Genomic DNA, 57,671 nt, shown 5'->3' with positions numbered 1-57,671 from the left:
TTTCATGCGCTGCTGCCCTTGCTGGCACGCATGGGCTGGCCGCTCCCGCTCGGCGGCACCAGCAACTTCTTCCGCCGCGAAGCGCTTGAGGCCGTGGGGCTCTGGGACCCCTACAATGTCACCGAGGACGCCGACCTCGGGTTTCGCCTGGCCACGCACGGCTACCGCACCGGGGTCATCGCGCCGCCCACGCGCGAGGAAGCTCCGGTACGCCTTCCGGCCTGGCTGGTGCAGCGATCGCGCTGGATCAAGGGTTACGCCCAGACTATTGCGGTGCATACGCGTAACCCGCAAAAACTGTTCACTCGGACCGGCGGAACCGGGACGCTATCTCTCGGCGTATCGCTTGGCGCTGCGGTCATCTCAGCTGCGCTGCATGCGCCGACCGTCCTCTTTTTTTTGGTGGCGGCCACCGCAGCGCCATCGTGGCCACTCTGCTGGGCGGCTTGTATTCTGATCACCGGATATTCGGCCGCCGCAATCTGTGCCGCCGTCGGCGCACGGCGGGCCGGACTGACGCCCCGGCTCGGCGATCTTCTCACCATGCCCGCCTACTGGCCGCTGCAGACGCTTGCCGCCTGCCGGGCCTTGTGGGAATTGCGCTCGAACCCTTATTTCTGGGCCAAGACCGAACACGGGCATTCACCCGCCCCCGAAACCGAGACCCGGGCCGCGGCCTGGAACGACACCGAGGCCGCATGTCCTTTACCATCACCCTCATCCTCATGGGCGGTTTCGCGGCGGGCTTCGGCATTGCCGCCTGGATGTCGGGACGGCCGCTCGACATCGCGCGCGGACCGCGCATGATCCCCTGGACGCTGATCGCGATCCTGTGCGCCGCGACGGAGATTTTTCTCCTCGCCCACCTGGTCAATCTTCTGGGTTTCGAGACCGGAAACGGCCAGGGTTTCTGATCGCCGGACAAGCACCTGCGCGAACATGCGATTTCGTTCCCTAATTCATTCCGCAGGCACGCCCTCGGGGCGAGTTTTCATGGACAAGGGCGCAATACTCGGGCCCAATACAGTCAAAGAAGGCGGTTAGCTTTGTCTGACCGCCCAGCGCTTTTTGCGATCGGGGGGCGTTCATGACTCGCATTTTACTGGCTTTGGCGGCATGTATGATTTCCGGAATTTCGAACGCATTTGCGGACGATCTGATTGATTTCGGATCGAACACAGCCATCGCCTCCGACGCGGGCACAGACATGAACGGGCCTGTCCGCCACACAATCAGGGGGCTCGACCCGTTGGTTATGGCGATGACACCGGGAGAAAGCATCGCGCTCAATTTCGGGCCTGGCGGAGATGCCATCCTCGATCGCATTGAGACGAACGCCACCGGAACCCGCATCTGGGTCGGACATGTCGAGGGCGAACCTCTGAACCGCGTGCTTCTCACCCGAACCGGAGAACATGTCTTCGGACGCATTCAGACGGGCGAGGAACTCTGGCTGATCATTCCGGACCGCAATGGCGGTCACACATTATTTCGTCACGGCGCCAACGCCCGCTTCGCGGGATTTGAAGGCGATGAACTGGTTCCGCCCGTCAACGAACTGCTTGAGAACCGTGTCCCATCCAGCCCGAACGTGGTGCCCGTCACTGATGAAGCCGTCGCGATCGGTTCACTCGGGACGGTCGATATCCTCGTCTATTATAGCGGGAGTTTCCATGCGACGTGGGGACCGGCAGCGGGTGGACGCATCCAGTATCTGATGGCCCTGCTCGATCAGGCTCTGGTCGATTCCGACACCGGGCTTCGCGCCCGGCTTGTCGGTACGGAATTCATCTCGACCAATGACGATCGTGGCAATGCCGCCACCGTCGTCGACATGCGCTCCGGTGCCGGACTTGGTGAAGCAGGTCCGAATGGACAAGATTACAGCACAATGTTGGCGCGGCGGAATGCGCTGGGCGCAGACCTTGTAGCCATGGTCCGCAACATGCGCACACCCGATATGGGAAATTGTGGCACCGCCTATGTGATTGGTGCAACGAGCGACACAATCGGAATCGGTAGCGACATTGTCGGAGTCGCCGCAATCAGCGACTGGATCGACGACGCCGATACCGACCTTGGCAACGGCTACACCTATTGCACCGATCTGACCTTCGCACACGAGATCGGCCATAATCTGGGTATCGCTCATGACCTCGTAAACTCGGACGCCAATCGCGGTGTTCGAGAGTTTGCGCTGGGATATGTCAATCAGTGCGGCTACCGGACGATCATGGCCTACGACTCGTCATTGCGTGCGACCGTTTGCCTGATCGATGCGGCTCCGGGTTCAAACCACGAACTCGAAATGCCCTACTTTTCGAACCCGGACCTCGACCGATGCGGCCCGACCATTGTTTCGAGCTCGACCAGTCAGCCATGTGGAACGGCCAACGCCGACGCGGCGCGCGCCATGCGCGAGGAGGGCCGCAACGTAACCGATTTTCGTAGCGAGGCAGGTTTTCTGCGGTCAGCTGTGCTGCCGCTGACCCGTGCCGTCCCCACCGGAACGACGGCTACGGCCTTCGCGACCGTTATCAATCCGGCCGCCAACGGCGATACCGCGACCGATTGCGGTCTGAGACTGCCTGGAGCCAACACGAACCAGTTCAGCTATCAGACGACAGATGCCCTGAACGCGCCGACCGGCACGGTCGACACGCCCGTCGACATTCCCTCGGGCGGTGCGCAGAGCTTTGTTTTCAGCGTCAGAACAAACAATCAATTCGTCGACAATTCCCGGACCGAGATCGATTCCGACAATGTCGAGACCGATCTTTTTGTTGAAGCCTTCTGTGCCAACCGCCGGTCCGCCGAATATATCGACGGCGTCAATTCGTTCACGTTCAAATCGGAATCACTACCCGGTCCCGACGTGATCGCTGTGGCCGGAACCCCGACGGTTCCGGGCACGGTAATCGTGCCGACAACGGGCAATATGGTCGGTTTCTTCGTCGTGGCGGTGACGAATGTGAGCACGGACGGCGCCATCGTGGCGAGTCCGTCGATCGGACCCAATGCCGAGGCCGGCATTTCGTCTGTCGAAATCTGCCGCACCGATCCGGACACTGGGGCCTGTACGACACCGCGCGGCGAGTCGGTAACGGTCAATCTTGCAACCAATGGAACGGCGACCTTCGCGATATTTATCCGGGGAACGGGGAGCGTCGTTTCGAACCTGCCGGCAACAAATCGTGTCTTCGTCCGCTTCACTTCAACAGGGACCGCATTTTTGAGCGGCGGGGAACGCGGTGCGACCTCTGTCGCGGTCCGCACCGACTAGGCGCCCACTCCTTTATCGGCGCTCGTCCGATCATACAGGACGGGAATGTCGGAGATTCGGCGCACCGCTGGAGCGGGTGAAGGGAATCGAACCCTCGTCTTAAGCTTGGGAAGCTTCTGCTCTACCATTGAGCTACACCCGCGGCCCGCAGTGCGGACGCGGCGCGACTATACGCGAACCGGCGGCCCCGCCAAGACGGAGCCGCCGTTCGGCGAACTATTCCACCGGGTAGTGTTCGGCGAGAAAGGCCGCCGTTTCGGCCAGCACGCGGGCGCGCGACGATCCGGTCGACAGATAATGGTCCTGCGACTCGATTTCCCGATAGGTCAGCAGCGGTGAGTCGCGCATCACCCGCTCGATCCCGCGGCTCTGCTCCACCGGAACGGTCAGATCGTTCGCCCCGTGCATCAGAAGCAGCGGCGCCCGGATTTCGCCGGCCCGAAGCACCGGTGCGATGGCGCGCCGGTTGTCCCGGTCCATGTAAAGCGAGCCGATATAGCGCTCCCAATAGTCGAGCCCGATCAACCGGCCGCTTGCATAATTATCGCCGAGCATGGCGTGGGGATCGCTGACCGCGTTGATCGCGATGACGCACCGCACATTCTCCGGATCGAGAATGCCGGCCATCAGCGAGGCATAGCCGCCATAGGACGCCCCGACGATACAATAGCCCGGACGCGCCAGACCTTCACGCACAAGGATTTGCGCCCCTTCGATCGAGTCGGTGACCATCCGGCGTCCGAACTCGCCATAGCCTGCGGCCACGAAGTCCTGCCCGTAGCCGGCCGAGCCCCGGAAATTCGGCTGCAATACCGCATATCCGAGCGAGGCGTAGGCCTGTGCCATCCAGTCGAAGGTCGCATAGTCGCGCAGCTGCGGGCCGCCATGGGGCAGGACGATCAGCGTGAACGGACCGTCGTCCTGGTTCATCCCGGGCGGCAAGGTCAGCAATGCGGGAATCGAGAGCCCGTCGCCGGCATCGTAGGACAGCGAGATGACCTCGCCGGTCGGCCGGTTCGCCAGACCTGGATAGGCCTCGCCGAGGACGGAGACTTCGCCAGACACCGTGTTGAAGACGTAGAAGACTTCCGGCACACCGCGGCTGAAGGCCGATGCGACCACGATGGACCGGTCGCTCGACCAGGATTCCAGATTGACTCGCTCGGTCCCGAGCGCCCCCAGAAGGGCGGCCTGGATGCCGGCCAGCTCCTCGTCGATGAATATCTGATCGGGCAGGTCGTCATTGCTCAGACCGACACCGACCAGTTCGTTATGGTGGCGATCGATGATCGGGGCATAGACCATGCCGGACGGCAATCCGGGAATCGCGACCGCCGTCACACCGCCGGCCTCGAGATCAAGACGCTGGAGCCCGCGATTGGGGCCCTCGGAGAACACCATCGCCAGCGCGCTCCCGCCATCGATGAAGCCGAGAATGTCCGGGCGGTCGGACAGGTGGCGACCCGAATAGAAGGGGTCGCGCCGGGTGCCGGGCCGGCGCACCTCGTAGAGCGACTGGTTGATGTTGATGTATTGCTCGGCAACGATCTCGCCTTCGGGATCCAGCACGTCATAGGTGATGTGATCGCGGGCGCGGTGAATCGACCGGCCCTCCCCGTCCGCAAGCGACACGTCGAACCGTTCCAGGCCGTTGCCCGTCCGGATTTCCATGATGATCGTGTCGGGCGTATCGATGTTCATCGAGGCAAAGAGCGACGAATAGATCTGCCCGAAATTGTTCAGAAGCTGCACGCCGTTGCGGGTCTCGACATCGAACGCGACCGAACGGCTGTAATAGACTTCGCTGCCCCGGAAGCTCTCATAACTGCGGACCGTGAACACCAGATAGCGGTCTCGCGCCCAGAAATAGTCGACGATTTCCCCGTCCCGCCAGGGTTCGAGAGCGAACGGGGCCGATCCGCCGGTGAGGTCGTAGACGCACAGGGTCGGCAATTCACCGCCGCTGCACATCGACGCCAGGCGCTGACCGCTGGGCGACACTTCCACCGACTGCAGCGCCGGCAGGGTGGCAAAGGGTTCGAGCGACGCATCAAGCGGCGGACCGTCCTGTGCCGCTGCGATGCCGTGGATCGTCAGGGCAGCCAACGCTGCGATCGTGCGTGAGGACATGGTGTCTCTCCCTGCCGGATGGGCTTCAGAGAGAGGCCGCGTCCGAAGAAAACAGGGGCGCCGCGACGTCGCGGCGCCCCCCGGTTTTCAGGTCTCAGTCGGCGGGATTGTACCGATCGAGGAAGCTCAGCATCGCTTCGTAGAGCTGCTGGTTGTGATCCGGCGTCATCAGCACGGAGACGTGCGGACCGCCTTCGATTTCCACGAACTCGTTCGGACGACCGGCCGCGTTCAGGGACTCCGCCATGATATGCGCCTGCTCGACCGGAACGATCGTGTCTTCCGAACCGTGCACCAGCAGGATGGGCGGCGTGCGGTCGGAGATGTTCTGGCGCGGCGAGATCGAACGGATCCGCGCCTCTTCCCGGCGCCAGTCGCCTATGTATTCGGTCCAGTAGTCGACCGCGCCGCCGACCGCGCCGTATTCGCGGCCCTCGACCCAGCTCATCATCTCGAAGATGTCCGACACCGGCGCACCGGCGATGGCGCACTGGTAGAGTTCGGGCGTCAGCGTGGCACCCGCCAGCGCGGCATAGCCGCCATAGGACCAGCCGAAAATGCAGACGCGGTCCTCGTCGACGATGTTCTGGCCGGCGAGATATCCGATCGTGTCGGACACGTCGTCCTGCATCGCCCGGCCCCACTCATTGTGGCCCGCCTCGATGAAGGATTGACCGAAGCCTTCCGACCCGCGGAATTGCGGCTGGATCACGACATAGCCGCGCGACGCAAGGATTTGCGCCCACGGATCGAAGCCGTAGAAATCCCGCGCCTGCGGACCGCCATGCGGCAGCACGACCAGCGGCAGGTTTTCCAGTTCGCGGCCCGGCGGCAGGGTGACATAGGCCAGGATCGTGCGGCCATCACGCGCCCGGTAGTCGACGGGCAGCACTTCCGCCACCCATTCGTCCGGAATGTTGGGGCGCTGGCGGCCGATCAGCGACAGCGAACCGGCGGTGCGGTCGAACAGGTAATAGGCGCCTGCGGAACCCCCCAGTTCGCGTTGCACAACGATGCGATTGCCCGAACGGTCCCAGGTCGTCATCCGCACGACGCTGCCGGGGAAGGTGGCTTCCAGCTGCGCCTGCAGTTCACGCCAGGGCGAGTCGAAATACTCGTAGTGCGGGACGCCATCGTCCCAGTAGGCGCCGATGACGCTGTTGTCGCGCCAGTCGGTGAGATAGCCGCCGAAGTCCGCACCATTGGTGTCGAACATCGGGCCTTCCGTTTCTCCCGTTTCCGGATCGAAGATGAAGGCCTGGCGCACGTCCGCGCCGATCGGCAGCGAGGACGTCCACACGCGCAGGCCTTCGCCGGTCAGGCCGGCCGGCGATCCGACATTGGTGCGGATTCGCCGCGCCCGGTTCCCCCGGCCGTAGCGTTCGACCGTGTAGTCGCTGCGATAGGCGGTCCGCCAACCACTGCCGTTACGCGTGAAAATCTCGAAACGGCGGTTCTCGTTGTCGTTGTCGTAACGCAGAACCGGCTCACCGGTCTGATCAATGACGAATCCGGCCGTATCCGCCTCACCGACGGAAACCTGGTAACGGCGGTTCTGACGCATGTTGTAGCGGAACAGGCCGACGGTCGCCGACATGCCGTCTTCCGCGCCAGTGCGGCCTTGCGCCGAAAACCGGTCATCACGGATCGTCGGCAGAGAGATCAGGACGTGGTCCGGATCGTTCGGCAGCAGGGCGACAATCTGGGTCGAAGGGGGCATTTCCTCGAAATCGCGACCATCGGCCGCGAGCATGCCGATTCGCGACACATTCGCCTGGAACGCGCCGGCATTGACGTTGCGACGTTCGACAAAACGAACGGCAAGGTAGTCGTCATTCATCCACTGAACGCTCAGTGGAGAGATCCCTTCCTCGTCGGAGACCGACAGGACGCGCGATCCCGATCCGTCAATTCCGGTCACGATGATGCGGCGCTCATCCCCTTGTGAAGCCAGCATGGCCAGGCGCTGTCCATTCGGCGAAATGCGCACTGACGTCATTGCGTCGTTTGCGGCATAGGCTTCAATGGCAGGCGGCTGCTGGGCGTGGGCACTCCCCCCTAACACCATCGCGGCGAGGGCCGCGGCGGCTAGCAACTGACGCATGTCTTACTCCCCGGTTACAGACACATGGACGTTATATTGTGGTCCGGGGACGCCGGGGGGCAAGGCAAAGATTGCAGGCGGAGGCCAAAAAACCTCAGATAGGACCGAAATGCTTCGCAAGCTTCAGGTGTTGCGCCTGATAGTGCGAACCCGCTGTTCCATAGGGCCGTTCCGGCCGGTCCGTCATCGGTTCGAAGACGAGTTTTGCGACCGGCTGCCCGTGTTCGAGGATGAAGGGCACGTCGTGGCCACGCACCTCCAATACCGCCCGCCCGCCCTTGCCGCCGATCGATTCGACGCCGAAACCGGGGTCGAAAAAGCCGGCATAATGCGCCCGGAACTCGCCGATTTCAGGGGCGATCGGAGCCATTTCCGCAGCCTCGTCCAGCGGGATCTCGACCGCCTCGCGGGAGGCGAGGATGTAGAATTCGCCCGGATCGAGCACCAGACGGCCATCACCCGCCGGAATCGGTTCCCAGAAGATGGACGGATCGTGACCGCCGACCTTCTTCAGGTCGATCAGGCCGGCATGGCGGCGCGCCCGGTAGCCGATCGGGCCGGACCCATTGCCCTTCAGATCGACGCTGACGGTAATATCGCGTCCCGGCTGCCGCCCTCCGGTGCGCAGGCGCGCCTGGACCAGGCGGTCGCCGGGCCGGGCGAGAATCGAGAAGGTGCGCGGACAGATCTCGACATAGAGCGGGCCTTCATACCCTTCCGGAGCCTGATCGAAGGCCGCGGCGTTATCCGCGATCACGCGCGTGAAGACGTCGAGCCGCCCGGTCGAGCTCTTCGGATTCATCGCCGCGCTGATCCCGGCGGGCAGCTTCAGGCTTTCCTGCAGCGGCGCCAGATACACGCAGCCGGTTTCAAGCACCGCGCCTTCGCTGAGGTCGAGCCTGTGCATCACGACATCGCTGTCCAGCCGGTCGCGGACGGTGTGGTCAGTCCCGGGCAGGAAGCTGGCCCGCAGACGGTAGGCCGTCGTTCCCAGCCGCAGATCGACGCTGGCCGGCTGGATCTGGCCGTCCTCGAACGGGCTCAGCCCCAGGATGGCATCGCTGGCGATCAAGGTGCGCAGGCGCCGGTCGTTGAGAATTCCGGTCTCGGTCATGGGCGGCCATCCGTCGCGGCTTGAAGGGATCGGTGCGGAAGATCGGGTCTAACCGAAGGACGGGGCTTGAGCCAGCGCCCGCGCCATCGGAGAATGCGGGGCAACGGTCTGAACGCGGACCGGAGGGCGGCCATGTATGAATGCGAAACCGAAGGCGTGTGGATTCGCGTCGAACCCGACTATCTCGACGAGGAATCCGATCCCGACGAGGGCCGCTTCGTCTGGGCTTACACGATCGAGATCGAGAACCGCGGCGAGGGCACGCTGCAGCTGGTATCGCGCGAGTGGGAAATCACCGATTCGCGCGGCCGGATCGAGATCGTGCGCGGTGACGGCGTGGTGGGAGAACAACCGGTCCTGCGCCCGGGCGAGAGCTTCCGCTATACGTCGGGCGCGCCGCTCGGCACGTCGTCGGGCTTCATGAGCGGCAATTACCAGATGCGCCGCGAAGACGGGTCGCGCTTTGCTGCCCGCATCCCCTCCTTCTCGCTCGACACTCCGTTCGACCGACCGGCGCTGCACTGAGCGCGCGGCCAGGCGTCCCGTGACCGCTTCCATCCGTCCCATCATCTTCGTCATCGGCACGCTGATCATCGTCCTCTCCGCGGCGATGATCGTGCCCTTCCTGCTCGACCTGCATGACGGCCGGGGTGACAGCGCGCGCGCCTTCCTGTCGACAGGCTTCATCGGCATCGTCGCCGGCAGCGTGATGGCCATGGCCTCGCGCGGCGACAATTCGAACCTGTCGGTTCGCGCCGGCTTCATCCTGACCGCCGGGTCGTGGGCGGTTCTGGCCCTGTGGGCCGCCATTCCCATGCGCTATTCCGGAATCGGTCTCGACTGGACCGACGCGATCTTCGAATCCATGTCCGGCCTGACCACGACGGGGGCAACCGTCATCACCGGGCTCGACACCCAGCCACGCGGGCTCCTGATGTGGCGGGCGATTCTGCAATGGATCGGTGGCATCGGGATCATCGTCACCGCGATGGCGGTGTGGCCGCTGCTCGGCGTCGGCGGCATGCAGCTTTTCCGCCTCGAATCCTCCGACAACTCGGAGAAGATCCTGCCGCGCGCCGCCCAGATCGCCGCCGCGATCGCCGCGCTCTATCTCGGCCTCACCATCCTGTGCGCGCTGTGCTACTCGGCTGTCGGTCTTTCGACTTTCGACTCCATCGCCCACGCCATGACAACGATCGCGACCGGGGGGTATTCCACCCGCGATGCGTCGATCGGGGCTTTCCTCGACGAAGGCGGCGATCTTGTCGCGCTCGTCTTCATGATCGTCGCCGCCCTGCCCTTCGTGGCTTGGCTGGTGGCGCTACGCGGACGGCCGTCCGCGCTCTGGCGCGACCCGCAGGTTCGCGGCTTCCTCACCCTCGTCGTCGCCGCCACCGTCATTCTGACCGTTCTGCTGATGGCAACCGGCGCGCACGGCAATGAGTCGGCCTGGCGTTTCGCCGCGGTAAACGCCGTCTCGGTGATCACCGGTACCGGCTATGCCACGGCGGACTTCAATGCCTGGGGTCCGATCGCGCAAGCCAGCCTGTTTGCCCTGATGTTTGCCGGGGGGTGCGCCGGCTCGACGACCTGTTCGGTGAAGATCTTCCGCTACCAGATCGCCATTCTCGCGATCCGCCGCCACCTGGTCTCGCTGGTCCACCCCAATGCCATCACGCCGATGCGCTATGGCAACCAGGTCGTGAGCCAGCAGACCGTCTATTCCGTGCTGGGTTTTCTCTTCGCCTTCATCCTGATCTTCATCGTCAGCGCGATCATCCTGAACGCGATGGGGCTGGATACCGTCACCGCCCTGTCGGGCGCGGCAACCTCGCTGGCCAATGTCGGCCCCGGCCTGGGCCCCATGATCGGTCCGGCCGGCACGTTCCAGCCCCTGCCCGACCCGGCGAAATGGGTGATGACGGCGAACATGCTGATCGGCCGGCTTGAGGTCATCACCGTCCTGGTCTTCCTGACGCCGAGATTCTGGAAAAGCTAGCCTTGCGAGGACGACCGCGCCGCCGCGATTTCGGCCTGCGCGAACTCGAAGCGCTTGTTGCAGTATTCACAGGTCATCGCGACGGGATCGTCGTCCCCGATCTCCGCCGGGTCGAAACTCGCGAGCACGTTGACCAGCTTCGCCGTCGTGCATGGACAGTAGCGCGGCACGGAAACGGGTTCGAACATCCGCACCCCGTCCTCGTGGAACAGCCGGAACAGCAGATCGCCAGCCGAGATCGCCGGGTCGATCAGCTCGTCCGGCGCGATCGTGCCGAACAGGGCGCGGACATGGTCCCAATCCTCGGCGACATCGCCGCGCGCCGCATCGGGAGCGATCGCCTGCACGATGGCACCGCTGCCGCGCCACTGCGAGGGCCCGGTACCGGTCACCACTTCGCCGGCCGCAATGCGGATCATCGTCGGCACCTGTTCCGACTGGGCGAAATAGGTCTCGGCGCAATCCGACAGGCTGTCGCCTTCGAGAGACACGAGTCCCTGATAGCGTTCCATGCCCTCGCCGGGATCAATCGTCATTGCGAACGAACCATTCCCCAGCAGATCGTTCAGACCGGCATCGTCGGCAACCGTTTCGCCGGGGACCATCTGGGCCATCGCGCGCACGCCCCGGCCCTTGACCCATTCCGCCACCACGAAGCGGACAGGACCCTCGCCATTGGCTTGCACGATCAGCCGTCCGTCGAACTTCAGCGCATCCCCCACCAGAACCGCCAGGATGGCCGCTTCGGCGACCAGCCGGGCAACAGGTCTGGGATAGTCGTGCGCACCGGCGATCAGATCGAGCGTCGAGCCGAGCCGGGCAATTCGCCCGCGCACCGGCCGGTTCTCGATCTGGAAGGCGGCGACGATATTGTCGTCCGCGCCGAGGCTGTGGGCCGGCTCGCTCATCCCTTGAGCGACTGCGACGCGGCCTTCAGCGCCCCGTCGAGCTTGTCCAGTGCAATGCGGGCCTCGGCCTCCGTGATCGTCAGCGGCGGCGCCATCCGGGCAACATTGTCGCCGGCCGCGCCGATCAGCAGTCCGCGATCGCGGACGCTGGCGACGAAATCGCGCGCCACGACGGCCTCCTTCAGCTTCAGACCGATCAGCAGGCCGCGGCCGCGCACTTCCTCGACCACGTCGGGATAGGTGTCCGCCAGTCCATGAAGCTGCTGTTTCAGGAAGCCCGCGACATCGACCACATGGTCGAGGAAACCCGGCCGGGTCAGTTCGTCGAACACCGCATTGCCGACGGCCATGGCCAGCGGATTGCCGCCGAAGGTCGATCCGTGCGTGCCCATCTTCATGTGCTCGCCGGCGGCGTCGGTGGTCAGGCAGGCTCCCATCGGAAATCCCCCGCCGACACCCTTGGCCACGGCCATGATGTCCGGCTGGGCGCGCTCGGCCCATTCATGGGCGAACAACTTTCCGGTCCGGCCGGCACCGCACTGGACCTCGTCATAGATCAGCAGCAGGCCTTTTTCGTCGCACAATTCGCGTAGGCCCCGCAGGCAATGATCGGGCACCGCTCGGACACCGCCCTCGCCCTGGACCGGCTCGACCAGGATCGCGGCGGTTTCCTCGGTCACGGCCGCATGAAGCGCGTCGTGATCGCCGAATGCGATCTGGTCGAAGCCCTCCATCTGCGGGCCGAAGCCTTCGAGATATTTCGGATTGCCGCCGGCATTGATCGCGCCGTAGGAGCGGCCGTGGAAGGCACCCGTGAAGGTGATGATGCGATACCGGTGCGGCTCGCCCTTGGCGAAGAAATAGTGCCGCGCCGTCTTGATCGCGCACTCGATCGCCTCGGTGCCGGAATTGGTGAAGAAGACCCGGTCGGCGAAAGTGTGCTCGGTGTATTTTTTCGCCAGTTCGAGCTGTCCCGGCACGCGGAACATGTTCGAGGTGTGCCACAGCTTGTCGGCTTGCGCCTTCAGCGCGCCCACGAGTGCGGGATGGTTGTGACCCAGAGCATTCACCGCAATGCCGGCGATGAAGTCGAGATAGCGCTCGCCCGAGTCCGTGATCATCCAGACGCCGTCGCCGCGCACGAAGTCGAGATCGGGCGGGGAATAGGTGTCCATCAACGGAGCGGGCATGTCGGTCTCTCCTCTAGGCAAACGCCGCGCATCGTGATCCGAGGCGCGGCGCATGGCGTGTCTGTCGAAACGGGGTGTAAGCCTGTCCTGTCAGGTCTTCAAGCGCCAGCCTGACCGCAGCACCAGATAGCAGGCGATCAGCAGCACCAGATTGATGGCAGCGACCACCGCAGCGCCGATGATCACATTGCCGTCGGCATGGCCGGTGAAGCCGTAGCGGAAACCGTCAATCATGTAGAAGAACGGATTCCAGTGGCTGAGCGTCTGGAAGGGCTCGGGCAGGATCGACACCGAATAGAATGTCCCGGACAGGAAGGTGAGCGGCATGATGATGAAATTCGTCACCGCAGCCATGTGGTCGAATTTTTCCGCCCAGACCCCGCCGATCACCCCGACCATGCCCAGCATCAGCGCCGCACCGATCCCGAAATAGAGCGCCGCCCAGGGCACGTCCGGAACCAGGTCGATAAAGGGCAGCATCGCCGCCGCCGTGAACGCGCCCACCAGCAGGCCGCGCGTCGCCGCCCCGGCGATGAAGGCCGTCGCGAGTTCACCTGCGGAGATCGGCGGCATCAGATAGTCGACCGTATTGCCCTGGACCTTCGAGACGAGGATCGAGGACGACGAATTCGCGAATGCGTTGTTGAGGATGCTCATCAGGATCAGGCCCGGCGCCAGGAATTCCACGAAGGGCACACCGTCGACGGCCGGACGGTTCTGACCGAAGGCCAGCGAAAACACGATGATGAACAGCCAGGTCGTGACCGCCGGCGCCAGCAGCGTCTGCACGAAGACCTTGAGGAATCGCTGCACTTCCTTCCGGTAGAGAGTCCACAGGCCGAGCGTGTTGATCGCGCCGATCCGGCGCGGCAGGTGAAGGACGGTAGGATGCGGGTCGGTCATGGTCCGGAGCTAAACCGCGCCGCCGTTTCGGGCAAGGGGCACAACCGGCCGCTGCGACACGAATCAGCTTTCCACAGGCGAATCAGCGACCGCATCTTGTGAGTCGGATCATTCTGGATACTGTATCTAGCAACAGCCACGATATGTTGGGGTACAACGAAAATGACCCTCAACAGGTTGTATGGATAACGGGGTTTCCGGAGGGAGATTGAGCGCCATGGCCTGGACCGACGAACGCGTCGAAATGTTGAAGAAGCTGTGGGCCGACGGCCTCTCGGCGAGCCAGATCGCCAAGCAGCTGGGCGGCGTCACACGCAATGCCGTGATCGGCAAGGTACACCGTCTGGGTCTGTCGGGCCGCGCCACGCCGTCCCGACCGGTCCGCCGCCCGACCCCGACGCCGCGTCCGCGCCCCACGGCGCAGCCGGCCAAGCCGCGCGTCACCGCCGAAACCGCACCCGCCACGCGCGAGCCGGTGAAGGCGCCGGAACCCGAACCGCTTCCCAATGGCGAATTCGCGACCGTGCTGACGCTGAAGGACTCGATGTGCAAATGGCCGATCGGCGATCCGGCGACCGGCGATTTCCGCTTCTGCGGCCGCAAGTCCGATCCCGGCAACGCCTATTGCGACGCTCATGCCAAGATGGCCTACCAGCCGCAGCAGAAGCGCCGCCGCAAGACCTCAGACGCTGCGGCCGTGCTCGACTCGCTGGCTGCGACGCGGCGCCTGAATTTCTAGGCCTTCCGGTTCGACACCGACTGACAGGCGGCTGCCCCGGCAGCCGCCTTTCTTTTAGGCGCGTTCGGCGTCGAGTGCGTAGCCGGCCGACCGGACGGTGCGGATCGGGTCGCCCTCGCCGGCATTGTTCAGCGCCTTGCGCAGGCGGCCGATATGCACATCGACGGTGCGCGCTTCGACATAGACGTCCGAGCCCCAGACCGCATCAAGCAGCTGCTCTCGGGAGAAGACGCGGCCGGGATGCTGCATCAGATAGTCGAGCAGGCGGAATTCCGTCGGACCGAGATGCACTTCCGTGCCATCCCGCTTCACCCGATGCGCCACGCGGTCGATCACGATGTCGCCGCAGCGCACCTGGTCGTCGGCCAGACCCGGGCGGATCCGCCGCATCACCGCGCGGATGCGGGCAAAGAGTTCGGTCATCGAGAACGGTTTCACGACATAGTCGTCGGCGCCGGTGTCGAGTCCGCGGATCCGGTCGGCTTCCTCGCCTCGCGCGGTCAGCATGATGATCGGCACGTTGCGCGACTCCTGCCGGCCGCGCAGACGGCGGCAGACCTCGATGCCCGACACTTTCGGCAGCATCCAGTCGACAAGCACGAGGTCGGGATTGCTCTCCTCGGCCAGCATCATCGCTTCCTCGCCGTCACCGGCGACCGAGACGAGATAGCCCTCCTTCTCGAGATTGTACTGAAGCAATGTGGCCAGCGCGTCTTCGTCTTCGATCACGAGGATATGGGGCTGCATGACGCTCTCCTCAGGATTCCCGGTCCGGATCGGACATGCTGCGGTCGCGCCGCCAGTCTTCCCCGGTCAGGACGTAGTGAACCATTTCCGCAATATTGGTGTTGTGGTCGCCGATCCGTTCGAGATTCTTCGCGACGAACAGCATCTGCGTCGACGGCGAGATCGTGCGTGCATCTTCCATCATGTAGGTCAGAAGCTCGCGGAACAGGCTGTTGTAGATCTCGTCGATCTCGTCATCCGTCTTCATCGCCGAATGCGCATCGTCGAGCGATCCGGCCGAGAACGCATTCAGCACTTCATGCAGCTGGCTGACGACGAGGCGTCCCATCCGGTCGACGCTGCGCGTCATCTCGTGCGGCTCGCTCTCGTTCAGCACGCGGCAGCGGCGGGCAATGTTCTTCGCGAGATCGCCGATCCGTTCCAGCTCGTGACTGATCCGGTAGGCCGCGATCGTCATGCGCAGATCGGTAGCCATCGGCTGGCGCAGCGCGAACAGCCGGATCACGCGCTTTTCGATGTCGCGCTCCATCTGGTCGACCTGACGATCCCGCTCGATCACGCTGTCGGCCAGGTCGCCATCGCGGCGCATCACCGCCTGAAGGCAATCGGAAACCAGGGTCTCGACCAGTCCGCCCATCCGCGCCACGTCGTCGGAGAGCCGGTCGAGCTCCTCGCCGAATGATTTGACGGTATGGGTCTGGAAATTCGTGTTCATTGCCTGTCTTTCGTCGGACGACATCAGCCGAAGCGGCCCGTGATATAGTCCTGGGTGCGCTGGTCGCGCGGATTGGTGAAGATCGCCTCGGTCGGGCCGTATTCGACCAGATCGCCGAGGTGGAAGAAGGCGGTCATCTGCGACACGCGCGCCGCCTGCGCCATCGAGTGCGTCACGATGATGATGCAGTAATTCTCGCGCAATTCGTCGATCAGTTCCTCGATCTTCGCGGTGGCGATCGGGTCGAGCGCGGAACACGGCTCGTCCATCAGGATCACTTCGGGCGAAACCGCGATGGCACGGGCGATGACAAGACGTTGCTGCTGTCCGCCCGAAAGGCTGGTGCCGGGCTGGTCGAGACGGTCGGCGACCTCGTTCCACAGGCCGGCCTTCTTCAGGCTGGTTTCGACGATCGCGTCGAGTTCCGACTTGCCGGATGCAAGACCGTGAATACGCGGGCCGTAGGCAATGTTGTCGTAGATCGATTTCGGAAACGGGTTCGGCTTCTGGAACACCATGCCGACGCGCGCGCGCAGCACCACCGGGTCGACCGACTTGGAATTGATTTCCTCGCCGTCGATCTTCACCGAGCCGGATACCCGGGCGATGTCGATCGTGTCATTCATCCGGTTGATGGTCCGCAGAACGGTGGACTTGCCGCAGCCCGACGGGCCGATGAATGCCGTGACCGAGCGGTCGGGAATGCGCAGCGACACGCCACTGACCGCGGTCTTGCTGCCATAGGTGACTCCGACCGCGTCGAGCGCGACCTTGGCATTCTCGATCTGCGTGTCGTGATAGACCGTACTCATGCGTTCACGCCGTCCATTCTACCAACGGGTTTCGAAACGCCGGCGGAGGAAGACCGCCAGCGCGTTGAAGGAGATCATCAGGCCGAGCAGCACGATGATGGCCGCGGCCGTGCGGGCCTCGAAGGCACGCTCGGCACCGTCCGACCACAGGAAAATCTGGACCGGCATCACCGTCGCCGGTTCGGTCAGGCCATCCAGGCTCAGCGACGGCACGTCGGCGATGAAGGCGACCATGCCGATCATCAGCAGCGGCGCGGTCTCGCCCATCGCCTGGGCCATGCCGATGATCGACCCGGTCAATATGCCTGGCGCGGCGAGCGGCAGCACGTGGTGGAAGACAGTTTGTGTCTTCGATGCGCCAACGCCGAGGGCTGCCTCGCGGATCGAGGGCGGCACGGCCTTGAGCGCGGCGCGCGCGGAAATGATGATCGTGGGCAGCGTCATCAGCGCCAGCACCATGCCACCAACCAGCGGCGCCGATCGCGGCAGGCCGAACGTGTTGATGAAGACTGCGAGGCCGAGCAGGCCGAACACGATGGACGGGACCGCCGCGAGATTGTTGATGTTGACCTCGATCAGGTCCGTCAGCCGGTTCTTCGGCGCGAATTCCTCGAGATAGATCGCCGTGAAGACGCCGATCGGCATCGCCAGCGCCATCGTGACGGCGATGGTCAGGACCGTACCGATCATCGCTCCAAGGACACCGGCCAGTTCCGGTTCGCGGCTGTCGGCATTGGTGAACAGCCAGGTGTTGAACCCTTCTCTGACGAGCCCGCGGGCGACCAGTGTTTCGGTCCAGGCGATCTGCGCGTCGGAAAAACGCCGATCGGCCTGCGGCACAGACAGGGACAGGATCTCGGCCTCGTCCGATGCATCCGCTTCGGGGGACACCAGGAATGTGCCCGACACGGTGCGCCCGTCGGCCGAGATCGTGTCGATCGCCATGAAACCGCCGGCAATCCGGACAAGGCGGCTCGGCAATTGCGGCGTCAGTTCCAGATCCCCGCTGTCATCCCCGGTCTGAGCCCGAAGCGCAGCGGCCTGAACCCGGGCGGTTTCGGCATCGCCGGCCACCTGTTCGGACCGGGCCGCATCGCCGGCAGCTTCCGAACGCGTTTCATAGCGGGCGGCACGTGCCTCGAGCGCATCGGCGCGCAGGTCGAGGTCGGCACGGACCGCGTCAAGAACGGTCGCGAATGCACCGGTCTCGGATACGATCATGGCCCGGCCATCCTGCCGCGCGATCGTGAACCCGCCCGAGAGGGACGCGCTGTCGCTGCCGGTGATCTGACCCTTCAGGTAGAGATCGGCATGATCCGAGATCGGGAAGGTGAAGTCGATTGTCTGCCCGACGGACTGGGGGTGATCGGCGACCTGGTTCAGCAGGCGTGCGGCCACCAGCGGCGTGTAGAGGCCGAACAGGTCGCGAAGCTGCGCCCGGTCGGTCACGTCCGGGAATTGCGCCCGGAGCGCATCCTGAAGCAGGCCGTTATAGCTGCCGCGGCGCAGCGATTCCGGACTGCGGTCGCCGTCGGGATCGACACGCTCGGCGTCGAGCGTCACCTGAAGCGTCAACTCGTTCACCGAGAAGGCCGAAATCGCCTGGCTGCCGATCGACCCGATCAGCAGCGCCAGCATCGCCAGCGCAAACACGATCGCGGCAATTCCGAACGCCCGGAACCGCGCCTCGTCGCGATAGCGCTTGAGCAGCCGCTTCTGCACGGCGGACTGGCGGTCGGCACTAATCATACTTTTCCCGGTATTTCTGAACGACCCGGAGTGCGATCACGTTCAGCACGAGCGTGAACACGAAGAGGACGAGGCCCAGCGCGAACGCCGACAGCGTCTTCGGACTGTCGAATTCCTGGTCGCCGGTCAGCAGCATCACGATCTGCACCGTGATCGTGGTGACCGATTCGAACGGATTGCCGGTCAGGTTCGCGCCCTGTCCGGCGGCCATGACCACGATCATCGTTTCCCCGACTGCGCGGCTGACCGCCAGCAGCAACGCACCGACAATGCCCGGCAGCGCGGCCGGGAGAATGACTTCCCGCACGGTCTCCGACTTCGTGGCGCCCATGGCATAGGAGCCATCGCGCAGCGATTGCGGCACGGCGTTGATCACGTCGTCCGACAGCGAGGAGACGAAGGGGATGATCATCACGCCCATTACCAGTCCGGCCGAAAGCGCGCTCTGGGTCACCGCATTCTGCAGCGCGACGATTCCGGTCAGATCACCAACCCATTCAGCCGCGCCGCGGATCGCGGGGCCAATGGTGAGCAGCGCGAAGAAGCCATAAACGACGGTCGGGATGCCCGCGAGGATTTCCAGGAGCGGCTTCACGATGCGGCGCGTCGCCGGGCCGGCATATTCGGACAGGTAGATCGCCGAAAACAGACCGACCGGCGCGGCCACGATCATCGCGATCAGCGTGATCATCGCAGTGCCGGCAAACAGCGGCACGGCACCGAACGCGCCGGACTGGCCCACCTGGTCGGCTCGGATCGCGATCTGCGGGCTCCAGTGCAGGCCGAACAGGAAACGGTCAATGCGCCAGTCGATCGCCTCGAAGAAGCGCAGCGACTCGAACAGCAGCGACGCCACGATGCCCACCGTTGTCAGGATCGCGATCACCGAACTGGCCAGAAGGATCATGTCGATCAGGCGCTCGACATGATTGCGGGCCCGGAAACCGGTGCTGATGCGCCGCCGCGCAAGCGTCAGGCCCGCAAGGCCGGCCAGCACGCTGAGCGCCGCCGTCAGAAGTGCGGACGGCCAGGCCGCCATGCCGAGCTGACGCTCGACGAGTGTGGCAATCAGAACGACGGAAAGCGCCGGAATCGCGGTCCAGGCAGCCAGAAAATAGCCATGGTAATTGGGCAGGGAGTGAAGCTGGACCGGCCGGTCTCCGGACACCGCAACAGCGCGCGCACGGCCCGCATAGAATGCGGCCGCAATCAGGACGAGCAGGGCAAGACCTGTGATCGCGCTGACGGACATGAAGATCGGTATCCAGTGCTGTCTGTCATTCACTGGACGGATCAAAACCCGTCCAATCCGGCCAGCCTCTACACCGTGCCTCGCTGCGGCAGTATGTCAGTTCCACAACAGTTTCGTGACATCCACCGTGGACTCAAGACCGAGCGGGACCGGCCTCCTGGATCGCCGGTTTCTCAACTGGCATGGGCAGGAAGACCGAGAAGACGGACCCTTCGCCCTGCGCGCTTTCCACGACGAAGCCGCCGCGGTGCCGGCTGACAATGTGCTTCACGATGGCAAGGCCCAGCCCGGTGCCTTCCTTGGGGCCGCTTTTCTGGCCGTCGACCCGGTAGAATCGTTCCGACAGGCGCGGCAGGTGCCGGCGTTCGATCCCGACTCCCGCATCGCGCACCCGTATGACCGCGAATCGGCGCTTGGCCTGACCGGACGCCGATCCGCTCGGCACCGCAATCGTCACGCGCGCAGCCTGGTTGCCGAGCGAGTGACTGGAGTGTTCGGCCTGCTCGCGGGTCAGCCCGCCGCGCACCTCGATAACCACGCGCGATCCGCTGACGGAATACTTGATCGCGTTCTCGACCAGGTTCTGGGCGACTTCGATCAACTGGTCGCGCTGGCCGGTCACGATGGCGCGCTCATCGGCATCGGCCTCGATCATCACGCCCTTCTCGCGCGCGATCGGCCCGAGTACATCGACCGTGTCGCGTGCGATCGCTGCGACATCGACCTCGTCGCTCGGCGGCAGGTGTTCGTCCATTTCCACCCGGCTCAGTGACAGAAGATCGTCAATCAGGCGCCGCATCCGTTCGGTCTGGTCCTGCATGATCGACAGGAAGCGGTCGCGCGCGCCGATGTCCTCGCGGGCATGGCCGCGCAACGTCTCGATGAAGCCTGCCAGCGAAGCCAGCGGCGTCCGCAATTCATGACTGGCATTGGCCAGGAAGTCGGCGCGCATCCGGTCGGCGCGCTTGATCGAAGTCTCGTCCGACATCACCAGCAGCGCCCGCCACGGAAACGGGCCCTCCAGTCCGGTCTTGAGCGGGATCACATGCGCCCGGATATGGCTCTCCATCGGCGCAAATGTGGAATACTCCACGGGTTTCTGGGCCTCTCCGCGCAAAGCGCCGGAGATCGACTCCAGCACTTTGGGCTGACGCAGCACGGCCGACAGCTGCGCCCCCTCCGCGCCGAGGCCAAGGAAATCCCGCGCCGCCGGATTGGCCTGTTCGATCCGGCCTCCCGGGCCGATGACCAGAACCGGAGTCGGCAGCCGTGCGACGATCGTATCGGCAAGGTGTAGCGGGTTCTCCACCGGCCGTGCCGCGGGGGCGATGATCGCAGGGGGTTCCCGCCTGACCGGCGCGGTGACCAGAAGGTAGTAGATGAAGCCCAGCGCCGCGACCGCGGCCACTGCGGCGATCGCTTCCCAGATACCGATCCCGCCAGTCATGGCGAGCACGACGAACACCATCGTCATGATCGCGGTCAGCGCGATGACATCGCGGCGGCGAAGCCGTGTGCGCTCACGAATCTGGGAATCAAGGTTGCTCAAAGTTCACTCGTTGGCCGGGCTGAATTGAAGTATTGCACCCGTGTTGTGACACGCGCTCGCGCATGAGGGGAGTCCGGTCACCGTCTCTGCGCATTTTGTTTGCTTTCGTAAACGGTTGCTCCGACGCGGACCCGGCAACACATCACGAAAATCGAGAGGCTTTTCATGTTCCTCGCTATGCATTTAGCGTTTTTCGATAAAAGTTTGTTGACATTCGAGAGTGCGCCCATAGGATGCATCCAAAATTCCGATGCGGAGCATCTGCACAATAATATGAAACGTCGTCTCCTCCTCCTCGCTGCGGTGAGCCTCACCGCAACGTCTTGCGCCAGCACCGATCTGACGCAGGGCACAGCCGCGCTTCCCGCGGCCGGTTCCGCCTGGAGCGGTCCGGTCGAGACTGGTCAATTGCCGGTCGACTGGGTCGCTACCTTCAACGATCCGCGATTGGGTGAACTGATCGCCGAAGCCCAGCGGGCCAACCCGTCGGTTGCGGCCGCAGCGGCCCGTTTCGACGCGGCCCGGGCCTCCGCACGCGCTGCGAATTCCGGCCGCCTGCCTTCGATCGGGGCGAGCGGCGACGCCACCCGGACTGAAACCCGTGCCGGTGGTGGCAACAGCTTCGGTGCCGACCTGACTGTGTCGTGGGAAGCCGATGTCTGGGGCCGCCTCGGCGATCGCGCCCGCGCGGGCTTGGCCGAAGCCGAAGCCAGTGCCGCCGATCTGGACGCCGCACGCCTCTCGCTCGCGGCGCAAGTCGCCAAGGCCTGGTTCGCCCTGCTGGAAGCCCGTCTGCAAACCGACCTTTCCGTCCGGGACGTCGAAATGAAGGAGCGCTCTCTCTCCTTCGTGGAACGGCGCTTCGAGGCGGGCGTGGCGCGTTCTTCGGACGTGCGAACCTTCCGCAGCGCCCTCGCATCGAGCCGCTCGACCCTGGCCAGCCGCCAGCGCATCGAGGCTTCCGCAGCGCGTTCGCTTGAAATCCTGCTGGGCCGCTACCCGGCGAACGCGATCGAGCATGACGCCGATCTGCCGGTTCTCGGCGACATTCAGGGCCTCGGCCAACCGGCCGACCTCCTGGTCCGGCGCCCCGACATTCTCGCGGCCGAAGCGCGTCTGAACGCCTCGGGCTATCGCGCCAGCGAAGCCCGCCGCGCGCTCCTGCCCCGACTCTCCCTGACCGGCCGGACCGGAACCGGCGGCGGCGACCTGGGCGACCTGCTCGACGCCGACACGCTGGTGAGCAATTTGATCGGATCGCTCACTGCGCCGATCTGGTCGGGCGGGGCTCTGCGAGCCGAACGCGACCGCTCCGAAGCGGCCGCACGCGCCCAGCTCCACACCTATGTGAACACGGTGCTGTCGGCCTGGCGTGAAGCAGAGGACGCGATCTATTCGGACGCGCTACTGGCGGACCGTCTCGCGGCCCAGACCGAGGCCTTCGAACAGGCCGCTGCGGCCGAAGGTCTGGTCGAGCGGCAATACCGGTCCGGCCTCGCAACCATCTTTGAACTGCTCGACGCGCAGAGCCGTAGAATCAGCGCCGAGAGCCTTCTGATCAGTGCCCGCCGCGAGCGGGCCACCAATCGTGTGGACATCTATCTCGCCCTCGGAGGCGACTTCCTCCCCGCCCTCCCGGCCGCGGCGCAGGAATAGGAGACCGTTATGAACAAGACGAAATCCCGTCTCGTCGGCATTTTCCTGCCCGTCGGCGTCATCGTGGCCTTCGTGGCCGCCTTCATCGTGATGCAGGTCACGGCCCCCACACCCGAGCGCGTGGATCCGCGCCCGCGGCCGGTTGCGGTATTCGCCGCGCCGATCGAGCGCACTGACGTGGTGCTCCATGTCGAAACCCAGGGTGAAGTCAGCCCGTTGACCGAGATCGATCTGGTCCCGCAAGTCGCCGGCCGCATCACTTATGTGAACCCGAACTTCATCGAGGGCGGATTTTTCGAAGCCGGCGAAACCTTGATCGAGATCGACGATGCCGACTACCGTCTCGCGGTAACCCGCGCGTCGGCGCAGGTCGCCCAGGCCCGTCAGGCCCTCGTCCGCGAGGAAGCCGAAGCCGACCTCGCCGCCCGGGAGTGGGAAGAGCTCGGTGAAGGCCAGGCCTCGCCCCTGACCCTGCGTCAGCCGCAGATGGCCCAGGCGCAGGCCGCCCTGGCCGCGGCCGAAGCCCAGCTTCAGGAAGCCCGTCTCAACCTGCAACGGACCCGGATTTCCGCGCCCTTCGCCGGCCGGGTCCGGACCAAGTCCGCCGATCTCGGCCAGTATGTCGGTCCCGGTGCTCGCCTCGGCCAGGTGTTCGCCACGGACGCCGTCCAGATCCGCCTGCCGCTGACCAATTCCCAACTGTCGATGCTGAACATTCCGGTGGCCTTCCAGGCGACCGAGGCCAATCCCGGCCCGAATGTGACCCTGTCGGCCGAACTCGCGGGAACGCATCGCGAATGGCAGGCCCAACTCGTGCGCACGGACAGCACGATCGACCCTCAGACCCGGGTGCTCTACGCCATCGCCGTGGTCAACGACCCGTACGGTCAGGCTGCCGCACAGAATGGCGCGCCTCTGCCGGTCGGCCTATTCGTGGATGCGGAGGTCGAAGGACGCACGGTGCAGGATGCCTATGTCATGCCGCGATCGGCCTTGCGGGGCACCGACACGGTCTATGTCGCGGAAGCAGGCGGTACGCTCGTCTTCCGTAACATCAGCGTGATTGCGTCCAGCCGCGACCGTCTGATCGTCTCCGGCGATGTACACGAGGGCGAAATGGCCATCACCTCGCCGGTGCGCGCGGCCTCGAACGGCATGCGCATCCGGACGCTGACCGCCGAAGGCGAGGAATTGCCGGAATTCAGCGCTGACCTCTCTTCCGATGAGGAAGAAGCCGGCGACGAAACCGAAACCGACGAACAGGGCGAGCAGGCGGCCAATCTCGCCAGCGCCGAATAGGAAGTCGCGCTCAGCGCGCGGAGGAGACGGCCATGACCGACCCCAATCACCAGACCGAACACCGCGGCATCATTGCCTGGTGGGCCCAGAATTCCGTCGCCGCCAATCTCTTGATGCTGGTGGCCATCGTCGGCGGCGTCCTCGGATATTTCGCGATGAACCGCGAAGTCTTCCCGTCCGCGACCTTCCCGGGCGCCGAGATCACCGTGGCCTGGCCCGGCGCCTCGCCGCAGGAAGTCGAAGAGCAGATCATCCTGCGCATCGAGGAAGCGGTGTCTGACGTTGATGGCATCGACACGATCTACGCATCCGCGCGTGAAGGCTCGGCCTATGTCCGCATCGAGGGTTTCAGCTCGGTGGACACCCAGGATTTCGTGAACCAGATCGAACAGCGGGTGAACTCGGTCAACAACCTGCCGCCCTCATCCTACCGTCCGAACATTGCCCAGCTGCGCGACCAGAACCAGATCGTGATCTTCGCGGTGCATGGCGACATGCCCCGCCGTGACCTGCAGCGCATTGCCGAGGAAATCCGCGACGAGGTGGCCTCCCAGGTTCCCGGTGCCTCCCTCGTCGAATTGATGTCGGTCGTGCCTGAGGAAGTCGCCATCGAGGTCGACCAGGAAGCGATGCGCCGCTACGGGCTGACCTTCGACGAGATCGCCCGAGCAGTGCGCTCGTCCTCGCTGAATGCCTCGGCCGGCAATGTTCGCACCGACATCGGCGACGTGCCTCTGACGGCCCGCCAGCTGGCGGACTCCGCCGAGGATTTCGAAGACATCATCATCCGCCAGACGTCGGCGGGCGGCACGATCCGCATCGATGACGTCGCCGAGGTCATGGACGGCCTCGTGGACGCCAACATCCACGGCACGTTCAACGGCGAGACGATGGCGCTGGTGTCGGTCATGTCGGGCGAGAACACCGATGTTGTGACCGTATCGAACGGCGTCGCCGACTATATCGAACGCAAGAATGCCGAACTGCCGGACAATGTTCAGCTGACGTCCTGGCTGGACGGCGCGGACGATTATCGCGGCCGGATGGAGACGATCCTGTCGAGCGCCATCTTCGGCATGCTGCTCGTGATGCTGACCCTGATCCTCTTCCTACGGCCCATCGTGGCGCTTTGGGTGACGGTCGGGATCGGCGTGGCCTTCCTCGGCGCCTTCATGGTCCTGCCGGCCTTCGGCGTGACGCTGAACATGCTGTCCTTGTTCGCCTTCCTGATCGTGATCGGCATCGTCGTCGATGACGCCATCATCGTCGGCGAGAACATCCACAACCGCGTCGAGCGGGGCGAGACGGGCCTGACGGCCGCGGTGGTCGGCACCCAGATGGTGCTGAAGCCTGTCGTCTTCGCCGTCATCACGACGATGATGATGTTCGCGCCCTGGATGCTGCTGACCGGACCGGTGGTGCAATACACCGCACAGATCTCGATCGTGGTGATTGCCGCGCTTGGCTTCTCGCTGGTCGAATCGCTGCTGATCCTGCCGGCACACCTGGCGCACATGAAACCGCAGGAGAACCGCGGCTTCTTCAAGCCTCTGCTCGACCTGCAGGAACGCATCGCCGACTCGATGATCTGGTTCGCCCGGCACATCTATCGTCCGGTCGCGGTCTTCGCGGTTCAGCGCCGTTACTCGACGCTCTTCTTCTTCATCGGCGTGTTCGTACTGGCGATCGGCCTGCAGATGACCAACCGGGTGGGGTCGGTCTTCATGCCGGAGATCGAGTCGACGATGATCCGGGTGAATATCACGCTGGCCGAAGGCACGCCCTGGAACCGGACCGAGCAGGTCCGCGCGCAACTGGAGCGCGCCGAGGAAGAGACGCAGGCCTATTACGCCGAAATGTTCCCGGGTGAAGGCGACATGATCCTCGGCCGCGCCACGCTGGCCACTGATGGCGGCGTGCGCGCCTGGATCACCCTGCCGGAACCGCCGGAACGTCCCGGCCATTTGCCGACGCGCGACGTGGCCCAGCAGATGCGCGAATTCCTCGGTCCGATCCCGGATGCCGAGGAAGTCCGCCTCGACACCTCGCTTGACGGCGGCGGAACGAGCGTGGTTTTCGCTCTCAGCCACACCGATCTCGACGCCCTGCGGGCGGCGGCCGACGACCTGAAGGAAGAATTGCGCAGCTACGACACGCTCTATGACGTGGTCGACAATCTGCAATCCTCGCTCGACGAGCTTCAGTTCACCCTGCGCCCGGATGCCCAGGCGCTTGGACTGACGCTTGCCGACGTGACCCGCCAGATACGCCAGGCCTTTTATGGCGAGGAAATCCAGCGCCTGCCGCGCAACGGCCAGGACGTCCGCGTGATGCTGCGCTTCCCGCGGGAAGCCCGGGCCTCGCTCGACACGCTGAATGATTTCCGCATCCGTACGGCCGATGGCCGCGAAGTGCCGCTGGCCACGATTGCAGACGTCGAATACGCGCCGGGTCTGAACCGGATCAGCCGCCGCGACCGCATGCGCACGGTGACCGTCAGCGCCGAGCTGACCGACCCGGCCGCGCGTCAGGAAGTGTCGCAGAATCTGGAGCAGAACTTCTTCCCGGAATGGGAACAGCGTCACCCGGGCGTCAGCCGGGAGGAGACCGGTGAATCGGAGGGTGAGCGCGAATTCATGGCAGAACTTGCCCGGCTCGTCGTCCTGATGCTGGGCGGCATCTACATCCTGCTGGCCATCGCCTTCAAATCCTACGCCCAGCCCCTGCTGATCCTGATCGCGATCCCCTTCGCGCTCGCGGGCGCCCTGTTCGGCCACCTCTTCTTCGGGATCTCGTTCGGCCTGTTCTCCTATTTCGGAGTCGGGGCGGCAGCCGGGGTCGTGATCAACGACAACCTGGTGCTGGTCGACTTCGTGAACCGGTTGAGGGCCAACGGGGTGGGCGCCTTCCAGGCGCTGATCGACGCGGGCGTGCAACGCTTCCGCCCGATCATCCTGACCTCGGTCACGACCTTCCTCGGCATCCTGCCGATGATGGCCGAGACGTCGACCCAGGCGCAGTTTCTGAAACCGATGGTCGTTGCCCTGGGCTTCGCGGTCGTGTTCGCCCTGTTCCTGACGCTCTTCCTCGTGCCGGCGATGTACGCCATCGGGGTGGACATCAAGCGTCACTTCGTGGGTGCCTGGACCGGCGTGCGTCAGCCGGGCATCGGCTCGAACTACCATGAGACGAAGGACGGCGAACCCGACATCGATGTCGGCACCATTCAACCGGCCGAGTAGGGCCAATCCTGAGCGCCGGGCGGATCCGTCTGCCCGGCGTTCGCATGCTGACTTCGGCAGCTGCGCGTTCACTTTCGCCCCGCTCTGGGCTAGAGGAGAACGCAACAATCACCGGGCGGACGGCCCGGCAGGTGGGAGAGACCTCATGAGAAAACTGCTTCTGAGCGGCGCGTGCCTCGCGCTTCTGGCGGCCTGCGGCGAACCGACCGCGACCGATGAAACCAACACGCCTGAACAGGTGACGATGGAAGACACCGGCGGCGGTCAGACCGCCTCGGCCGGTGATGCCGAGATCGGCGACTGGGGCTTCGACCTGACCGGCATGAATACCGCCGTCGACCCGGGCGATGACTTTTACCAATACGCCAACGGTGCCTGGCTCGACCGCACGGAAATCCCGTCCGACCTGTCGAACTACGGCATGTTCACCGAACTGTCGCTCGAGGCCGAAGAACAGATCGAGGACATCATTCTCGACCTGCAGAACGAGAACCCGGCGGGCGGCACGGTCGAGCAGAAGGTCGGCGACCTCTATGCCAGCTGGATGGACACATCGACACTCGACGAGCGCGGTCTCGACCCGATCATGCCGCTGATCGGGGAAATCAACGCTGCCGAAACGCACGAGGACTTCGCTGCGCTGATGTCGACCCTGCACCATCAGGCCATGTTCGGTGCCGGCATCATTCCCGATCCGGCCGACACAACGCGCTACACCGTTTTCGTCGGTCAGGGCGGACTCGGCCTGCCGGACCGTGACTACTACCTCAATGAAGACGATCGCTTCGCCGAATACCGGTCCGGCTATCGCGATTATATCGCGCGCATTTTCGATCTGGCCGGCATCGACAATGGCTCGGCCCGCGCCGACGCGATTCTCGAGCTCGAAGTCCGCATCGCGCAGGTTCACTGGACCCAGGAAGACAGCCGCGACATCCAGCGCATCTACAACCCGATGCCGCTGGCGCAACTGGCCGAGCTCGCGCCGCAATTCAACTTCCAGCAGGGCTTCGAAAACCTCGGCATCGGCAATGTCGAGAGCTATCTCGTCGCCCAGCCGAGCGCGATCGAGGGGATCGGCACGATCTTCGCCGAAACCCCCGCCGACGTGCTGCGCGACTACATGACCTTCCACCTGATCAACAACAATACCAACGCCCTGCCGCTGGTGTTCGATCAGGCGAGCTTCGAATTCTTCGGCCGCGAGCTGAACGGCACCGAGGAACAGCGCGAGCGCAACCGCCGCGGCGTCAATCTCGTTGGCGGTTCTCTCGGCGAGGCGGTCGGCCAGATCTATGTCGAGCGTCACTTCCCGCCGTCCTCGAAGGACCAGATGGAAGACCTCGTCGCCAACCTCGTCGCAGCCTTCGAGGAGCGTCTCGAAAACCTCGACTGGATGGACGACGAGACGCGCGATCAGGCGCTTCTGAAACTGTCCACCTTCGAGCCGCGCATCGGCTACCCCGACGAATGGACCGATTACTCGAACCTGCAGATCGAGGCCGGCGACCTGTTCGGCAACCTGCAGCGCATCGCCGAGTTCAACTGGAACGAACAGGTCGCCGACCTCGCCGGACCGGTGGACCGCAACGAGTGGCCCTACCCGCCGCAGACCGTGAACGCGTCGTACAATCCGCTGATGAACCAGATCACCTTCCCGGCCGGCATCCTTCAGCCGCCCTTCTTCGATCCGAATGCCGATCCGGCCGTCAACTATGGCGGCATCGGCGCGGTGATCGGTCACGAGATCGGCCACGGCTTTGACGACCAGGGCCGCCGCTTCGACGAATCCGGCCGCATCCGCGACTGGTGGTCGGAGGCGACGAACACCCAGTTCGAGGAACGCTCCTCCGCGCTCGGTGCCCAATATGACGGCTACTCGCCGATCGAGGGCATGAATGTGAACGGCACTTTCACCATGGGCGAGAATATTGGCGACCTCGGCGGCGTGCAGATGGCCTATTCGGCCTATCACCGCTATCTCGACCAGTGCTGCGGCGGCGAAGCCCCGGTGATCGACGGTCTGACCGGCGATCAGCGCTTCTTCCTCGCCTGGGCCCAGGTCTGGCGCCGCCTGTATCGCGAGGACAATCTGCGCGCCCGCCTGACCACGGATCCGCACAGCCCGTCGCAATACCGCACCAATGGCGTCGTCCGGAATCTGGACGAATGGTACACGGCCTTTGACGTCGGCCCCGACGATGCCCTTTACCTGCCGCCGGAAGAGCGCGTGAAGATCTGGTAGGCCAGACCGGCCAGACCATCGATCAGGGCCCGGCAGCAATGCCGGGCCTTTTCTTTTGCCGTTCGCACCGAGCAGCCTGTCATCCTTTGCCTGCGCTCCCGATTGCTCTAGTTAAGTCGCAGAAATTCACCCAAGGGGAGGACTCCACTCATGAAGGCAAAATGGCTCGGCGGCGTTTGCGCTGCTCTGCTTCTTGCGGCCTGCAGCCAACCGGCCGGAACGCCGGAGAGCGCTGAAGCCGCCGCGGAAACCCAGCTCGGAGAAGAAACCACGGCCGTGGCCAGCGGCGAGCCGCGCTTCGGAACCTTCGGTTTTGATGCCGATGGCATGGACACTTCGGTGAATGCGGGTGACGATTTCAGCCGTTTCGCCAATGGCGGCTGGCTGGCCACGACCGAGATTCCGGCCGACCGCTCTGCCTTCGGCATGTTCACCGTGCTGTCGCTCGAGGCTGAAGACCATGTCGAAGCCATCATCAGCGAAGCCCAGGCCACGGCGGGCGAAACCGGCTCCAACACCCAGCTTGTCGGCGATCTCTATGCCAGCTGGATGAATGCCGACGCCATCGAGGCTGCCGGCCTCGAACCGATCCAGCCCTTCCTCGCGGAGATCGCCGCCGTCGAGACGCATGACGACGCGGCGGCCCTGTTCAACTCGGTCCACCATCAGAGCCCCTACGGCTTTGCGGTCTGGGCCGACCCGGCCAATCCCGATGTCAACGCGCTGCGCCTCTTCCAGGGCGGGCTCGGCATGCCCAACCGGGATTACTATCTCAGCGAAGACGAGCGCTTCGTCGAATACCGCAACGCCTATCGCGACTACATCGCCCGCATCCACGAACTGGCCGGGATCGCCGACGGGGAGGCCAAGGCCGACGCAATCATCGCGTTCGAGACCCGCATCGCCGAGGCGCACTGGACGCGCGAGCGTTCGCGTGAAGTGACCGAGACCTACAACCCGATGCCGGTCGCCGATCTCGACGCCCTCGCGCCGGCCTTCAACTTCCCGGAAGGCATGGAAGCCCTGGGCATTGACGCCGACCAGGTGATCGTCGTTCAGCCCAGCGCGATCGAGGACACGGCGCGTATCTTCGCCGAGACCGACATTGCCACCATCCGCGACTATCTCGCCTTCCACTTCATCTCAGACCGTGCCAGCTGGCTTCCGGCCGCGTTCGACGAGGCAAGCTTCGCCTTCTTCAACCAGACGCTCAGCGGTCAGCAGGAACAGCGTGCGCGCAACAAGCGCGGCGTCCAGCTCGTTGGCGGCGCTCTCGGTCATGCTGTCGGCCAGATCTATGTCGAACGGCACTTCCCGCCTTCTTCGAAGGAACAGATGGAAGGCCTGGTCGACAATCTGATCACCGCCTTCCGCGGCCGTCTCGAAAACCTCGAATGGATGGACGACGAAACGCGTCAGCAGGCACTTGAAAAGCTCTCCACCTTCGAGCCGCGCATCGGCTATCCGGAAATCTGGGACGAGTATGACGGCCTGGAAATCGCCGCGGACGATTATTTCGGCAACCGCATCCGCATGTCGGAATTCGCCTGGGCCGAACAGCTGGAAGACCTGTCCCAGCCGGTCGATCCGCGTGAATGGAGCTGGCCGCCGCAAATCGTCAATGCCAGCTACAACCCGCTGCAGAACCAGATCACCTTCCCGGCCGGCATCCTGCAGGCCCCCTTCTTCGACCCCAACGCCGACCCGGCGATCAATTACGGCGCCATCGGCGCGGTGATCGGTCACGAGATCGGCCACGGTTTCGACGATCAGGGCCGCCGCTATGACGCGGAAGGCCGGCTGCGCGACTGGTGGACCGAGGAAACCAACGCCCGCTTTGTCGAGCGTTCCGATCGTCTCGTCGAGCAGTACAACACTTTCTGCCCGATCGAAGGCCAGTGCGTCAGCGGCCGTCTGAGCCTGGGCGAGAATATCGGCGACCTCGGCGGCATGCAGATGGCCTACACGGCGTGGCGCAACTATGCCGAAGCGAACTATCCGAACGGCGAGGCGCCTGTGATCGACGGCTTCACCGGCGACCAGCGCTTCTTCCTCGCCTGGGCGCAGGTTTGGCGGATCATGTACCGCGACGATGCGCTGCGCGCGCAGCTGGTCAACGGTCCGCATTCGCCCGGCATGTACCGCATCAACGGTGTCGTCCGGAATCTCGACGCCTGGTACGATGCCTTCGGCGTCACCGAGGACGATGCGCTTTACCTGCCGCCGGAAGAACGCGTCCGGATCTGGTAGCGAAAATCGTAAAAGTACGGATCGAGGCCCGGCAGAAATGCCGGGCCTTTGTCTTTGGGGCGGGAACCTTTCGCAGTCCGGCGCGTCTATATCCGGTGGCAAATGATTGCGCCGCATTCGACAACTCTGGAGATTTTCCCGATGAAGAAGTGGATCGCCTTACTGCTCGCAGCGTCTGCTCTGACGCTTTCTGCCTGCAACACTGTTCAGGGCATTGGCCGCGACGTCGAAGCCACGGGCGACGCCATCGAGGACGCAGCCGATTGATCACGACGGCGTAAAAACCGGGCCGGACGGGCAAGCCAGGCCCGTCCGCGCTTGTTCTTAACAGTTTGTTCAGTTGTCACCCGGCCATCACGGGCTACCCTCCCCGCTTGAATTTTTTACACCCGATGGGGAGGGTAGTTCCGATGAAGACCTATTGGCTCGGCGGCGTTTGTGCCGCTTTGCTTCTCGCGGCATGCAGCGAACCGGTCGACGCGCCGGCGGACAATACCGGCGATACCGCCGCCGATACGGCAATGACCGGCGACGCGTCCGGCACGGATACCGCGATGTCCGACGATGCGCCGCGCCTCGGCGATTTCGGCATCGAAACCCAGCACATCTCCGAGACCGTCGATCCGGGTGATGACTTCTTCACCTATGTCAACGAAGGCTGGCTCGAGACCGCCGAATACCCGGCCGGCTTCTCCAGCTTGAACGGCTTCACGGAACTCTATCTGGAAACCGAAGCCCGGATCGAAGAGATCATCCGGCGCTCCGCAGACGGCAATCCCGCTCCGGGAACGCCCGAATACCAGATCGGCACGCTCTACAACGACTTCCTCGACACCGACCGGATCGAGCAGCAGGGCCTCACCCCGCTGCAGTCGGATATCGATGCCATCCTGGCCTCCGGCACGCATGAGGACATTGCCCGCTGGTTCGGGCGTCCCTCCCAGATGTCCATGTTCTCGATGGGCGTGACGATCGATCCGGGTGATCCGACCCGCTATGTGATCTCCACCGGGCAAGCGGGTCTCGGCCTGCCGAACCGCGACTATTATCTGCGCGAGGATGACCCCTTTCCGGGACACCGCGAAGCCTATGTCGACTACATGACGGGCGTGTTCGATCGCGCCGGCATCGAAAACGGACGCGAACGCGCCGAGTCGATCCTCGCCCTCGAAACCGCGATCGCGGAAATTCATTGGGATCGCGCTCAGGTCCGCGACCGGATCGCCAACTACAACCTGATGACGGTCGAGGAACTGACGCAGTTCGCACCGGGCTTCGACTGGCGCGCCTTCCTGGAGGAAGAGGAGGTCGCAGGTCAGGAGGAAATCATCGTCAACACCGACACGGCCGTGCAACAGCTGGCACAGCTTTTCTCCGAGACGCCCGTCGAGACGTTGCGTTCCTACCTCGCCTTCCATTTCATCGACAATCACACGGCGATGCTGCCGGAGGCGTATGATACCGCCTCCTTCGAATTCTACGGCCGCCGTCTGAACGGCACCGAGGAGCAGCGTCCGCGCGATCTCCGTGCCGTTCAGTTCGTGAACGGCCAGCTCGGCGAGCTGATCGGCCAGGTCTATGTCGAGGAGCATTTCCCGCCGGAGTACCGCGAACAGATGACCGAGCTCGTGGAGTATCTGCGCCGGGCCTTCGCCGACCGTCTCGAAACCCTCGAATGGATGGATGACGCGACCCGGGCCGAGGCCTTCGACAAGCTCGAAGCCTTCATCCCGAAGATCGGCTATCCGACCCAGTGGCGCGACTACTCGTCAATCGAGATGGAGCCGGGCCAGCTGATTGCCAACTCCAATGCGGTGGGCGATTGGGGCCGGGCAGATTCGCGGTCGCGTCTTGGCGGTCCGATCCGTCAGTGGGAATGGTTCATGACCCCGCAGACGGTCAACGCCTACTATTCGTCCCAGCGCAACGAGATCGTGTTTCCGGCCGCCATTCTACAGGCCCCCTTCTTCGATCCGCACGCCGACATGGCGGTGAATTTCGGCGCGATCGGCGGCGTGATCGGCCACGAAATGGGCCATGGCTTCGACGATCAGGGCAGCCGGTCGGACGGCACCGGCCTGCAGCGCAACTGGTGGACCGAGTTCGCCCGCAACGAGTTCGAGGCGCGTACCGCCGTTCTGGAAGAGCAATATAGCGGCTTCTGCCCGATCGAGGGCGATTGCGTCCGCGGCGCCCAGACGATGGGCGAGAATATCGGTGACCTCGGCGGCCTCTCGATCGCCCTGCATGCCTACCGCATGTATCTCGACGATCACGGTGGCGGCGAAGACATCAATGGCTTCACGCCCGAGCAGCGCTTCTTCATGGGATGGGCCCAGGTGTGGCGTGGCATCCAGACCGAGGACTCGATGCGCAACCGCCTGATCACGGGGGTTCACAGCCCCAACCAGTACCGCGTCAACGGCGTGGTGCGGAACATGGGGGCCTGGTACGACGCCTTCGGCGTGACCGAGGACGATGCGCTCTATCTCGCACCGGAAAACCGCGTCTCGATCTGGTAGATCACACGCAGAACTGGTGAACGGCCCGGCCCCAACGCCGGGCCGTTTGCTTTTTTGCCCAAGCCGTTGCAAGTCAGGCGCGGGCAGGAAGGAAGAGCAATGCGCGTCCTTGTTACGGGTGGGGCCGGCTTCATCGGATCGGCGGCGGTTCGCTGTCTCGTTCGCGAAGGCCACGACGTTCTCAATTTCGACCTCATGACCTATGCCGGGGATGCGCGCGCGGTCGCGGAGTGCGCAGGCAAGCCGAACTACACCTTCATCAAGGGCGATGTCGCCGACCCGTCTGCGGTGACCGCGGCGTTCGAGCGCGCCCGTCCCGACTGCGTCATGCATCTCGCGGCGGAAACCCATGTCGACCGCTCGATCGACGGCCCGGCCGCCTTCATCCGCACCAATCTCACCGGCACGGCGGTGATGCTGGAATGCGCGCTCGCCTACTGGAAGTCCCTGTCCCAGTCAGCGCGCGAGCGCTTCCGTTTCCTGCATGTCTCGACTGACGAGGTCTATGGCTCGCTCGGTCCCGACGACCTCGCCTTTCGCGAGACGACCGCCTATGCGCCGAACAGCCCCTATGCGGCCTCCAAGGCCGGGGCCGATCACCTGGCACGGGCCTGGCAGGTGACCTATGGCTTGCCGGTGGTCATCTCCAACTGTTCGAACAATTACGGCCCGTACCAGCATCCCGAAAAGCTGATACCGACCGTGATCCGCAAGGCGCTCGCCGGCGATCCGATCCCGGTTTATGGCCGCGGCGAGAATGTCCGGGACTGGCTGCATGTCGACGACCATGTCACCGGTCTTCTGGCAGCCCTGACGCGCGGCACGCCGGGCGAGAAATACAATTTCGGCGGCAATGCCGAGCGCCGGAATATCGACCTCGTGCGCGAGCTCTGCCGCCAGATCGACGACGCCTTTCCCTCCCCCGACGGTCCGCGCGGCGACCTGATCCGGTTTGTCACCGACCGTCCCGGGCACGATCACCGCTATGCGGTCGACGCCGGCAAGGCGAAGGCGGAACTGGGCTGGACTCCCGCCACCCCCCTGAACGAAGGATTGCGCGCAACCGTGGCCTGGTATCTGCAGAACCCCGGCTGGCTGGCACGCGATCCATCCGAATTGGCCCGGCTTGGCCTCGGCCGCGGCGATGCGGCAGCGGAATAGGAAAACATGACGATGGCGGCACCCTGGAAAGGCCTGATCCTGGCGGGCGGCACCGGCAGCCGCCTCTATCCGCTGACCCATGCGGTAAACAAGCACCTCCTGCCGGTCTACGACAAGCCGATGATCTATTACCCGCTGACGACGCTGATGCTCGCGGGTCTGAGGGATTTCGTCATCGTCTCCAGCCCGGACTCGCTGTCGCAGATCAAGGCGCTGCTCGGCGATGGCAGCCAGTGGGGTCTCAGCTTCGCCTATGCCGCTCAGGACCGCCCGGGCGGGATCGCCGAGGGTTTCCGCGTCGCCGCCAACGAGCTGGCGGGCCACCGCGTCGCCCTGATCCTCGGCGACAACATCTTCTATGGCGACGGCCTGTCGAAGCGTGTCCAGCAAGCCACGCAGCTGGAAACGGGCGCGACCATCTTCGGCTATGAAGTCGCCGATCCTTCGGCCTTTGGCGTGGTCGAAGTCGATGAGACGGGCAAGGCTGTTTCGCTCGAGGAAAAGCCCAGGAAGCCGAAATCCAGCCACGCGGTGCCGGGCCTGTATTTCTACGACGAATCCGTCCTCGACATGGCGTGGGACCTGAAACCCTCGGCCCGGGGCGAGCTGGAAATCACCGACATCAACCGCGCCTACATGGAACGCGGGGATCTCAACGTCATGCTGATCGGGCGCGGGATTGCCTGGCTTGATGGCGGCACCCATGCTGACCTGTTCGAGGCCTCGCAATTCATCAAGGTGGTCGAGGAACGCACCGGGCTGAAGGTCGCCTGCCCGGAGGAAATCGCCTACCGGATGCAATTCATCGACCGCGCACAATTCGCCGAACTCGTCGATGAATCACCGAAGACCGATTATCAGCGCTATCTGAAACGCCTCCTGAAATCGCTCTGACCGGGGTGGTCACACCTGCGCTTGCGCCGGCACTCCGCCTCCCCCACCCTGCGCGGCAGGATTCAAGGGGAGGACGGCCATGGAATCGGCCGCGCTGATCACCAATGACGCCGTCCTGTTCGGCGTCCTGATGTTGCTGCTCGGGCTCGTCTTCTGGACGTCGAGTTTCAAGACCGGGCCGGTTGCCGGCTTCTATCGCATCTTCCCGCCACTCCTGCTTTGCTACTTCCTGCCCTCGCTGCTGACGACATTCGGCATCGCCGATCCCGACACGTCCAACCTCTACTACGTCGCGTCGCGCTACCTTCTGCCCGCCGCCCTGGTCCTGCTCGTCGTGTCAGCCGACCTGCCCGCCACGCTGCGCCTCGGACCCAAGGCGCTGATCATGTTCTTCACCGGCACGCTCGGCGTCGTGGTCGGTGGTCCGCTTGCCCTGCTCATCGCGAGCGCCATCGCCCCCGACCTGGTCACCGGTGGCGCGGGTCCGGAAGAGGTCTGGCGCGGCATGGCGACCGTGGCCGGCAGCTGGATCGGTGGTGCGGCGAACCAGACCGCGATCCGTGAAATCTTCGATGTCGGACCTGAGGTCTTTTCCGTCTGGGTCGCGGTCGATGTGCTCGTCGCCAATGTCTGGATGGCGATCCTGCTTTTCATGGCGGCGCGCCGTACCGCGATGGACAAGGCGCTGAAGGCCGATGTCTCGGCGATCGACGAACTTCAGGCCCGCGCCGAGGCCTATGAGGCCAAGCACGCCCGCATCCCCGAGACGAAGGATATGATCCTGATCGGCATGGTCGCCTTCGGATCGGTGGCCATCGCCCACTTCGCAGCCGATCTGATCGCGCCCGCCTTCGCCGGCATGGCCGAACGCCTCCATGCCGAGGCCGCTGCGGCCGGCATCCCGCCCCAGGGTTTCGGCCTGATCGTCGCGGAAAGCCTCGCCAGCGGCTTCTTCTGGCTCGTGGCCATCGCCACGGCGATCGGCGTCGCCCTGTCCTTCACCCCGGCGCGCAAGCTCCAGGCGGTAGGCGCGATGAAGACCGGTTCGGTCTTCATCTACATTCTCGTCGCCACGGTCGGTCTGCACATGGACATCACCGCGATCGGCGAATACTGGCCCTTCTTCCTGATCGGCCTCCTGTGGATCGCGATACACGCCGCGCTGATGCTCGGCGTCGCTTTCCTCATTCGCGCTCCGCTCTTCTTCATGGCAGTGGGCAGCCAGGCGAATATCGGCGGCGCGGCCTCGGCCCCGGTCGTGGCCTCGGCCTTCAACCCGGCGCTGGCCCCCGTCGGCGCCCTGCTCGCCGTCGTCGGCTATATCGTCGGGACGTATGCGGCCTGGTTCTGCGGTCTGGTCATGGCGGCAATCGCGGGCGGGGCCTGATTTTCACACACACGCGACTCCACTCCGCGCCGGTTTCGAGCGGTCAGACTGCGTGAGTGGGCCGACGGCGCGGCCGAACGCACGGAGTAAGTGAGGATCGCTAAAAATGGAATGGCGCGCCCGAAAGGATTCGAACCTCTGACCCCCAGATTCGTAGGGCGATTTGGAGCGTTATCTGACGATATTTTTCAATCTCTGGAGATAGATAAACCGCTGATTTCTATTGCATAAGACGACTTTGTCGTTAGACCGCTATATCCACGAATTTACGCTCGGTGCGCCCATGGTGCGCCCACGAAACGCGGGGATAGACAGCGATGCCAAGGTTCACGAAACGCCTCGTCGAGGCGATCCCTGCTACCACCCAACCCACCTATGTCTGGGATGATCAGCTGAAAGGATTCGGGGTCCGCACCGCGGCGAACGGGGCGAAATCCTATCTCGTTCGCTACCGCGTCGGGGTCGGGCGACGGGCTCGGCAGCGTAAGATCACGATCGGCCGGCACGGGTCACCCTGGACCGTCGAGACCGCGCGAAAGGAAGCGCTTCGAATCCTTTCGAGTGCTGCGCATGGAGAAGATCTCCTCGACCTCCGCCAAACAAAGAACGCGGAGCTCCGCTTTGCCGAACTCGCCGAGAAGTACATCACCGAGCACGCCATTCCCAACAAGAAGCCGTCCTCGGTTCGCGAAGACCAGAGGCTTCTCAGAACCACGCTCTTGCCGAGATTTGGTTCATTACGCGTTTCGGAAATCTGCGAGCGCGACGTCCTGAAACTTCACTCGGATCTCGCCGGCACGAAATCCAAGGCGAACCACTGCCTCTCCCTGCTCTCCAAGATGTTCAATCTCGCGGAAACGTGGGGGTACCGCGAGCGCCGCACCAACCCGTGCTACACGATCAGGAAATACAAAGTCGAACCGCGCGAACGCTTCCTGAGCAAGGAAGAAATCGGCCGGCTCTTTTCGGTGCTTTCCCAAGAGGAGGAGATCGGCGGCACCCACCCCCAAGCAATTACGATCTTGCGCTTGCTGATGCTCACCGGAGCACGAAAAGGCGAGATCATCTCGCTCGAATGGAGTGAGGTCGACCTCGACCGCCGGATCATCACGAAGAAAGACACGAAGACCGGTCGAAGAACCATGCCGATCAGCCAACCGGTGATCGACATCTTGTCAAACCTTGAGCGGCAGGTGGGGTCGCCTTTCGTATTCCCGGCAGCTCGCGGTGACAGTCATTTCCAGGGCCTGACCAAGGAATGGCTCAAGTTCCGCAAGCGCGCGGGTCTTGAAGACGTCAGGATTCACGACTTGCGTCACACCTTTGCCAGTCTCTCGATCGCGAGCGGTGTCTCGATCGCCGTCCTGAGCAAGTTACTGGGTCACGCTTCGATCACGACAACGGAGCGCTATGCGCACCTGACAAACGACCCTGTCCGCAAGGGCGCGGAGGAAGTTGGATCCATGCTTGCGAATTGGCTGGCTGACTAAATCTCGTGCTCTGCCCCCTGGAATCTGGATCGTTTGAAGCTGGAGTTTTCTGCCAGGTTTCCCTGGGCTGGGAGAGGAGCGGAAGCTCATGAAGGCATCGAAGTTCACTCGGGCGCAGAAGGCATTCATCTTGAAGCGGGGGGCGGAACGCCGGCGGAGGAGAACTGCCGCAAGGCGGGCATCAGCCAGACAACGTATTTTAACTGGAGTGAGGAGGAAAAGTGATCGATCCGGCGGATCGATCACCCGACGAACAAGTATGGCGGGCTTTTGCCGGAGGAAATGCGCCGGCTGAAGCAGCTCGATGAGGAGAATACACGCCTGAAATAGATTGTGGCGGACCGGGCACTCAACCGGGAAATGCTTCAGGACGTCATCCGCCAAAAGCACTAAGGGCTGTCTGCAAGCGGGAGTTGGTCGACGGGATGCTGGTGGACTGGAGCGTGTCGATCCGAAGGGCATGACGGATTCTTCCCCTCGATACGTCAATCTACCACTACAAATCCCGCCGACCCGGCCGAGCCGACCTCGAACAGAGAACAAAGGAGATCTGCCAGACCCGCGTGCGCTACGGCTATCGCCCGGTTCACGTCCTCGCCGGGAGGGTTGGGTGATCAATGTCAAGAAGACCCACAGAATCCACAGCGAGTTAGGCCTGCAGCTGCGCAACAAGCATCCCAAGCGACGGGTTTAGGCCAAACTTCGCGAGGACCGCCGGGGAGAGGCCGGTCCAGACGAAGTCTGGGCGATGGACTTCGTGCACGACCAGCTTACCTTGGGATCGAGGTTGCGGATCCTGACGGTGGTCGCGCGCACTCGCGCTACTGCCTGGTGGCCGATCCGCGGTTCACTTATCGCGGCGAGGATGTCGTTCAGACGCTAGACCGGGTGTGTGGCCAGACCGGGTATCCCGGGACGATCCGGGTCGACAACGGCAGTGAGTTCATCTCGCGGGACCTCGACCTCTGGGCCTATGCCAACGACGTCACGCTCGACTTCTCCCGGCCCGGAAAGCCCACGGACAACGGGTTCATCGAGGCCTTCAACAGCAAGCTTCGGGCGGAGTGCCTGAACGCCCACTGGTTCATGAGCCTTGCCGACGCCCGCGAAAAGCTGGAAGCTTGGCGTAGAGACTACAACGAGGTCAGGCCTCACAGCGCGATCGGGTACAACGTCCCGGCCGACCTGCATAATCACTGCGGCATGGCCAGCCCGCCGCCGTGATCACAGCCGGAAAACTCCAGCTTCCGGCGGTCCAGCGTTGGGGAGCAGCGCAACAGCCGGAAAACTCCAGCTTCCGGCGGTCCAACGTTGGGGAGCAGCGCAGAAATGCTCAGACTCTCAAAATAAACGAGGGATCCAAGGGTCGCAGGTCACAGCTTTTAGGGGACAGAGCAATAATCAAAATCTTTCGAAAAGCGTATTTTTTGCTCTCTGCTGTAGGTTTGCATTTGAATCCACTCAATCAAGAAACTTACGCCGCGCCATTAGGGAAATACTCGTCCAACCAATTTAGAATCCGCTGAGCTGCGACCTCCCAATTCGTATCGGCCATCATGTCGTGAGCTGTCGGTACAATGAGGTGACTTCCTCCGTAAGCTCGAGCCAAGGCTGCATTCTTGTATAGAGGAATCGACCAATCTCGCTGGCCGGAAACAACGAGCGTAGGCATTGCTGTCGTCACGGGCTTTGGCGTGTCGCGGTAGAATGCGTCCGCGGCAGCGCCCAAAGCTGTCAGACCATCAAGCCTCCGGCAGACCCGTTCACGCTCTGAGACTGGAAGGTCCGGCGACAGGAAGAAGCCTAGGAAGGCTGGAAGGCCTAGACCCAGATTATTCTGGCTAAGAGCGCGCCACATTGATTTTGGATGAGTAAACAGCATTCGCAACGCCGCACGGTTAGAGCCTCCGATTGGAGAGGGTGCGAGCAAAATCATTCCTGGGATTGTAAGTTCGGCGGCTATTTTTTGGGCGATTGAGCCTCCCAAAGAATGACCAACAAGAATAGGCGGGCAATTCAATTGTTCGACTGCCCAGCGGACATCGTCAACGTAGTCACATAGCCGCCATGATTTGTGCTGGCCGGTCTGTCGGCTTGAGCCATGATCACGCAGGCTGACCGCGTGGCAGCTAAAACCCCGGGCCGCAAACCAAGGCATGAAATGGTCCTCCCAGCACCAGGCACCGTGGAACCCTCCATGGATGAACAAGAGCGGTGGTGCTTGCCTTCCAAATCGAGGCGGCATCGAAATCAGCTCCAGTCCAATATCGGTGCCGGTCACGACGCGACCGCCTGACTTGAATGGCTGCGCGCTTGCAAGGGCGCCGCGACGTTGACAAGGGCCCCACCCAGGTTGACGCGGGCCATCCATGTAACGAGGCGCGTTGGCGCAAACTTGCAATCGGACACATAGAATAGAGGAGCCAATCCCAACCCAGAATCCCAAAAACGCCCTGTAGCACGGCGGTCACCCCAGGCCCGACCGTCGTGAAATCGCTTAGTATCTCGTGTGTCTTTGATACCATTTATCTTGCTGCTTTGAGTCCGGCATTCAGTCCACCGGAGCGATGCTGGTTTATTGATGCATTGACTCCGGCAAAACATCACTCTCCGGCGTTCGGAGGTCATTTTCAGCCAATATTTATACAAAAAGCCCCGCACTTTGATTCCTCCTTATGCTTATGACTATTGAGTTCGTACTGCCACGCTGGTCGATCCGCGTGAGACGCCCTCTGAATCGGTGACATCCACAAAAATCCTGTTACTGGCTGGGCTAAAGGCAACAGTATCGTTCGCGCGAGCGAACACCGCGAAACTGGCCGTTTCGTTTTCGGAGAACTGGCGCTGAATTGTGGGCACTCGGCTCGTCGAGCAAGCGCCCGTTGCTGAATCCGTTTCGCAGATCGTTAGAGTCAGACGGGAAGCATCGACACCCCTAATCTGCGGGGTGAGGGTGAGTTGACCAGGTGACCCGACATTCGCCGTGGCAACCGCGAAGACGCCAGCGGTTCCAACACCATTGAGTGCCAGAATACCGTTTTGACTTTGGGTGACCGCGATGGCGATCACGTCCGGCGTCGGTGCCGCGCCAAATGAAAGACGGATCGAGTTCAGTCCAATAATCGTGGGAGCGGCTTCAGAGTTGGCGCAATCATATCTCAGCGACAAATCGAAGGATTCTCCTGCTGCCCCACTATGCGGCACAGCCGAGATCACAAAAGTCCGATAACCACCAGGACCAATATCAAACAACGCTCCGCTTTGCCCCATAATGGCATTTGTTGCCGGATCGGTCTGGTTAAATTGGAAGTCTCCATCAAAGGGTTCGGCAAGGTGGATGGAACATCCAAGCGCAGCGTCAGAACCGGCGTTCAACACTGTTGCGAACGCGGTCGCTGGCTGACCGGCCTGGACTGAACGGCTGGACGGCAGAACTGATGATCTGATCCGCACATCCCCTTCCAGATTGCCTCCGCCCACAACAAACAGGCGTTCTAGGGTCTGTCCGGCAAAAGTCGTGCGAACACGCCAGTTTCCGGTCGGTGCATTGGCCGGAATTATCGCGCTCGCATACCAATAGGTGAAAGGTTCAAACCGGCTGATCGACGCCCCAAGATCCCAAGCTTGGAAAACCGTGTTGTCGGGCTGGAGGACCTCCATATGGACCACCTGGCCGGGGCTTTGATTGCGCAGGTAAACAGCCCAAAAAGCAGTCTGCCCCGGCTGGAAACGATCCGCCAGGTTGGGCTGATCGGGCACACAACTTGATGAAAACGAACTGATGCGCGGCGGCGCAAAATGGGTTCGCACGGAGAGCATCGAAGGGTCCAGATAGGCAGGCTGATGATGCCACAGAGATTCGTCGCCGCCGCATGCACCTGCATTGGGGTCGACAGTCTGACCGGAACCTGGATTGGCCGGATTATGAATCTGAAGCTCAAAATGCAGGTGCGGAGCCGTTGATGAACCTGAGCTGCCCACGATGCCGATGAAGTCACCAGCATTTACGCGGCTGCCAACAGCGGCGTCTGTCAGTGAGCCGGCCTTCAAATGACGATACACGGCTGCCAGTCCGTCATCCTGCAGGACCACGACGAGATTATCCTGACTGCCATTGGTTGTGCATTCGCGGTCAAAATTTCCATCGACCTTCAAGAGGATAACGCCGCCGGCAGCCGCCACGACTTCAGCCGCGTCATTGTCCATGACATCCCACCAAAACGGGGCCACTAGATAATCAATGCCCTCATGGCCATCATATGTCCTGGCCCCACAATTATAGTCCCGGACTTGGTTTGATGAAGATGGGTTGAGATCGACGAAGTTCACCGCAGTGTGAATTTGGGGGCCATCATGTTGCGGCGATGTGCGGAGCGGAAACCGTAACTGCTCAGCTGTCGAGCGAGAGAAATTAGCGGCGGCTCCTGACGCCTGTTCCTCCAGGCCCAGTTCAACTATCGCGGTCTGGATTTCCTCGTACAGACGCGTATTGTCGATCGATGGGTGGAGTTGGCGGTCTCTCATCAACGCTCCACCGCCGGTCGTTTCATCTTGTGCGGCGAGCGCAGTCGAGAATATCAAGCACCCCAATGCAGTTGTGAGTGTGATTGCGGTTTTCATGTTTCGCTCCACGTCTTGCCGCGACTTGGCGACGTTTGGGTGAAGCGAGGCATCGCCGGGACGTGGTACCCATTCAATCCTGAATGCGTCAGTGGCTCTGTTTGCGGCGTGTTCGGCTCAGAAAAGCTTGGTTTGGGTGGACCACCTCTGAGAGGTGGCGCAGTCTGTCTCCCCGAAAGCCCGAATGGAGATTGCCATGCTGCGTACCCTGACTGCCGTCAGCCTTTTCGCCCTCGCGCCTGCCGCCCTGGCGCAGGACATCCCCTCCGCCACCGAACGGATGGAGGCCTATCTCGACCAGTTCTCCGGCGTGGTCGGACCGGGCTTTGCGGTCATTGTCGTGACCGCAGACGACGTTCTGATCGAACGCGTCGAAGGTCTGCGCAACGCGGAGACTGGCGCGCCACTGACGCCGGATACGCCGATTTATATCGCCTCGCAGACCAAGGCTTATGTCGGCTTGCTCGCCGCCGTCCTCGACGAACGCGGCATCCTACCGCTCGACACGCCGCTCGACACGTTCTGGCCGGACGCGCAGTGGCCCGGCAACATGGCGCCCGGCGACTTCACGCTGCGCGATCTCCTGACCCACCAGGTGCCCTTCGAGAACGTCACGATCACCTTCATGGAAGCCTACGTGATGCGCGTCGATCCGGTCGATTATCCCGAGCTGATCTCGGCCTATTCCGAGCCCCGGGATCCCGGATTCCGCTATGACAATCTCGGCTACAACGTCTATGCCGCCATTCTCGAAACGGTGACCGGACGGCCCTGGCAGGAGTGGCTCGACGAGGTCATCTTCGATCCCCTCGGCATGGACCGGACCTCCGCGCGTACGTCCGATTTCATGCTCGACGAGCTGTCTTGGAGCCACATCTGGCAGGGCGAGGAAGACGGCTGGTTCGAAATCCGCCCGAAGACCGATGGCATGATGCAATCGGCCGGCGGGCTCGTGACATCTCCCGGCGACATGATCGCCTGGCTGCAGCTGCAGCTGCGCGGCGAGGCGCCCGAGGCGGGCCTGACTGCATCCATGCTGGAAACCGCCAACACCTCCTTTGCCGAAACCGGCATGGGCAGCCAGAATCCCTACGAAATGGAGTGCGACGGCTACGCGCTCGGCTGGGCCGTCTGCAGTTTCGAGGGGTTCGAAATCCACATCCACGGCGGCGGCTATACTGGCGCGCGCTCCATCATGGCGTGGTCGCCCGATGCCGGCGTCGGCATCGCCGCCTTCGGCAATTCCGACAACATGACCGGCTGGTGGACCCAGACCGCCGTGCGGATGTTCCTGCAATTTCTCGCCGACCATCCCGATGCCGACCGAATGGTCGAGGCGCGCCTGCAATTCTATCACGAACGCACCGCCGCCCATCTGCAATTCCAGCAGCAATCGCTGGCCGAGGCGCTCGCCGGTGAAAGCTGGGGCGGCTGGACGTGGCAGCCGGACGCAAGCGAGCTGGCCGTCTATGCCGGCCGTTACGTGAGCGAGCGCCTGCCCGTCACGGCGGAATTCGTCCCGTCGGGCAGCGGTCTCGAATTCCGGTTCGGCGATATGCGCTCGAATTTGCGGCCCGCGCGACCGGGCCTGTTCGGCGGCACGGCAACGCCCTTCGACCAGCCCGACGCGTTCGAGTTCACCCTAGGCGAGGACGGCCGCCCGACCGGCTTCATCTGGAATGACGAGGTCTTCACCCGCAGCGCCGGCTGATGGCGGGCGTGCGTCCCGGCTGCGACTCCCGCCCGCACCAGACGAAGCGGTTCAGCGTCGTCCCTCGGCTACAAACCGCCCGCCCCAACAGCCATCTTGCCCGCAGCGTTCATGCCGCCTCGCCATGGGCAGGTGGCAGCATGAACGCCGCTAGCTTGAAACCGCCGGGCTAACAAATCTGGTGGACCACCTCTGAGGGGCAGGCCAATGGCACTAGGCAACAGTGCAGCGTCTAGCGAAACATCGCTTTCACGCTGAAAATTTTCGCTCTGCTGACCGAAGCACGGGCTCCGGATGTGAATATCAAATCCATTCTGTTGCCAGGGAAGGTCTGCCAAGTTTCGACCTTGCCTAGATTAACAAGGTATGACTTGTGCACACGCATGAACGTCTCGGGTAGCACGGATTCCAATTGATTCAGTGATTTGTCGTGCAGCTTGATATCCCCATTCTCGAGCAGGATTTCGGAATACTTATCTGCCCCTCTCGCAAACACAACGTCGTCCAGACTAACGACATTGACCCGCCGACCTGTGCGGAAACTCAAATACTTCGCTGCGCGATCTTCGGTGGGATGCTTGTTGAAATATCGATCAATGCCGCGTGCCAAACGCTCCGCATCGAACGGCTTGGTAATGAAGTCAATCACGCCGTAGTCAAACCCTTTTGCAGCCCGGTCAGCGTACGCCGAAATAACAACGGTCTGAGCTGCGAAAGAAGTGATCTGTTCTAGGACTTCGAACCCGTCTTCGCCGCGCAAATTCAAATCCAAGAACAACAGATCCACCGGATAGGTCTCGAGAAACTCGATCCCACTTTCAATCGACGGCCGGTGGTCAAAAGACTTGAGCGCAGCGCCAAGATAGTCAGTGGCTAGCCGCTCAATCCTGCTGGCGATGACTGGCTCGTCTTCTATTGACAAGATGCGTGTAGCAGGACGAATTGCCATTTTAATCGACCTTGAAGGTGACAGATGTGACCCAATGGCTGCCTTCCTGAACAGAGGACAAGCTCCATGCGCCCGGCGCGAAGTCTTCGAGCCGGGCCTTCACGTAGGCCATACCGGAACCTGATGATGCGCCCGATCGGTTCTGATCCGTACCCAGCGGTATGCGCAAGGTGAGACGAGATCTTCCTCTTGATGTCTCCACACTGACGGCGAATTCGACCGCTGGGTCCTGATACCGATTGTGACTGAGCGCATTTTCAACAAGAGTATGGAGAATTCCCGGCGGGAATGCCTGCTCTGGACTATCGCCCGTGTATTTCAACGAAAATGTGCGCCCCATTCGAAAGCTCATCATCGCCAAGTGTTTGCGGGTAAGATTGAGTTCCTGAAGAAGCGTAACGCTTGGCTTGTCAATCAAGTCGGACAACGCCCGATATTCTTCAGCCAACGCCTCAATGAAACGTCGCGCCATTTGTCGGTCAGTTTCCTGCAACTCGATGGCGACCGTAAGGCTGTTGAGGATGAAATGAGGCTGAATGTTTCGTTTGATCAATTCAGTCTGAAGACGGGCTGACTTGGCTTCCGCTCTTCGAGCGTTCGACTCCGTCAAGAAAAGATCGACAAGCAACCATATTGACATCAAAAAAGTTAGCGCAGCGAGAAAGCGCGTAAGATTGTCAGGCTCAAGGACGATCACTACTGCCAGCGCAAGAGAGCCCGCAGCAAAACCCAGCTTTTCGAGCTGCCGCTGTGGAGCCGTAGCCGCCATCGCCAGTAGAACAGCGGTCATTGCGAGAAATATCCGTGCGTCCTGATCGAACGTCAGAATCGGCCAGCTGGGCATGCCCATAAAAACGGCTGCAATGGCGACACCACTCCAAACGAGGCGATTATTTATTTTCAATCTGACCGCGAATAGCGCCGGAATGAGCATTAGGACGGCTAAAGACAGAACAAATAATGCGGCATCGGCCAAACTGGATCGACTGGAAATCAGGTAAAAGGCACGTCCGTCGTAATCGAGCAAAATTATTGCGGACACCGACAGACACGTTACCGCCGCTAACAGCAAATCAGGTCGGTGGCGTCTAAGCGCCCACAAGACCCCGAACGATATTGCAATAAAAAAGGAAAGAAAAATGGCGGCCCCATCAATCCAGTCTGACACTCGAACCGCCTGCACGTGCCCGAAAGAGGGGCGAATATCAAATTCGACGAAGAGCTCTTCACGCTGAGGCAAACCTTCTGATCGAGCATAGATAGACAGAGTGGCTAGCCCAGTTTGGGTCCAGTCTGATGGCAAGGTTAACTCGACAGTTTGATACGGTCGGGGCGTACTACCCACTGGCAACGCCGAATTGTTGCCCAGAAAGCGACCATCCCAATAGGCATCAATAGTCAGGTTCGTTTTAATGCGAACGACAGCCTGAACCCCTGCCCAGGATTGGTCTGGCGAAACCGGAACTTGCATCCAGAACGCCCCCCGGAAATTGGGATCGAGGGTTTCGATGGGTAACCACTGGCCGGATCGCGAAGTGTCCGACGCCCATGGTGCTGGCTCACCTGCCCTCCAAACTGAGTGGGGCGCAGGGTCGCCTTGGATCACAACGGCAGAGGCATTTGGCGAAATAACGGCCAGCATAATCAGGACAAGGAGCGGACCCGTGAGTGCATGCAGTGCAGCCGCGAAAAAGCGACGTCCCCTCATCGAGGTCTCCCATCAGCTGTCATGATCGCGTTTCTGTCGAAGACGCAACGATTCCCGATCATCCTAGCTGTCCCAAAATCGCCGTCGATGTGCGGTACACGCCGGTACCGCACATCTGCGTATACAAGAATAATATAGGCTAAAACGAAAAACTCAGCCCAATTCCCAAGGTGTAGCCATCGAACTGGAGTGAGGTAGGCGTCGTGCCCAGGGGTGCAATCAACGTGTAATCGGTTTCCCGGGCACGAAAGTAGCGTAGATCCGTGAAGATCGTCGCAGTCTCGGTAATGTCATACGAAATACCACCGATTAACTGGATCGCCAAAGCAGTCTCGTCACCATCAATGGCACCGCCGGCTCCGGCGAAGTTGGCACTAACTCGGGCCACGCCAAGACCCGCGCCGACATAAGGTGTCCATTGTTGTTCTGGACGGAAATCGAAAATCGCGTTTGCCATCAGACTCGCGGCGGACAATCCGTCGCCTGTTGCACCAACATCGACGCCATTAATCGTCAGCGCATTGAAGCTTCCGCCACGACTTGCGATTTCGGCTTCAAAACGCCATTGACCGAATTTTCGGCCAAGTGCGCCGGAAAAGTAGAGAGCATTGTTTAGCTCCAGATCGATTGTGCCACCGGAAAGGCTACCTTCAATATCTTCGACGGCGCGTAGCCCGATCTGTCCGGAGACATAGTTGTCCTGTGCCACAGCGGCACCCGCAAAAAGCGCGAATGCGGCGGTTGCGGAGAAAATTGTGGATCTCATCTTGTACCTCGATTTCAGTGAAAGAACCGCTCAATGGCAAGATTGATTAAGCGGCCTGTGAAAGTTCGGATCGGGTACAGCCGCGGCCGGATTGCTGAAAGGTAGCGCGACGCGATCGGCTCCTTTTGGGGCGTGAAAGGGGTGCTGTCAGCGAAATTTACGGGGAACGTCTCGCGCTAGGACCTGGCAGGTGGGCGGTGTCCGATTAAACGGGCCGTTATTGGTTCGCCGGCAAAGTTGCCTGGATAAAGAACCCATTTCGCTACTTCAAAACGTCGCCTGAGGTGATCCGTCTTGCGGTGATGATGTATGTCCGCTTTCGCTTCGAAACGTCGAGGATTTGCTCCACGAGCGTGGGATCGAACAAAGCCACGAAACCGTGCGGTAAAGGTGAAATATCGGGCCCCGTAAGCGTGATGCTGTCGTATTGATCAGCGTGTGCTCATGCGCAGACAGGAGCCACAGGTCTCCGGCCGATCACCACGTACAGGGCTGGATGCCCAACGCCAAACAAGCCCTTGTGGAAGGACTACATCGTTTCGATGCCTTCAAGGGCTGCGTCAAAGCGCTTGATAGGGAGACTCCTGAACACTCGATCTTCAAGCGTGGTCGCCGATAAAATTCTGTCGCATCTGAACGTTCTGGCATCGTCGCGTAGATCGTCCCATGCCAGAACGTACAAGATCGGCGAACTAAGCAGCAGATAATGCGGCTCAATTACCCTTGAGGTGAGGCTTCCATCAACGGCCCGGTACGAAATGGACAGACATTGAAGGTTCAGGAATGCTTGATTCAACTGTTCCACGACCTCCGGCCTTGGGGCGCGCGCCTGATCCGACAATGCCGCACTGGCCGGTTTTCCAACCCGGATGCGCGCCTTCAAACCGCTGACCCTGGCGGCCATATCGGGTGAGAACGAGGCTGTCAGTTTTCGCCTGACGCTTGCCAGATTGGCCATCAGTAGCGGCGTTTCCATCTGCTCCGCCATGGCAAGGCTGACAAGCAAGTCGACCGCCTCGGTATAGGTCAGTGAAACCCGGCCCACACCCCAGCGTTGCGACAGACGAAGCCCCCCGCCGCGCCCACGGTCCGCTTCGATGGGCAAACCTTGCTCGCGTAAGAGATCGATATCACGACTCAGTGTGCGGACACTCACGCCCATATCCATCGCCAGCCCGCGAACGGTCAGATGTTCACCCGACTTGAGGTGAGCGGTCAAAAGCTCCAGTCGATTCAGTCGACCGAATGTTGATGTGCGGGCCATCAAACAAATATGCCACAAAATGGCATATACGTCGATAGGAGTTCGCAATGGTTAACAAAGGAGTGTCCCCATGACTGTAACCGTTCTGGCCCCCTTCCGGCTTGCCCCGGGAAAAACCGAACAAGACCTGATCGCGGCTTCGAGTGTCTTCGATCGCGACTTCGTGAGCCGGCAGCCCGGGGTGTTGCGCCGCGAACTCCTGCGCAAAACGGACGGCAGCTACATCGATGTCGTGCAGTTCCGTAGCCAGGAAGACATGGAAGAGGTAGTCGGGGCAGAAATGGCCTCCGAGGTCTGCCATGCGTTTTTCGCTGTCATGGACATCTCTGAGGGCGGTGGCAGGCACGAAGTTTGCGCCTCTTTGGCAACCTACGCTCCCGTTTGAGGGTAATGATCACACATGGAGCCGCTCAAGAATTCGCTATCACCTGACCTGGTGGGCCGGATCGCGGCCCATGTGGCCCGACATCTCGACGGATTTGATCGCAGCGACTTTGTCGCTGCGATCTGCGCCGAGCTGCCCCGGCTGGAACTAAAACAACGCTCTCAGCTGATCACCGACCATCTGCATGCCTGCCTCCCGCAAGACCTGACTAAGAGATTTGCTTTGATCCGCGCCATGCTGCATCCCGACCAAGATGCGCATTCGTCCGGACAGAGTGATGATCTGGGCCTGCGCGGCTGGGCCATGATGCCGCTTGGCGCTGTGGTCGGGCAGCATGGGGTGGCGGCATTCGACGAGGGGCTCGACCTCCTGAAGGAAATGACCAGCCGATTCTCCTCGGAATTCGATGTGCGGTATTTCCTTCTGGCGGATCAGGACAGGGCCCTCGGCCGGATCCACGAATGGGTTGACGACCCCAACCGCCACGTGCGGCGTCTCGTCTCTGAAGGCACAAGGCCGCGCCTGCCCTGGGCGATGCGTCTTCCAGCGCTCATGCGTGACCCCCGGCCCATTCTGCCGCTGCTCGAAGCCCTGCGCGACGATGAAGATGAATATGTCCGCCGCTCGGTGGCAAACAACCTGAACGACATTGCCAAGGACCATCCAGATCTGGTTGCATCTTTGACAGAAGATTGGCTCGACGGGGCAGGCCCTGCGCGCGCAAAACTCCTCCGGCATGCCTGCCGCACACTCATAAAGCAGGGACATCCGGTGGCATTGCGGGCGTTTGGCATCAGCGCTCCGCAAATCGAAACCCATTCCCTCCAGATCACGCAACCCGGCATCCGCCTTGGCCAGACGCTCGACTTCAGTGTGACTTTGCGTTCAACCAGCGCTACGGTCCAAGCGGTGATCATCGACTACATTCTTCACTTCCGAAGAGCGAATAACACGCATTCCGCCAAAGTTTTCAAATGGAAAAAGCTGACCCTTGCGGCAGGAGAAACAATCCGCCTGACCCGATCACACGCCATCGCGCCGGTCACGATCCGGCGCTATTACCCAGGCTCCCAGGCCCTTTCGTTGAGAATCAATGGTAAGGATACACACGGCGTGGAGTTCATGCTGGAAACTTGAAAACCTGTGCTCCTTTCGTGTTCCGTAGATCCTCGGGCGTGGTGTTGTCGCTTGCCGAATGGCAACACTTGGCGAAACCGTCAGCTTTGGAATGGTAAATGCCCACCACCCGCGAAACCCTCCTCGGGGTATTGTCAGAAGAAACTGGCCGTTAGCAGCTTGGCTGCCATCCTAAGCGGATGAGCACAAATCCGTTTCGGTATTTCAAGACCTCGCTTGTGGTCATTCGACTTGTGGTGATGATGTATGTCCGGTTCCCTCTGTCGCTGCGGAACGTTGAAGACCTACTCCACGAACGCGGGATCGAACTGAGCCACAAAACCGTGCAGTATCGCTGGTAGCGGTTCGGACCGATGTTCGCTGCAGAGATACGGAGGAAGCGCGCAAGCCGGTTACGGGCATGGCCCCAATGGCAGTGGCACCTCGACGAGATCTTTGTGAAGATCAACGGAGTGACCCACTACCTCTGGCGCGCCGTCGATCACGAATGTGAGGCCCTCTAGGCATTTGGTACCAAGCGCCGGGATCACCAGGCTGCATTGAAGTTTCTGCGCAAGGCGATGAAGCGGCATGGACAGCCGAGGGCCATCGTGGCGGACCAGCGTGGATCCTACCGCGCAGCGTTCAAAGGACTCGGCATTGAAGACCACCAGGAGGTCGGGCGCTGGCTCAACAACAGGGCTGAGAACAGCCATCTACCATTGCGACGACGGGAACGGGCGATGCTCCGGTTCCGGCAGATGCGAAGTCTTCAGAAGTTCGCCGCCGTACACTCTTCCGTCCACAACCATTTCAATCTCGACCGCCACCTCAACCCCCGCGACCGGTTCAAGGAGAACCGGCACGCAGCCCTGGCCGAGTGGCGGCAACTCGCCGCCTGATCAGGGCCACGCAGCCCTCAACAGAAACCGGTTCGCTTTAGTCTGACAGCACCACGGGCAGCAGAACGAAACTGATCAATCCGGCCAGCAGGAGCAGAAAGTAGCTTAAAAAACGCCCGAAGCTGTCCAATGGACCGGGAGTAGCTCAGTAGGCGCTGTCTCGCAGACGTACCCGCTAGGCATCACACTCGTTACCCGAGCGCACAAGTGAAGTGAGTTGAAGTGTTCGAAAGCGGCTTCAAGCGCCTGATCCCCGGATGCAGATATGTCGGGTATTACGCCGCTGCCTTCCCAGTCGGCCTGGGTAACAGGGTCAAAAGCCATACCGATCGGCACCATGAGTCCGTATCCGTGCGGCAGTTCGAAAAATTCGGCAGGATGGCTAGCGCCGTACGTGGCCTCTCCAACAATGGTCGCACGCGACCTTGCCTGAAGAATAAAAGGCATCAACTCCGCCGTAGAAGCGGTCCTTGCATCCGTAAGCACATATAGCGGCGCGTCAAAATGGTGCTGGCACGCTGGATCAGGCTCCGAATGGCGTTCGATGGTTTCGAATTCGTCTCCGTGCCGCCAGCGAATGCCATGAACAGCTGTGGGATGTTCGAGTAGACAGGCCGCAAGGATCCGAAAATGCATTGCATCCCCACCACGATTGCCTCGAAGATCAAAAATGAACGCCGTGCCGTCAGGAATCTCGGAGAATGTCCGATTGAAGGTTTGAGCAATGCTCTCGTCGCTTGTGAACTCCTCAATTCGGATCAAGGCAATAGGTGCGCCTTCGGCTTCCAACGGCACAATGGAAAAAGGCAGTGCATTCGAATGCACTTCTTCTGAATTATGCGGGATGTCGTCGTGGTCGCCGAGGATTCGACGGGTTCTTTCCGGACCGTAGACACCGAGGTGTCCATCAGGCAGCGCCGCCTGAAGTACCCGATGAACGGACAGGGCGAAAGCTTCGTCATCGTCGATTCCCATGATCGAAGAGTCAGATCGCATTGATTCAATCGCATCGACGTAGATACTGGTCAGGTCCGGATTGTAGATATTGTCGCGGATGACTGAGGCCATCTCTGCTAGCACATCGCCACGATCATCAGACGCTTCGACAGGTGCGTGCAGCAGCGCCAGTGGTACACACAGCAGAATTACTCGGAGTGATATCTCGAGGAAAGGAAGCATTGCGAACCCCTTTTGCTAGATCGCATCTCGGAGTGCAGCAGCCTGGGAAAAATTGCCAGAAATCGAGTCTCGCCAAATGACACCAAGTATCTTCAAGATCGGGCAATGGCGCGTGGATCCAGCCCGCCGGACGATCGAGCGGTCCGGGGAAACCAAACGCCTACAGCCACGGTTGATGGGGGTTCTTGTTGCTCTGGCCCGCGCTTGGCCAGGCTACAAGAGTCGCGATGAGTTGATTGAAGACGTTTGGGGCGTAGAGCACATTAGCGCTCAGGCACTCAACAATGCGGTTTCTAAACTCAGACAGGCCCTTGAGGACGATTCGCGAGAGTCACAAATAATCCTAACCGAACGAACGAACGGATATTGCCTGCTCGTTGAACCCGTTTGGCAGCCCAGCCGCGAAAAGCTCTTCTCTGGTCATCGCCGCACGATCCTGATCGCTGCAGGCATCGCTCTCGCCGCCGGTATCGCGGTATTGATATCGGTTTCCATTCCCAGGAACCCGCTTGAGAGCCTCGTCGATAATCCGGAAAATTGGGAGGTGGAATACCATGCCACGGAATAGCCTGACCGTATGCTTTGAACGTGTTCAAGGCTAGGCTGAGCGGAGCATCTCAGGTTCACCCTGCTTTTTCGGCTGTCAGAACCTTTCACGACGCGAACAGAGCCGCTCACGAAATTAAAGTTGCTCTGTGAGACTGCAGACAGCAGGTGACGTTCAGTTTGAGAACTTGGCTAGGAAAGCTGTCATGAAAAAAGCTGTTTTAGGTGTCCTCGTCGCTGCACTGGGCGCGAGCCATGCGTTGGCGCAACACCCCGGTCGCAAGCAGGATTTTCATCCATCGGTTTCGCCCGACGGGAGCCAAGCGGTCTTTTACAGCTACCGCGAGCCAGACTTCCCGGACCTCTTTCTGATGGACATTGGCACAGGGCAGACAGCCAATCTTACCAGCACCGAAAACCTTTGGGAAATTGAACCTGAATGGTCTCCGGTCGATAACCGAATTGCATACTCACGCGGGGCGTCCATGGGTGCCTTGGAGGTCGTGGTTCACGACCTTGCCACAAATGAGATCACAAGGCTTGGGTCGGGCGTCAACGTAAGCTGGTCGCCCGATGGAACTCAGCTGATCTGGATGGATCGTGGCGATCTTCAAATCGCAGATGTCGACACCGGACGCGTTCGCACTATCGAGATCCCCGATCTTCCAGGTCAAGTTTCGGAGCCAGCCTGGGCCGAAACAGACCACTCTCTGGTATTCGTGGTTGGAAGTGGTGGGGAAAACAACAATGAACGCTTTGACGTTTTTTGGCATGATATGAATTCTGGTGAGACGCGACAGTTGACTGATACCGTCAATCAAGAAACCCATCCGCGACTGGTCGATAATGGTGCGACTTTAATATTCGCTGGGGCGTTGGAAACTCGAGAGCCCTCGCTCTATCGCATGAATCTTGAAACTGGCGAGATTGGCCGGCTTTTCACCGAAGAATTCGCTACCATGTACACGTACTTTCCGTCCGTCGGCCCGGACGGAGCGACAATTTATTTTGAAGCTGGCGACTGGGGTACCGGCCAATTCAATCTTTTTGCCGTTCCTTCCGATGGGGCCGAAGCGCCGCGCGCGCTGGTTCGAAATTAGCCGTCCTCATACAAAATCTTCGGCGAAATCCCCTCGTCATGGGGTTGCTCGTCTGGTTCGGTCGGGGCACCTAACGTTTTCAAGCTTGTTCCGGGGTCTCAAAACGCCAGTCAGATCCTGCGAAGGCGTTGTTCCTCACTGGACAATCTGATTTTGGCGCACCCTGCTGTTTCGGCTGTCAGAACCTTTCACGACGCGAACAGAGCCGCTCACGAAATTAAAGTTGATACCGATCTAACCGGTCGAAAGAATCCAATCGACCACTCGCAGCCAGGTCGATGCTCATTCTGAATTCAACATCAGTGTCGAACCCGGCAGTGGACAGAAATAGGCACTGTGTTTTGACGGCAGTGACTATTCTAATAAAATATTCCGTCTCCAATGCTAATATCAATAAGGAAGAGAAAAATGTACACGATCGCATCAACAGCTACGATATTGGCACTTTTCCTTTCCGAGACTGCATCCGCTCAATTTGGCCACCCTCAATTTTCTCCGGACGGCAGCCAATTGACCTATTTTGGCTGGGATCTCGATTCCGGTACCAGCGAAATATTTCTTATGGACATGTCCTCTCACGAGGCGATCGGAGTCAATTTAGAATTCGCTTGGGCGGCCAACCCCGTTTGGATGCCTGATGGCCGCTCTATTGTCTTTGTTGGCTCGGAAGTGGGCATGCGGGGTAACTGGGATATATTCGAGGTCTCTCTCGACGGTCGAAATGCAAGCAGTGTGTATGCTTCCGACGCGCGCACGGCGCATCCGCATATTTCTCCCGACGGCGCATTTCTCGCAATCGTCGAAATGGGGCCGCACGCGGATATCCTTCTGATTGAACTCGAAACTGGAACGTCCACGCAATTAACCAACACGCCAAGTCAAGAATTCCATGCAAAGTGGAGTTATGATGGCCAATGGGTCGCGTTTGACCAGACCGCGACCGACGGTGGCACTTCCATTGAATTGGTGTCGCCGGCAACCGGTGAAACACGCACACTTGTCGAGGCTGCTGCTGACAGACGCGTCGGGTCTCCTGCACCCACACCAGCAGGATCGTGGCTCTACTCGGTTCAGGGACCAGGTGGGAGCGCCCTCCGCATGGTCGACGATCAGAATGACGTTCTGGTTTTTGATGCGCCGGCCGGACATGTCGTGTCCGCGAGTAGTTGGAGACCGGGGACAAATGAAGTTGCGATAACGTTATCCAGCATTGACGATAATGGAGATTCCTGGGTCGGAATAGTATTGTTGGATACATCGACCGGCGCCTTAAATTGGCTAGCTCGATAGTTGACCAAATGGCAAGCCTGGGCAGGCTCGACTGGATAAAATTCAGGAAAGATGCCTCAGACGGAACAGAGCCAGTGACCTTCGACCCTCGTGTCCCTCGTTTATTTCGAGAGTCTGAGCCTTTCTGCACTGCTCCCCAACGTTGGACCGCCGGAAGCTGGAGTTTTCCGGCTGTTGCGCTGCTCCCCAACGCTGGACCGCCGGAAGCTGGAGTTTTCCGGCTGTGATCACGGCGGCGGGCTGGCCATGCCACAGTGAGGCGCTGTCAGACAAAAGCGAACCGGTCTCCGTTAGAGGTGGAGCGGCCCTGATCAGGCGGCAAGTTGCCGCCACTCGGCCAGCGCGGCTTGCCGGTTCTCCTTGAACCGGTCGCGGGGGTTGAGATGGCGTTCGAGATTGAAATGGTTGTGAACGGAGGAATGGACGGCGGCGAATTTCTGGAGACTTCGCATCTGCCGGAAGCGGAGCATCGCCCGTTCCCGCCTTCGAAGTGGTAGGTGGCTGTTCTCAGCCCGATTGTTGAGCCAGCGGCCGACCTCCTGATCGTCCTCGATACCCAGCTGTTTGAATGCTGCCCGGTAGGACCGAAGTCGGTCTGTCACGAGGGCCTTCGGCTGACCATATCGTTTCATCGCCTTGCGTAGAAACTTCAATGCAGCCTGGCGATCCCAGCGCTTTGTGACGTAGGCCTCGAGTGACCCAGCCCCCTGAATTCCGGCCAATTGAACGTGGTAGAGTCCATCGAGAAGAGGATGGACGATGCGAAAGAGCCGCTATTCGGAGGAGCAGATCATC

41 protein-coding genes, 1 tRNA gene and 4 pseudogenes (1 of these 46 running past the window's edge) are annotated in these 57,671 nt (G+C 61.8%); 25 read left to right on the top strand and 21 right to left on the bottom strand.

Annotation, left to right across the window (positions count from 1 at the left end):
- Window positions 1-807, top strand: partial view of a glycosyltransferase family 2 protein gene (locus tag ACFOOR_RS09800; RefSeq protein ID WP_343164188.1) — the 3' portion only. It extends 786 nt beyond the left edge of the window; 807 of the gene's 1,593 nt are visible here — the last part of the coding sequence; the start codon falls outside the window, past its left edge; its stop codon occupies window positions 805-807.
- A gap of 313 nt (window positions 808-1,120) precedes the next feature.
- On the top strand, window positions 1,121-3,283 hold the full coding sequence (locus ACFOOR_RS09795) for a M12 family metallo-peptidase (RefSeq protein ID WP_343164187.1): 2,163 nt from the start codon (window positions 1,121-1,123) through the stop codon (window positions 3,281-3,283).
- A 68-nt stretch (window positions 3,284-3,351) separates the two neighbouring features.
- Here ACFOOR_RS09795 and ACFOOR_RS09790 read toward each other — a convergent pair.
- The 4 genes from ACFOOR_RS09790 to ACFOOR_RS09775 form a co-directional block, all read right to left on the bottom strand.
- A tRNA-Gly gene (locus ACFOOR_RS09790) sits at window positions 3,352-3,425 on the bottom strand.
- Between the two features lie 74 nt (window positions 3,426-3,499).
- Window positions 3,500-5,413, bottom strand: coding sequence for an alpha/beta hydrolase family protein (locus ACFOOR_RS09785; protein ID WP_343164186.1), 1,914 nt, complete (start codon window positions 5,411-5,413; stop codon window positions 3,500-3,502).
- Between the two features lie 94 nt (window positions 5,414-5,507).
- Window positions 5,508-7,517, bottom strand: coding sequence for a S9 family peptidase (locus ACFOOR_RS09780; protein ID WP_343164185.1), 2,010 nt, complete (start codon window positions 7,515-7,517; stop codon window positions 5,508-5,510).
- 94 nt (window positions 7,518-7,611) lie between these two features.
- Window positions 7,612-8,631 (bottom strand): 2'-deoxycytidine 5'-triphosphate deaminase, encoded by a 1,020-nt coding sequence (locus ACFOOR_RS09775; RefSeq protein WP_343164184.1) that lies wholly within the window; start codon window positions 8,629-8,631, stop codon window positions 7,612-7,614.
- A 132-nt stretch (window positions 8,632-8,763) separates the two neighbouring features.
- Here ACFOOR_RS09775 and apaG point away from each other — a divergent pair, with 132 nt between their 5' ends.
- Together apaG and ACFOOR_RS09765 are read left to right on the top strand one after the other, a co-directional pair.
- Window positions 8,764-9,156 carry a Co2+/Mg2+ efflux protein ApaG gene (gene apaG / locus ACFOOR_RS09770; protein WP_343164183.1) on the top strand — a complete coding sequence of 131 codons (393 nt, stop codon included), beginning with the start codon at window positions 8,764-8,766 and terminating at the stop codon, window positions 9,154-9,156.
- 19 nt (window positions 9,157-9,175) lie between these two features.
- A complete protein-coding gene (locus ACFOOR_RS09765) occupies window positions 9,176-10,630 on the top strand; it encodes a TrkH family potassium uptake protein (protein WP_343164182.1) in 1,455 nt (484 codons plus the stop codon).
- On the opposite strand, the gene ACFOOR_RS09760 is transcribed toward ACFOOR_RS09765, so the two are convergent.
- The 3 genes from ACFOOR_RS09760 to ACFOOR_RS09750 all read right to left on the bottom strand — a co-directional run bounded on the left by ACFOOR_RS09760 (window position 10,627) and on the right by ACFOOR_RS09750 (window position 13,631).
- On the bottom strand, window positions 10,627-11,538 hold the full coding sequence (locus tag ACFOOR_RS09760; RefSeq protein ID WP_343164181.1) for an Hsp33 family molecular chaperone HslO: 912 nt from the start codon (window positions 11,536-11,538) through the stop codon (window positions 10,627-10,629). The two genes, ACFOOR_RS09765 and ACFOOR_RS09760, sit on opposite strands and share 4 nt — an antisense overlap.
- Window positions 11,535-12,728, bottom strand: a complete 1,194-nt coding sequence (locus ACFOOR_RS09755) for an aspartate aminotransferase family protein (RefSeq protein WP_343164180.1) — start codon at window positions 12,726-12,728, stop codon at window positions 11,535-11,537. Before ACFOOR_RS09755 ends, ACFOOR_RS09760 begins: the two co-directional genes overlap by 4 nt.
- 90 nt (window positions 12,729-12,818) lie before the next feature.
- A complete protein-coding gene (locus tag ACFOOR_RS09750; protein ID WP_343164179.1) occupies window positions 12,819-13,631 on the bottom strand; it encodes an ABC transporter permease in 813 nt (270 codons plus the stop codon).
- A gap of 217 nt (window positions 13,632-13,848) precedes the next feature.
- Here ACFOOR_RS09750 and ACFOOR_RS09745 point away from each other — a divergent pair, with 217 nt between their 5' ends.
- Window positions 13,849-14,370 carry a GcrA family cell cycle regulator gene (locus tag ACFOOR_RS09745; RefSeq protein WP_343164178.1) on the top strand — a complete coding sequence of 174 codons (522 nt, stop codon included), beginning with the start codon at window positions 13,849-13,851 and terminating at the stop codon, window positions 14,368-14,370.
- Window positions 14,371-14,424: 54 nt separating this feature from the next.
- Here the strand turns inward: ACFOOR_RS09745 and phoB are convergent, their stop codons facing one another.
- The 6 genes from phoB to ACFOOR_RS09715 form a co-directional block, all read right to left on the bottom strand.
- The gene (phoB, locus tag ACFOOR_RS09740) at window positions 14,425-15,117 is read right to left on the bottom strand and encodes a phosphate regulon transcriptional regulator PhoB (protein ID WP_236955578.1); all 693 of its coding nucleotides are present in this window, start codon (window positions 15,115-15,117) and stop codon (window positions 14,425-14,427) included.
- 10 nt (window positions 15,118-15,127) lie between these two features.
- Window positions 15,128-15,832: a phosphate signaling complex protein PhoU gene (gene phoU / locus ACFOOR_RS09735; RefSeq protein ID WP_343164177.1), complete on the bottom strand. Its 705-nt coding sequence runs from the start codon at window positions 15,830-15,832 to the stop codon at window positions 15,128-15,130.
- A 23-nt stretch (window positions 15,833-15,855) separates the two neighbouring features.
- A complete protein-coding gene (pstB, locus tag ACFOOR_RS09730; protein ID WP_343164176.1) occupies window positions 15,856-16,644 on the bottom strand; it encodes a phosphate ABC transporter ATP-binding protein PstB in 789 nt (262 codons plus the stop codon).
- Between the two features lie 18 nt (window positions 16,645-16,662).
- Window positions 16,663-18,393: a phosphate ABC transporter permease PstA gene (gene pstA, locus ACFOOR_RS09725; protein WP_343164175.1), complete on the bottom strand. Its 1,731-nt coding sequence runs from the start codon at window positions 18,391-18,393 to the stop codon at window positions 16,663-16,665.
- Window positions 18,386-19,645 (bottom strand): phosphate ABC transporter permease subunit PstC, encoded by a 1,260-nt coding sequence (gene pstC, locus ACFOOR_RS09720; protein WP_343164174.1) that lies wholly within the window; start codon window positions 19,643-19,645, stop codon window positions 18,386-18,388. The genes pstA and pstC overlap by 8 nt, the downstream gene beginning before the upstream one ends.
- Before the next feature lie 133 nt (window positions 19,646-19,778).
- Entirely contained in the window at window positions 19,779-21,194 is a 1,416-nt protein-coding gene (locus ACFOOR_RS09715) for an ATP-binding protein (RefSeq protein WP_343164173.1), read from the bottom strand.
- Between the two features lie 273 nt (window positions 21,195-21,467).
- Here ACFOOR_RS09715 and ACFOOR_RS09710 point away from each other — a divergent pair, with 273 nt between their 5' ends.
- The 12 genes and pseudogenes from ACFOOR_RS09710 to ACFOOR_RS09655 all read left to right on the top strand — a co-directional run bounded on the left by ACFOOR_RS09710 (window position 21,468) and on the right by ACFOOR_RS09655 (window position 40,564).
- Window positions 21,468-22,850 (top strand): efflux transporter outer membrane subunit, encoded by a 1,383-nt coding sequence (locus tag ACFOOR_RS09710; protein WP_343164172.1) that lies wholly within the window; start codon window positions 21,468-21,470, stop codon window positions 22,848-22,850.
- Window positions 22,851-22,859: 9 nt separating this feature from the next.
- Window positions 22,860-24,149, top strand: coding sequence for an efflux RND transporter periplasmic adaptor subunit (locus tag ACFOOR_RS09705; protein WP_343164171.1), 1,290 nt, complete (start codon window positions 22,860-22,862; stop codon window positions 24,147-24,149).
- 32 nt (window positions 24,150-24,181) lie between these two features.
- Window positions 24,182-27,391 (top strand): efflux RND transporter permease subunit, encoded by a 3,210-nt coding sequence (locus ACFOOR_RS09700; protein WP_343164170.1) that lies wholly within the window; start codon window positions 24,182-24,184, stop codon window positions 27,389-27,391.
- A 145-nt stretch (window positions 27,392-27,536) separates the two neighbouring features.
- Window positions 27,537-29,636, top strand: a complete 2,100-nt coding sequence (locus ACFOOR_RS09695) for a M13 family metallopeptidase (protein WP_343164169.1) — start codon at window positions 27,537-27,539, stop codon at window positions 29,634-29,636.
- A 150-nt stretch (window positions 29,637-29,786) separates the two neighbouring features.
- Complete coding sequence (locus ACFOOR_RS09690) at window positions 29,787-31,886, top strand: M13 family metallopeptidase (RefSeq protein WP_343164168.1); 2,100 nt, start codon at window positions 29,787-29,789, stop codon at window positions 31,884-31,886.
- Window positions 31,887-32,027: 141 nt separating this feature from the next.
- The gene (locus tag ACFOOR_RS09685; protein WP_343164167.1) at window positions 32,028-32,153 is read left to right on the top strand and encodes an entericidin A/B family lipoprotein; all 126 of its coding nucleotides are present in this window, start codon (window positions 32,028-32,030) and stop codon (window positions 32,151-32,153) included.
- A 143-nt stretch (window positions 32,154-32,296) separates the two neighbouring features.
- Window positions 32,297-34,408 carry a M13 family metallopeptidase gene (locus tag ACFOOR_RS09680; RefSeq protein ID WP_343164166.1) on the top strand — a complete coding sequence of 704 codons (2,112 nt, stop codon included), beginning with the start codon at window positions 32,297-32,299 and terminating at the stop codon, window positions 34,406-34,408.
- 99 nt (window positions 34,409-34,507) lie between these two features.
- Window positions 34,508-35,569 (top strand): dTDP-glucose 4,6-dehydratase, encoded by a 1,062-nt coding sequence (rfbB, locus tag ACFOOR_RS09675; RefSeq protein WP_343164165.1) that lies wholly within the window; start codon window positions 34,508-34,510, stop codon window positions 35,567-35,569.
- 12 nt (window positions 35,570-35,581) lie between these two features.
- Window positions 35,582-36,463, top strand: a complete 882-nt coding sequence (gene rfbA, locus ACFOOR_RS09670) for a glucose-1-phosphate thymidylyltransferase RfbA (RefSeq protein ID WP_343164164.1) — start codon at window positions 35,582-35,584, stop codon at window positions 36,461-36,463.
- 79 nt (window positions 36,464-36,542) lie between these two features.
- Window positions 36,543-37,850 carry a DUF819 family protein gene (locus ACFOOR_RS09665; protein ID WP_343164163.1) on the top strand — a complete coding sequence of 436 codons (1,308 nt, stop codon included), beginning with the start codon at window positions 36,543-36,545 and terminating at the stop codon, window positions 37,848-37,850.
- A 317-nt stretch (window positions 37,851-38,167) separates the two neighbouring features.
- Window positions 38,168-39,340: a tyrosine-type recombinase/integrase gene (locus tag ACFOOR_RS09660; protein ID WP_343164162.1), complete on the top strand. Its 1,173-nt coding sequence runs from the start codon at window positions 38,168-38,170 to the stop codon at window positions 39,338-39,340.
- Window positions 39,341-39,428: 88 nt separating this feature from the next.
- A pseudogene (locus tag ACFOOR_RS09655) lies at window positions 39,429-40,564 on the top strand (IS3 family transposase).
- Between the two features lie 250 nt (window positions 40,565-40,814).
- Here ACFOOR_RS09655 and ACFOOR_RS09650 read toward each other — a convergent pair.
- The gene (locus ACFOOR_RS09650; protein ID WP_343164161.1) at window positions 40,815-41,621 is read right to left on the bottom strand and encodes an alpha/beta hydrolase; all 807 of its coding nucleotides are present in this window, start codon (window positions 41,619-41,621) and stop codon (window positions 40,815-40,817) included.
- Window positions 41,622-42,025: 404 nt separating this feature from the next.
- Complete coding sequence (locus ACFOOR_RS09645) at window positions 42,026-43,960, bottom strand: M23 family metallopeptidase (RefSeq protein ID WP_343164160.1); 1,935 nt, start codon at window positions 43,958-43,960, stop codon at window positions 42,026-42,028.
- A gap of 196 nt (window positions 43,961-44,156) precedes the next feature.
- Here ACFOOR_RS09645 and ACFOOR_RS09640 point away from each other — a divergent pair, with 196 nt between their 5' ends.
- A complete protein-coding gene (locus ACFOOR_RS09640; RefSeq protein WP_343164159.1) occupies window positions 44,157-45,671 on the top strand; it encodes a serine hydrolase domain-containing protein in 1,515 nt (504 codons plus the stop codon).
- Between the two features lie 232 nt (window positions 45,672-45,903).
- Here the strand turns inward: ACFOOR_RS09640 and ACFOOR_RS09635 are convergent, their stop codons facing one another.
- From ACFOOR_RS09635 to ACFOOR_RS09625, 3 genes are all read right to left on the bottom strand, one after another.
- The gene (locus ACFOOR_RS09635) at window positions 45,904-46,620 is read right to left on the bottom strand and encodes a LytR/AlgR family response regulator transcription factor (protein WP_343164158.1); all 717 of its coding nucleotides are present in this window, start codon (window positions 46,618-46,620) and stop codon (window positions 45,904-45,906) included.
- Window position 46,621: 1 nt separating this feature from the next.
- Window positions 46,622-48,091, bottom strand: a complete 1,470-nt coding sequence (locus ACFOOR_RS09630; RefSeq protein ID WP_380214400.1) for a histidine kinase — start codon at window positions 48,089-48,091, stop codon at window positions 46,622-46,624.
- Window positions 48,092-48,467: 376 nt separating this feature from the next.
- The gene (locus tag ACFOOR_RS09625; RefSeq protein WP_343164156.1) at window positions 48,468-49,094 is read right to left on the bottom strand and encodes an outer membrane protein; all 627 of its coding nucleotides are present in this window, start codon (window positions 49,092-49,094) and stop codon (window positions 48,468-48,470) included.
- A 245-nt stretch (window positions 49,095-49,339) separates the two neighbouring features.
- On the opposite strand from ACFOOR_RS09625, the pseudogene ACFOOR_RS09620 reads away from it, so the two are divergent.
- Window positions 49,340-49,479 (top strand): annotated as a pseudogene (locus tag ACFOOR_RS09620) (IS6 family transposase); the annotation flags it as partial.
- Window positions 49,480-49,623: 144 nt separating this feature from the next.
- Here ACFOOR_RS09620 and ACFOOR_RS09615 read toward each other — a convergent pair.
- Entirely contained in the window at window positions 49,624-50,358 is a 735-nt protein-coding gene (locus ACFOOR_RS09615) for a helix-turn-helix transcriptional regulator (RefSeq protein WP_343164155.1), read from the bottom strand.
- 70 nt (window positions 50,359-50,428) lie between these two features.
- Between ACFOOR_RS09615 and ACFOOR_RS09610 the strand changes: the two genes are divergently transcribed.
- The 3 genes and pseudogenes from ACFOOR_RS09610 to ACFOOR_RS09600 all read left to right on the top strand — a co-directional run bounded on the left by ACFOOR_RS09610 (window position 50,429) and on the right by ACFOOR_RS09600 (window position 52,761).
- Window positions 50,429-50,743 (top strand): hypothetical protein, encoded by a 315-nt coding sequence (locus tag ACFOOR_RS09610; RefSeq protein WP_343164154.1) that lies wholly within the window; start codon window positions 50,429-50,431, stop codon window positions 50,741-50,743.
- A gap of 15 nt (window positions 50,744-50,758) precedes the next feature.
- A complete protein-coding gene (locus ACFOOR_RS09605; protein ID WP_343164153.1) occupies window positions 50,759-51,880 on the top strand; it encodes a DNA alkylation repair protein in 1,122 nt (373 codons plus the stop codon).
- A 179-nt stretch (window positions 51,881-52,059) separates the two neighbouring features.
- Window positions 52,060-52,761 (top strand): annotated as a pseudogene (locus tag ACFOOR_RS09600) (IS6 family transposase).
- A 105-nt stretch (window positions 52,762-52,866) separates the two neighbouring features.
- Here the strand turns inward: ACFOOR_RS09600 and ACFOOR_RS09595 are convergent.
- Complete coding sequence (locus tag ACFOOR_RS09595) at window positions 52,867-53,940, bottom strand: S41 family peptidase (protein ID WP_343164152.1); 1,074 nt, start codon at window positions 53,938-53,940, stop codon at window positions 52,867-52,869.
- Between the two features lie 76 nt (window positions 53,941-54,016).
- Between ACFOOR_RS09595 and ACFOOR_RS09590 the strand changes: the two genes are divergently transcribed.
- The 3 genes from ACFOOR_RS09590 (at window position 54,017) to ACFOOR_RS09580 (ending at window position 56,876) form a co-directional block, all read left to right on the top strand.
- The gene (locus tag ACFOOR_RS09590; protein ID WP_343164151.1) at window positions 54,017-54,508 is read left to right on the top strand and encodes a winged helix-turn-helix domain-containing protein; all 492 of its coding nucleotides are present in this window, start codon (window positions 54,017-54,019) and stop codon (window positions 54,506-54,508) included.
- Window positions 54,509-54,692: 184 nt separating this feature from the next.
- A complete protein-coding gene (locus ACFOOR_RS09585) occupies window positions 54,693-55,586 on the top strand; it encodes a TolB family protein (protein WP_343164150.1) in 894 nt (297 codons plus the stop codon).
- Between the two features lie 408 nt (window positions 55,587-55,994).
- A complete protein-coding gene (locus ACFOOR_RS09580; protein WP_343164149.1) occupies window positions 55,995-56,876 on the top strand; it encodes a TolB family protein in 882 nt (293 codons plus the stop codon).
- Window positions 56,877-57,187: 311 nt separating this feature from the next.
- Here ACFOOR_RS09580 and ACFOOR_RS09575 read toward each other — a convergent pair.
- Window positions 57,188-57,571: pseudogene (locus tag ACFOOR_RS09575) on the bottom strand (DDE-type integrase/transposase/recombinase); the annotation flags it as partial.
- Window positions 57,572-57,671 lie beyond the last annotated feature (100 nt).

This window comes from Hyphobacterium vulgare (assembly GCF_042643335.1).
Taxonomy (GTDB): Bacteria; Pseudomonadota; Alphaproteobacteria; order Caulobacterales; family Maricaulaceae; genus Hyphobacterium; species Hyphobacterium vulgare.
This window is presented reverse-complemented; position numbering and strand designations above follow the sequence as displayed.

Bases quoted from the DNA above. Each gene is read 5' to 3' on its own strand.
- ACFOOR_RS09610 (WP_343164154.1), top strand. From the start codon at position 50,429: ATGACTGTAACCGTTCTGGCCCCCTTCCGGCTTGCCCCGGGAAAAACC.
- ACFOOR_RS09710 (WP_343164172.1), top strand. From the start codon at position 21,468: ATGAAACGTCGTCTCCTCCTCCTCGCTGCGGTGAGCCTCACCGCAACG.
- phoU (WP_343164177.1), bottom strand. From the start codon at position 15,832: ATGAACACGAATTTCCAGACCCATACCGTCAAATCATTCGGCGAGGAG.
- ACFOOR_RS09760 (WP_343164181.1), bottom strand. From the start codon at position 11,538: ATGAGCGAGCCGGCCCACAGCCTCGGCGCGGACGACAATATCGTCGCC.
- ACFOOR_RS09585 (WP_343164150.1), top strand. From the start codon at position 54,693: ATGAAAAAAGCTGTTTTAGGTGTCCTCGTCGCTGCACTGGGCGCGAGC.
- ACFOOR_RS09685 (WP_343164167.1), top strand. From the start codon at position 32,028: ATGAAGAAGTGGATCGCCTTACTGCTCGCAGCGTCTGCTCTGACGCTT.
- phoB (WP_236955578.1), bottom strand. From the start codon at position 15,117: ATGCAGCCCCATATCCTCGTGATCGAAGACGAAGACGCGCTGGCCACA.
- ACFOOR_RS09590 (WP_343164151.1), top strand. From the start codon at position 54,017: ATGACACCAAGTATCTTCAAGATCGGGCAATGGCGCGTGGATCCAGCC.
- pstA (WP_343164175.1), bottom strand. From the start codon at position 18,393: ATGATTAGTGCCGACCGCCAGTCCGCCGTGCAGAAGCGGCTGCTCAAG.
- ACFOOR_RS09630 (WP_380214400.1), bottom strand. From the start codon at position 48,091: ATGCAAGTTCCGGTTTCGCCAGACCAATCCTGGGCAGGGGTTCAGGCT.
- ACFOOR_RS09635 (WP_343164158.1), bottom strand. From the start codon at position 46,620: ATGGCAATTCGTCCTGCTACACGCATCTTGTCAATAGAAGACGAGCCA.
- ACFOOR_RS09645 (WP_343164160.1), bottom strand. From the start codon at position 43,960: ATGAAAACCGCAATCACACTCACAACTGCATTGGGGTGCTTGATATTC.
- ACFOOR_RS09625 (WP_343164156.1), bottom strand. From the start codon at position 49,094: ATGAGATCCACAATTTTCTCCGCAACCGCCGCATTCGCGCTTTTTGCG.
- ACFOOR_RS09780 (WP_343164185.1), bottom strand. From the start codon at position 7,517: ATGCGTCAGTTGCTAGCCGCCGCGGCCCTCGCCGCGATGGTGTTAGGG.
- pstC (WP_343164174.1), bottom strand. From the start codon at position 19,645: ATGTCCGTCAGCGCGATCACAGGTCTTGCCCTGCTCGTCCTGATTGCG.
- pstB (WP_343164176.1), bottom strand. From the start codon at position 16,644: ATGAGTACGGTCTATCACGACACGCAGATCGAGAATGCCAAGGTCGCG.
- ACFOOR_RS09665 (WP_343164163.1), top strand. From the start codon at position 36,543: ATGGAATCGGCCGCGCTGATCACCAATGACGCCGTCCTGTTCGGCGTC.
- ACFOOR_RS09615 (WP_343164155.1), bottom strand. From the start codon at position 50,358: ATGGCCCGCACATCAACATTCGGTCGACTGAATCGACTGGAGCTTTTG.
- ACFOOR_RS09640 (WP_343164159.1), top strand. From the start codon at position 44,157: ATGCTGCGTACCCTGACTGCCGTCAGCCTTTTCGCCCTCGCGCCTGCC.
- apaG (WP_343164183.1), top strand. From the start codon at position 8,764: ATGTATGAATGCGAAACCGAAGGCGTGTGGATTCGCGTCGAACCCGAC.
- ACFOOR_RS09775 (WP_343164184.1), bottom strand. From the start codon at position 8,631: ATGACCGAGACCGGAATTCTCAACGACCGGCGCCTGCGCACCTTGATC.
- ACFOOR_RS09695 (WP_343164169.1), top strand. From the start codon at position 27,537: ATGAGAAAACTGCTTCTGAGCGGCGCGTGCCTCGCGCTTCTGGCGGCC.
- ACFOOR_RS09755 (WP_343164180.1), bottom strand. From the start codon at position 12,728: ATGCCCGCTCCGTTGATGGACACCTATTCCCCGCCCGATCTCGACTTC.
- ACFOOR_RS09700 (WP_343164170.1), top strand. From the start codon at position 24,182: ATGACCGACCCCAATCACCAGACCGAACACCGCGGCATCATTGCCTGG.
- ACFOOR_RS09680 (WP_343164166.1), top strand. From the start codon at position 32,297: ATGAAGACCTATTGGCTCGGCGGCGTTTGTGCCGCTTTGCTTCTCGCG.
- ACFOOR_RS09660 (WP_343164162.1), top strand. From the start codon at position 38,168: ATGCCAAGGTTCACGAAACGCCTCGTCGAGGCGATCCCTGCTACCACC.
- ACFOOR_RS09745 (WP_343164178.1), top strand. From the start codon at position 13,849: ATGGCCTGGACCGACGAACGCGTCGAAATGTTGAAGAAGCTGTGGGCC.
- rfbB (WP_343164165.1), top strand. From the start codon at position 34,508: ATGCGCGTCCTTGTTACGGGTGGGGCCGGCTTCATCGGATCGGCGGCG.
- ACFOOR_RS09580 (WP_343164149.1), top strand. From the start codon at position 55,995: ATGTACACGATCGCATCAACAGCTACGATATTGGCACTTTTCCTTTCC.
- ACFOOR_RS09690 (WP_343164168.1), top strand. From the start codon at position 29,787: ATGAAGGCAAAATGGCTCGGCGGCGTTTGCGCTGCTCTGCTTCTTGCG.
- ACFOOR_RS09795 (WP_343164187.1), top strand. From the start codon at position 1,121: ATGATTTCCGGAATTTCGAACGCATTTGCGGACGATCTGATTGATTTC.
- rfbA (WP_343164164.1), top strand. From the start codon at position 35,582: ATGGCGGCACCCTGGAAAGGCCTGATCCTGGCGGGCGGCACCGGCAGC.
- ACFOOR_RS09785 (WP_343164186.1), bottom strand. From the start codon at position 5,413: ATGTCCTCACGCACGATCGCAGCGTTGGCTGCCCTGACGATCCACGGC.
- ACFOOR_RS09595 (WP_343164152.1), bottom strand. From the start codon at position 53,940: ATGCTTCCTTTCCTCGAGATATCACTCCGAGTAATTCTGCTGTGTGTA.
- ACFOOR_RS09750 (WP_343164179.1), bottom strand. From the start codon at position 13,631: ATGACCGACCCGCATCCTACCGTCCTTCACCTGCCGCGCCGGATCGGC.
- ACFOOR_RS09605 (WP_343164153.1), top strand. From the start codon at position 50,759: ATGGAGCCGCTCAAGAATTCGCTATCACCTGACCTGGTGGGCCGGATC.
- ACFOOR_RS09705 (WP_343164171.1), top strand. From the start codon at position 22,860: ATGAACAAGACGAAATCCCGTCTCGTCGGCATTTTCCTGCCCGTCGGC.